Below are 55538 nucleotides of genomic sequence, written 5' to 3'. Positions count from 1 at the left end.
GGCCGGGCGGATGAGGTGCCCGAGGCCGATCGTGGCCGCGACTGTGCCAACCGCCCGTGCCAGGGACGCCCAGTCTCTACGGACGAGGAACAGAACGCCGAACGCGGCCGGGGTGATCTTGATGCCGGCGGCCAGGCCGAGCAAGACGCCGCGGGCGCGGCGGGGAGTGAAGCCCAGGACGTCGGCGGTGACCATGAGGAACAGGAAGATGTTGATCTGGCCGAAGCCGATGTTCGCGCGGACCGGCTCGAACAGCAGCGCCACGCCGGTCAGTGCCAGGGCCAGGGTTCGTGCGCCCTGAAGCTGGAGCCGGGACGCGGCCATGGCCAGGATCGCCCAGACCGCGACCACCGTGGCGGCGGTCCAGGCGAGCTGGGCGACAGTGGCTCCGAGTGGCGCCAGCGGCAGGAAGACGACGGCGCCGAACGGCGGGTAGATGAACCTGAAGCCCGAGCGGGTGGGAAAGCCCTCGGAGTACAGGTCCGCCCCGGCCAGCAGAGCCCGACCGGCATCCTGGAACACCTGGAGGTCCAGCATGAACTCGGTCGCGGCTCGCACCATGACCGCGGTGATCACGGCCGCGGTCAGGATCAGACCTGCCAGGCGCAGCGCGCTCCCCGGCTTCGGGAGGGTGTGCATCGGGTAGCGCTCCTTTGGGTCCGGAACGGGGTGCGGTCGACCAGGATACGGTCTGGTCAGGCCGGGTCGGGTCAGGTCAGTGCCCCTCACCGAGATTGCCGGAGAGCTTCTCCAGTCGCTCCTGGCTGGCCCCGTCGAGGCCGATGATCTCGACCGTCTTGCCCTTGGCCGCGTACTTGTGGCTGATCGCATCGAGGGTGGCCACGGTGGAGGCGTCCCAGATGTCGGCCTCGGTCAGGTCGATGACAACGTGCTGGGGATCGCCCGAGTAGTCGAACTGGTAGACCAGATCGTTGCTGGAGGCCCAGAACAGTTCCCCGCGGACCCGGTAGGTACGGATGTCGATGGTGCCGTCGTGATTCACGTCGAGCTCCGAGACCTTCTCCAGGCTCGTCATGTGCGCGACGCGTCGGGCGAACATGACCATCGCGGTGAGGACGCCGAGGACGACGCCGATGGCCAGGTTGTGGGTGATCACGGTGGCGGCCACGGTGACGACCATGACGAGCGTCTCGCTGAGCGGCATCAGGCGCAGGGTGCAGGGATGGATGGAGTGCCAGTCCAGGGTGGCCACGGAGACCATGATCATCACCGCGACGAGAGCGGCCATGGGGATCAGGCCCACGATGTCGCCCAGTGCCACGACGAGGATGAGCAGGAAGATCCCGGCCAGGAGGGTCGACAGCCGGGTGCGGGCGCCCGACTGCTTGACGTTGATCATCGTCTGGCCGATCATCGCGCAGCCGCCCATGCCGCCGAAGAAGCTGGTGACGATGTTGGCCACGCCCTGGCCCCAGCCCTCGCGGGTCTTGTCGGTGCGCACCTCGGTGATGTCGTCGACCAGCTTGGCGGTCATCAGGGACTCCATGAGCCCGACCAGGGCCATCGCGAGGGCATAGGGGGCGATGATCCGGAGCGTCTCCATGGTCCACGGCACGTCGGGGAAGAACAGCGACGGCAGCGAGTCGGGCAGTTCGCCCTGGTCGTGCACGTTGGGCATGGTCCAGCCGAACAGCACCACGACTGCGGTGATCGCCACGATCGCGATCAGCGGTGCGGGAAGCGCGGCCGAGAGCCTCGGGAAGAAGACCATGATGAGGAGGCCGACGGCGACCATCGGGTAGACCAGCCACGGCACCCCGAGCAGGTGCGGGATCTGCGCGGTGAAGATGAGGATCGCCAGGGCGTTGACGAACCCGACCATCACGCTGCGGGGGATGAAGCGCATGAGTCGGCCCACGCCGATGAGGCTGAGGACCACCTGGATGATGCCGGCCAGCAGAACGGTCGCGACCAGATAGTCCATCCCGTAGTCACGCGCGACGGGAGCGATGACCAGGGCGATCGCGCCGGTGGCGGCGGAGATCATCGCCGGCCGACCGCCGGTGAAGGCGATCGTCACGGCCATCGTGAACGAGGCGAACAGCCCCACCCGCGGGTCGACCCCGGCGAGGATGGAGAACGAGATGGCCTCGGGGATCAGCGCCAGGGCGACGACCAGCCCGGCCAGCACCTCGGTGCGCAGTCGCCGGGCCGAGGAGAAGGCGTACTTCAGCGAGGCGAGGACACCGACGGGCGCCAGACCGTCATCGGCGACGCCGGGAGCGGGAGAGGCCGCGGGCGTGGTCGCGGGAGCTGTCACGGAGAACTTTCCTCACCATGTAGGGGCATGACAGACTCTCCCGTAGCGGGAGATTCTGAATGTACCGTAGCGGTAGAGTTGGTCGAGCGCGAACCCGAGCCGATGAGTGTGAACAAGCCCACGAGGAGAACGATGTCGGACGACGCGGTGCGCAAGATCGGCGAGGTCGCCGAGATCACCGGCCTGTCGATCCGCACCCTCCGCCACTACGACGAACTCGGCCTGGTGGCGCCCTCCGGTCACACCGCCGGCGGTTTCCGGCTCTACACCGATGCGGATGTCCAGCGACTGCTCCTGGTGCGGCGGATGAAGCCCCTGGGGTTCTCGTTGGAACGCATGAGGCAGTTCCTTCGGGCGACGGACGTCCTCTCGGCGGGCCGCGGCTCGGGTTCGGTGGAGCTCGACGACTGGCACGCGGCCCGGACGACGGTCGAGGAGATCCGCTCGGAGGCGGAGGCCCGCTATCGCGACCTGCAGACCCAGCTCGACTACGGCACGGAGTTTCTGCAGCTGGTCCGGAGATTCGACTAGGGCCTCCCGGCGCCCGTCGGCTCCAGTTGGGTCGCGACAGGCGCGGAAGGCGTACCGGCAGTCAGTCCGCGGCGGCCCGTCCCGCGGCGAGGGCCTGACGGGCGACCGGCTCGGCGGCGGCCCGATCGGTGGCCACCAGCCCGATGCGGCTGCGACGGTCGAGGACGTCGTCGACGGTCAGCGCCCCCTCGTGGGTGACCGCGTAGGAGAACTCGGCGCGGGTGACGTCGAGGCCCTCGGCCACCGCCTCCAGCGGCCGGTCCAGCAGGCTGGCCGCCACCACGGTGCCGGCCTCCTGGCCGTAGCGCGCGACCAGGGAGGCGGGGAGGAGTCCGGCGGAGGTGGCCGCCACCGCGGCCACGGGATGCCCCGGCGCCCCGACGAGCGGGAGGTCGGCGGTCCGGCACGGACCGGCGGGGAGTCCTGCACGCCCCGCGACGAGGTCGACCACCTGCTCGGCCATGAGCCGGTACTCCGTGAGCTTGCCGCCGGTGATCGTGACGAGGCCGTTGTCCGAGGTGAGCAGGGCGTGATCGCGGGAGAGGTCGGCCGTGTCGCCGTCGCCGGAATCGACCAGGGGGCGCAGGCCCGCGAAGGTGCCCAGCACATCGTCGCGGGTCAGCCGCACCTCGAGCGCCCGGTTGACGACATCCAGCAGGAAGTCGATCTCCGCCTCGGTCGACTCCGGCACGTCCGGCACCGGGCCGGGGGCGTCGACGTCGGTCAAGCCCACGTGCAGTCGCCCGAACTCGGCCGGGATGGCAAAGCAGAAGCGGTTGGTCTCACCCGGCACCGGCACGGTGAGGGCGCCGACGGGATGGCCCAACGCGGCCGCGTCGAGGACCAGGTGGGTGCCACGCGAGGGACGCACGCGCACGCCGGGAGTGGTCTGGCCGGCCCACACGCCGGTCGCCGACACGACGGCCCGCGCGGAGAGGGTGAACTCGTCGTCGCTGTCGTCGTCGCTCCGCGCCGCGCCACCGACCCCCGCGCCGCCGACCCCCGCGCCGCCCACGACAGCGCCGCCCGCGCCGAGCTCGTCGCGGACGGTGACCCGCGTGCCGCTCGCCTCCAGCACCCGCGCCCGCGTGATGACGCGGGCCCCGTGCCCGGCCGCCGTGCGCGCGACGGCGGTGACCAGGCGGGCGTCGTCGACGAGCTGACAGTCCCAGTTGAGGTGGCCGAACCGCAGGCCGTCGCGGCGCACGCCCGGGACGTACTCGGCGACCCGGCGCGGGCCCAGCACACGCGCGCCCGGCAGGCGGTCGGCGCGCGTCCCGGCGAGACGGGAGAGCACGGTACCGGCGACGAACCCGAGGCCCGGCAGCACGGCCCCCACCGGCTGGGTGTCGCGGTAGACGGGCACAACCTGCGCGAGCGGGCGCACGAGGTGGGGGGCGGTGCGCTCGAGCATGATGCCACGCTCGACGGCCGAGCGGCGCGCGATCGCGACGTTGCCGGTCGCCAGATAGCGCAGCCCGCCGTGGGCGAGCTTGGAGGACCATCGGCTGGTACCGAACGCCAGGTCGTGGGCCTCCAGCAATACGGTCTCGAGTCCGCGAGAGGCGGCGTCGAGCGCGATCCCCGCGCCCGTGATGCCGCCGCCGATCACGATGAGGTCCACGGGAGTGGAGCGGCCGCGCAGCTCGGCGAGCTCGCGCGCGCGTCGACCGGCGGACAGCGCGGTGGACGGGGCCCTCGCATCGGTGGGCCCGGGGCGCGCGGTGGGCCCGTGGTCCGCTTTCGCGTGCCCGGTCACAGGCCCAGGTACCCGGTCACGAGCAGGTGGAGCTCGGCGCGCCACGAGTCCGCGTCGAGCGGCGGGTCGGCCAGTGGAGCGGACAGCACGGCGCCCTGGACCGCGAGGTAGAGCATGGTGGCCATGCGGTCGGGGTCGCGGCCGGCGAGGCGGGCGTCGGCCGCGATGGCGCGGGCGAGGACGTCGCGGAGGAACTCGATGAGTCGGTGCTGGGACGTGCCGAGCCGGCGGAACACGTACTCGGCGAGCATGCCGCTCTCGTGTCGCCGCAGCGCGTCGAGCAGGGGGTCGGTGCGCACCTCGTCGGCCATCGCGCACAGCAGGCGGGCCAACTCGCCGGCATCGTGGACCGCGCCCTCCAGCAGGTCCGGGCCGACGCGCTCGACCACGCCGGTGAGTTCGCGGGTGAGGAGGTCGGCGACCAGTGCCCTGACGTCGGGCCAGTGCCGGTAGAGGGTGGTGCGTCCGACGCCGGATCGGCGCGAGACCTCGACCATCGTGGTGCGGCTGGGGCCGATCTCGAGGATCGCGGCCCGGGCGGCGGTGAGCGCGCGGTCCCGCGTGGTGTGGCGCGAAGGGGAGGAAACGGTCACCGGGCCTCCTTCGCGGCGGGTCCCGCGGGGCGCGGATCGGTGCCGGGTCACCCGACGAAAACCCGTGAGCGGAACAGATCGTGCTCTAGTGTCCCAGTATGAGCGACGTGAACCCCGCTGACAAGCACCGATCCGGCCGCCTGCCGCTACCGCCGATGGACCTGCCCCGGTGGGGGACGGCCGCCGAGGCCACGGAGCTGAGCGAGAGCATCCGCGCCCTGCTGCGCGACGTGCTCGGCGTGACCGCGGAGACCGGGCGGACGTTCGACCCGGCCGCGGTGACCGCCTCGCCCTCGCGACTCACCGACGTCGATCTCGCCGCACTGGCCGACATCGTGGGCCCCGGCGACGTCTCGGTCGACGACGCGCAGCGCCTTCCGCGCGCCCGCGGCAAGTCGACGCCCGACCTGTTGGCGTGGCGGACGAGGCCGGCCGTGGACTGCCCCGATGCGGTGGTGGCCCCGGGGGACGACGACGAGGTGGCCGCCCTCCTGGACTGGTGCACCTCCGAGAAGGTCGCGGTCGTCCCCTTCGGCGGCGGCACCTCCGTCGTCGGCGGCCTGGACCCGGACACCGGGACGAACAGGGCCGTGCTGAGCGTCGACCTGGCCCATTTCGACGGTCTCGAGTCGATCGACCCCGAGTCGGGGGAGGCGGTCCTCGGGGCGGGCGTCACGGGTCCGCGGGCCGAGGAACTGCTGGCTGAGCACGGTTTCTCGCTCGGGCACTTCCCGCAGTCCTTCCCCTACGCCACGCTGGGCGGCTACGCCATGACCCGGTCCTCGGGACAGAGCTCCGCCGGGTACGGGCGCTTCGACGAGATGGTCAGCGGGCTGACGGTGGTCACCCCGGTCGGCGTGATCGAGGCGGGCCGGGCCCCGGCGTCGGCCGCGGGCCCGGACCTGCGGCAGTGGCTCCTGGGATCGGAGGGTGCGTTCGGCGTGTGCACCCGGGTGCGCGTGCGGATCCATCCGGTGCCGGAGGTGGTGCGGCACGAGGCGTTCCGCTTTCCCGACTTCGCCACCGGCGCCGCGGCGCTGCGCGCGGTCGAACAGCAGGGGACGGGCCCGACGGTCATCCGTCTGTCCGACGAGACAGAGACGATGGTGAACCTCGCGACCGCGACCGACTCGATCGGCGAGCAGACCGGGGATGTCGAGGACAGGGCCGGGGGTTGCCTGTGTCTCTGCCTGTTCGAGGGCACGGCCGCCCATGCCGGGTCCCGGCACGCGGAGACGCGGGAGGTCCTGATCACCCACGGCGGCACCTCACTGGGCCCGGGGCCCGCGCAGTCGTGGGAACACGGCCGCTTCGGGGCCCCGGTCCTGCGCGATGCGCTGCTGGACAACGGCGCGCTGGTGGAGACCCTGGAGACCGCCACCGACTGGTCCCGCCTGCCGGCACTGCGGGCCGCGGTCACGGAGGCGCTGACCGGGTCGCTCGAGGCCTTCGGAACGCCGGCGCTGGTCATGTGCCACATCAGCCACGTCTACCCGACGGGTGCGTCCCTCTACTTCACCGTGGTGGCTGCCCAGCGCGGGCCGGACCCCGTCGCCCAGTGGCTCGATGCCAAGCGGGCGGCCTCCGAGGCGATCGTGGCGGCCGGCGGCACGATCACCCACCACCACGCGGTCGGGGTGGACCACCGCCCGTATCTGGAGTCGGAGATCGGCGAGGTCGGACTGCGGATGCTGCGCGCGGTGAAGAGCGCCGTCGACCCCCACGGCGTGTGCAACCCGGGCACACTCATCCCATGAGCGCGCAGCTGTCCGACCGCCGGATCGGGGCGGTCACGCTGCTGGTCAACCCCGCCGCGGGCGGGGGACGCGGAGAGAAGGTGGCGGGCCGGGCCGCCGACCGGCTGCGCGCGCACGGTCTCGAGGTCACCCGGCTAGCCGGAGGCGGGGCGACCGAGTCCCTCGCGCTGGCGCGGCGGGCGGTGGCCGACGGGACCGACGCGCTCGTGGTGTGCGGTGGAGACGGGATGGTCTCGATCGCCGTGCAGGCGCAGGCCTTCACCGATGTGCCCGTGGGCATCATCCCGGCGGGCACCGGCAACGACCTGGCCCGCGAATACGGCATCCCCCTGGGCGATCCCGAGGCCGCCGCGGACGTCGTCGCCGACGGCCGGGTCGAGACCGTTGACCTCGGCCGGGCCACCCCGGACGGCGGGGAACCAACGGTGTTCGCCTCGGTGCTGTGCGCCGGGTTGGACTCGAAGGTCAACCGGCGGGTCAACGAGATGGGACTCCTCCGCGGGCCCCTGCGCTACGTCCTCGCCTCGATCATCGAGTTCCCGACCTACCGTCCCCGGCGCTTCCGGATGGTCTTCGACGCCGGGCTGCCGAGCGAGGACACCGTCGAGACCGAGGTCCTGCTCAGCGCGTTCGCGATCACCCGCAGCTACGGCGGGGACATGAAGATCGCACCCGACGCCGACCGGAGCGACGGGTTGTTCGACGTCTGCTACGTCGGGAAGATCTCCAAACTCCGCTTCATGCGGCACTTCCCCTCGATCTACTCCGGTGCCCACGTGGGTCTGCGCGGCGTGTCGACGAGGCGGTGCCGGACGGTCCGACTCGAGGCCGCGGACGTCGAGGCCTTCGCCGACGGGGACGCCATCGCGCCCCTTCCGGTGACCGTCGAGGTGCTCCCCGGAGCGGGTCGGTTCCTCGTACCCCGTGAGCCACTCCAGCCACACCAGCATCGCTGATATCTGCTGGTCACAGCATTGACGCCGTCCCGCGCCCGTCCTGTTACCTCATCGGCCAATTGGTTCGCTTCAGGCGCACCGAGGCGGCATGATCATCACCATGCGCACCAGTCTCATCGCGTCACTCGCGACGATCGCCGTCACCGCCGCCACCCTTGTGGGTGGGGCCGCGACCGCCTCTGCCCAGACGGCTGACCGGACACTGCCGTCCTTCATCCCGCAGCACCTGATCCCCGCCCATCTGGTGCCCCAGGTGGACGGGCTCGTCTCCCAGGTGCGCGCCGCGTTGCCCCCCGAGGTGTGGGCGGCGGTCGGCTCCAGCGAGATGGCCTACCGGGACGTCGCCGGCATGGCGGTGACCGGGGGTCTGCGCGAGGGCATCGTCCGCGAGATCGACTCGTACCGCGTCGGCCGCGCACTCGGGACGCTGGCGCCGAACCCGGAACTCGACCGTGAGGCCCAGGCCTGGGCCGACCGTCTCGCCGCCCGCGACGAGGTGGTCCACAACACCGCCCTGATCGGCCGTGGCTACGGGGAGAACATCGTCGCCGCCGGGACCCACTGCGGCGCGACCTGCCTCGTCGACCTGTGGAAGAACTCGCCCGGCCACAACGAGAACCTCCTCGATCCCGGTTACCGGTCCGCCGGGATGGGAATCGCCTATTCGAGCGGCGGGAAGGTATTCGTGGTACACAACTTCGCGTACTAGAAGCAGGACCACAAGTAGAAGCCCGACCACTAGTAGAAGCCCGACCACTAATAGAAGCAGCACTCTGACTGAACCACTCGATCCGGCGGCACCGGCGCCCGGGTAGAGCCGAGACGACGGGGGAGACCATGTCCGAACGGATACTGAGAGCACTGAGGCTCAAGACCGATCCGGGGGTGTTCTTCACGACTGTCGGGGTCATCCTGCTCTTCGTCGTGGTGACGTTCTTCGCCGGCGAATGGGTGGGCAGCGTATTCGGCACCGCGTCCGGCTGGATCATGACCAACCTCGGTTGGTTCTACATCTTCGGTGTCACCGCGTTCCTCGGCTTCCTCATCTGGATCGCGCTCAGCCGGTTCGGTCACGTCCGCCTGGGCGGGGACGACGAGCTGCCCGAGCACTCCACACTCACCTGGTTCGGCATGCTGTTCGCGGCCGGGATCGGCACCATCCTCATGTTCTGGGGCGTGGCGGAGCCCATCTCGCACTTCGCGACCCCGCCGCGCGGGGGTGTCGAACCCGGCAGCCGGGAGGCCGCCACCGAGGCGATGGCGTTCACGCTGTACCACTTCGGCCTGCACACCTGGACGATCTTCGCGCTGCCCGCCCTGGCGTTCGCCTACTTCATCTACAAGCGCAAGATGCCGCCGCGGGTGAGCTCGATCTTCGCGCCGCTGCTGGGCGACAAGATCTTCGGCCCGCTCGGCAAGACGATCGACATCGTGGCGCTCGTCGGCACCGTGTTCGGTGTGGCGACGTCGGTCGGCCTGGGCACGCTGCAGATCAACGCCGGCCTGGACGAGCTGTTCGGCATCGCCATGTCCCCGGTCGTCCAGGTCCTCGTCATCGTCGTGGTCACCACCATCGCGTGCATCTCCGTGGCCCTGGGCCTGGAGAAGGGCATCAAGCGGCTGTCCAACCTCAATATCGCGGTCGCGGTCGCGCTGCTGATCTTCGTCGTGGCGACCGGGCCCACCCTCTTCCTGCTCAAGGGCACCGTCGAGTCGCTGGGGATCTACCTGTCGACCCTGCCGGAGCTGGCGCTGTGGAACAACGTCTTTCCTGCCAACGACGACCTGGCCTCGTGGCAGAACACGTGGACCGTCTTCTACTGGGCGTGGACCATCACGTGGTCGCCGTTCGTGGGCATCTTCATCGCCCGGATCAGCCGCGGCCGCACGATCCGCCAGTTCGTCTTCGGCGTCCTCGCCCTGCCGGTGGGCTTCTCGGTGTTGTGGTTCGGCATCTTCGGCATGGCCTCGTTCCACATCGAACTCTTCGGTTCCGGCGGCCTCACCGAGGCGGTGGTCGACGACGGCGACATCCCGGGCGCGCTGTTCGCGTTCCTGTCGAACTACCCGCTGGCCACGCTGCTCTCCGGTATCGCGGTGCTGCTCGTCGTCGTCTTCTTCACCACGTCCGTCGACTCGGCGTCGATGGTCGTCGACATGATGGCCTCCGGCAAGGACGACGACTTCGAGCCCTCGCCGACCCATCAGCGCGTCATCTGGGGCGTGCTCATGGGCGCGGTCGCGGCGACCCTGCTGGCCGGCACGGGCGAGGGTGGACTGACCGCGCTTCAGGAGGTCATCACCGTCATCGGCCTGCCGTTCTTCATCATGGGTTTCGTCATGATGTACAGCCTGGTGCGCGGGATCAGCAATGACATGGGGGAGAGGCCGCCCACGATCACCCGCCAGTGGCGCCGTGCCTACTCGGCCGAGGAGCTCGAGAAGCACGAGGAGGCGCCCTCGCCCGAGCCGGTGCACCCGCTGTACCACATCCCGGGGGACGGGGAGCAGGACGACGGTGCCCCCCTGTCGGCCGGCGACGACAAGGGGACGGCAACCGAGAAGGACTAGTGGCCGCGGACGTCGAGCATCGTCATGCCCGCGTGCATCTCCCACGCGAGGATCTCGGCGCCGTGGTCGCCGGCGGTGACACGCCGCCCCCCGGCGGCGGTCATCCGCGCGGCGTCGCCGGTGTCCAGCAGGCCCTCGCCCTCCAGCGTCACCGAGCCCAGGGGCACGTAGAGGTGGACGTAGGGCGCGTCGGGGAGCTGGACGGACCGGCCCGGTGCCAGCCGCGCGGCGTGCAGCGCGGACGAGCGGTCGCGGATCCGGATGGCGGCGCGGTCGGCGTGGGTGGGTAGCCCTCCGGCGACGACGACGAGCTGGTTCTCCAGCTCCGCCGGTTCGATCTCCAGCTGTTCGTAGCCGGGATCCCCACCGGAGGAGTCCGGGACGACCCACATCTGGACGAGGTGGACCGGGTCGGCGGGGGCGGCCTCGGGGCGGACCGGGCCGTCGCGCCAGCCGTCGTTGCGTTCGGAGTGCAGGATCCCCGAGCCGGCGCTCATCCGCTGCGCGAGTCCGGGGTAGATGATCCCGCTGTGTCCCTCGGAGTCCTGGTGCACGAGCGAGCCGGACAGGACCCACGTGACGATCTCCATGTCCCGGTGGCCGTGCGTGTCGAAGCCGGAGCCGGCGGCGATGCGGTCGTCGTTGTTCACCAGCAGGCGGCCGAAGTGCGTGTTCATCGGGTCCTGGTAGTTGCCGAACGAGAACGAGTGGCGGGAGTCCAACCACCCGCCGGCGTCGTGTGAGCGCGACCGGGACCGGTGGATACGGATATCGGACATGGGCTCTGCACCCCCTCTCCAGCGGTGGATGACGCATCAACTATAGCACCGGCCGGTGACGGGATGGCGCTCTCGCGCGTTCGGTGGCGGCGATAGAGGGGGCACTTTAGGGTTCGAAACGACTGTTCGGGCGATCGTTCAGAACGCCCGTCCAGAAAGTTTGTTTATCTGTCAGCGGCCCGCCGCAGACGAGCGTAGAGTGACGGGTGTCACACCGACTAGCAGGAGGTTCCACGATGTTGCAGAACGCGCTGGCCACCACGGTGCGGGTGGGCGTGGCCACATACAGCGGGGTGGCGCAGATCGTCGTGGACAACACCCTCGGTCGGGTGCTCGACACCAACCCCGACAAGGTCCGGTAGGTCGTCGGGGCCCTTTCTACTGCTCGGGCGCCCTACTGCTCGGCTCCGGGCGTCGCATCCCTGACCTCGCCGACGAGTTCGGCGAGGACGTCCTCCAGGACCAGCAGCCCACGCGGGTCGGGTTCGCCGGGTTCGCGATCGTCGACGACCGCGAGGTGGGCCCGCGCCCGCTGCATCGCCTCCAGGACGTCGTCGAGGGGGGTCTCCGCGGGCACGATCCCCAGTTCGCGGATCCGATCCCGGCGCAGAGGCTGGGACAGGTCGTCGCCGAGGGTGTCCTTGACGTGGACGTAGCCGACGTACGCGCCGCCGCGGCGCACGGGGAACCGCGAGTGCCCCGTCCGCACGCACAGTTGCTGCACGTCACCGGTGGACCAGTCCTCCTCGATCGAGTCCACCTCCGCGATCGGCCGGAGGACATCGGCGGCGGTGATGTGATCGAACTCGAGCGCGCCCTCGAGCAGCAGCGTCTCGTCCTCGTCGAGGAGGCCGGAGTCCTCGGCCGCGGCGACCATCCCGTGCATCTGGTCCACCGTGAAAGTGGTCTCCACCTCGGAACGCGGTTCCACCCGCAGTACGTACCTCACCACCGCGTCCGCGGACTTGTTCATCAGCCAGATCGCGGGCAGGAACACCAGCACGAAGACCCGCAGGACCGGGCCGAGCAGGAGGGCCGCGGCCGCGGGCCGGGCGATCGCCATGTTCTTGGGCACCATCTCGCCGAGCACCATGTGCAGGAATGTGACGATGAGCAGGGAGATCACCAGAGCGATCGGGTGGGCGAACCCGGTGGACACGCCCAACCAGCCCAGCGGCTGCTCGATGAGATGGGCGATGGCGGGTTCGCCGACCGCGCCGATGAGCAGCGAGCAGGCCGTGATGCCGAGCTGCGTGGCCGCCAGCGAGAGCGACACGTTCTCCATGCCGCGCAGCGACCACAGTGCGCGCGTGCTGCCCTCGGCCGCGTGCGGCTCCAGGTTGTCGCGCCGCGCGGAGACCATCGCGAACTCCGCGGCGACGAAGAACCCGTTGCCCAGCAGGAGGGCCACCAGGACCAGCAATGCCACGCCGTCACTCATCCGGGTCCACCGCCTCGGGCTCGTCCCGCAGGACGGTGGCGCGCACCTGCTCGGCCCGGTGCGCGCGCAGTGATTCCACCCGCAGGCGCACACGCGCCCGCGTCGGCAGGTCGTCGTCGTCGCGGTTCTCGTGGTCGTGCGCGTCCAACTCGGTCTCGTCGCCGACCCGGGGGAGTCGGTCCACCGCCTCGGACAGGAGCCCGGACAGGGTGGACACCGTCTCCACCGGCGGGATCTCCAGTCGCAGGATGGCGCCCAGTTCGTCGGGCCGCATCATCCCGCCCACGAGCACGGTGTCGTCGTCGACCCACTCGTGGGTGCGCGACGCACGGTCCTGCTCGTCATCGATCTCGCCGACGATCTCCTCCACCAGGTCCTCCAGGGTGACGATCCCCGCGGTCCCGCCGAACTCGTCCACCACCACGGCCATCTGCAGATCGGTCTGACGGAGCAGCCGCATGAGCGGGTCGAGCGTCATCACCTCCGACACCACGGTCGCCTCGGTGGCGATCTCCCGCACCGGCGTCCGGGCGCGCTCGTCGACAGGCACGGCCAACGCCTGCCGGTAGTGGACGACGCCCACCACCTCGTCGACGGTCGCGCCGAGGACGGGGAACCGCGACCGGCCCGTCGCGGCCACCGTGTCGAGCAGGTCCTGCGCGGTGTGGTCACGCAGGAACGTCACCAGCGGACGGGGCACCATCACGTCCGCCGCGCGGTGTTCCCCGAACGAGATCGAGCGGATCACCAGCTCGGCCGTGTGCGGGTCCATCGCGCCCTGACGGCCCGACCGCGCGGCCGACGCTCGCAGCTCCTCGGGTGACCGTGCCTCGCCGGGTTCCTCCTGCGGGGTGAACCCGAGCAGTCGCAGGACGACGTTGGCGGTGGTGTTGAGGCCCGTGACCAGCCAGCCGAACACCGCCATGAAGATCCGCTGGGGGATCACGACCAGCCGCGCGACCCGCATCGGAGCGGCGATGGCCCAGTTCTTGGGGACCAGTTCGCCGAAGACCATCTGGAGGAAGGTGACGACGACGAAGGCCACCGTCATCGCGATGCCGCGGGCCGCCGGCTCGGACATCCCCGACACGCCGAGGGCGCCGGTGATCAGCTCCCCCACGGAGGGACCGGTGAGGTATCCCGCCAGGAGGCTGCTGACCGTGATGCCCAGCTGGGCCCCCGACAGGTTCGTCGAGGTCCTGGCCAGGGACCCGTCGAGGGTCGTGGCGATGCGATCGCCCTCCGAGCCGGCCGCACGCACGTCGTCCCGGTTGACGGTGAGGAACCCGAACTCGACGGCCACGAACAAGGCGTTGGCACTGATGAGCAGTATCAACGCCAGCGTGAGCGTCAGGGCGATGGCCACGTCAGGCCCGGCTACTGGCCGTCTGCCGTACCGTCCGAGCCGCCCACGGCCTGATCCGGCTGCTCAGGGGTCTGGTACACCTTCTTCTGCTCGGCGCGCTCGGCAGCGCCGTCCCCGCCCGCGCCGGACGTCGCAGCGGAGCTCGCCGCTCCCGCGGAGTCGTGCGGTGTCGCGCCCCCGGCGGCCCGGTCGGCGGCGGGCTCGGTGGCGGCGGACTCGGTGGCGGTGTCCGCCTCGTCCCCGCCCCGGGAGGTGCTGCCGTCGCCGGCCCCCGATCCGTCGATGGTGTTGCCGAACGACTCCGCGGGCTCCTCCGGGATGCGCGCGGGGTCGTCGGGTCGGGTCTGGTCGGTCACAATCGCCTCCGCGGTCTCGGTGGTGGACGCCGGGCCCCGGCGCCGGGGTGCTGACGACCCTAGTCCCGTGGGGACCCCTCACGTCGGAATCTCCCGACCGCGTCACCGTGGCTTAGTCTGGTGCGCATGTCGGACAATCCCTTCGGTCGGGTCATCACCGCGATGGTGACCCCCATGCATGACGACGGCTCGATCGATTTCGACGGCCTGCAGCGGCTCGCGGTGCACCTCGCCGATCACGGCCACGACGGACTGCTGGTCAACGGCACGACCGGCGAGTCCGCGACGACCACCGACGACGAGGACTACGACAGCGTGGCCGCCGTCGTCGAGGCCGTCGGCGACCGGGTGAAGGTCATGGCCGGTTGCGGCACCAACGACACCGAGCACTCGATGCGTGCGGCGCGCGAGATGATCGCCCGCGGCGCCGACTCCCTGCTCGTGGTGACCCCGTACTACAACAAGCCCACCCAGCACGGGATCGTCGAGCACTTCCGGATGATCGCCGAGGCGGCCGACCGCCCGATCATGGCCTACGACATCCCCGGCCGCACGGGCACCGCCCTGGCCACGGACACCATCCGGCGGATGGCGGAGATCCCCCGGGTGCGGGCGGTCAAGGACGCCAAGGGTGACCTGTTCGAGGCCAGCCGACTCATGGCGGAGACGGACCTGCTCTGGTTCTCCGGCGACGACGTGCTTAACCTGGCCTTCCTGGCCCTCGGTGCCACCGGCATCGTCTCGGTCGTCGGCCACGTCGCCGGCGACGACTACCGGGCGATGATCGACGCCGTCGACGCCGGCGACCTGCCGAGGGCCCGCGAGATCCACACCCGCCTCATCCCGGCCGTGGACGCGATCATGCACACCTCGCAGGGCGCCATCCAGGTCAAGGCGGCGCTGAAGGAGGCCGGCCTCATCGGCTCGGACCGCCTGCGCATGCCCCTCCTCCAGGGGCCGCCCGAGCACCGGGCCAAGTTGCGCGACGGGCTGGCCGCGGCCGGGCTCGGCTGACCCATCCCGGCCACCGGCCGACCACGGTCACCACTCTGCGGGGGATGACCTCGTCGTCGTCGTGACCCTCGTCATGCCCGCTGGAACGCGGCCATCTCCGTGCACCGCCGCCACAGGGCGGCGGCCGTGGTCCGGTCGTGCGAACGGCGACCCGACCGGGCGGGCTTCGGATGCCCGCGCAGGCCCCCGAGGCGATCGGGGCCGACGAACTCGCCACCGGCGAGGCATGGCACCGTCGCCGCGTACAGCACGGACAGCGCACCCATCTCCGGTGTCAGGCCCGCCCACGTGATGGAGTTGCCCAACTCGAAGAAGCGGTCCGCCAGTGGGTTGCCGCTCTGGCGGATGAGGTCGGTCGCCGTGTAACCGGGATGGGCGGCGACCGACCGCAGCCCGCTGCCGGACCGCTCGAAATGGCGCTGCCATTCGTAGCCCAGCATGATGCACGCCAACTTGGAGTCCGCGTACGCCGCCATGGGGCGGTAGCCGCGCACGTCCATGTCGAGATCGTCGGTGTCAAGTCGTCCGCGCAGGTGGGCGAGCGAGCCCAGCCACACGACCCGGTCCGTCAGCATCTGCTCCAGCCCCAGGGTGAGCGCGTGATGAGCCAGCACGTTGACCCCGAACTGCATCTCGTGTCCCTGCGCGGTGCGGGCGTGGGGGATGTTCATCACGCCGGCGTTGTTGATCAGCACGTCGACCGGCGCACCCTCCGCCGCCGTGGCCGCCACGAACGCGTCGACGGAGTCCAGGTCCGCCATGTCGAGCAGGCGCACCTGCGCGCGCTCCTGGTCACCGGCGGGGAGCGTCGCGCGCGCCTCCTGCGCCTTCTCCTCGTTCCTGCAGGCCATGACGACCCGGGCGCCCCGGGCCGTGAGTGCGGCGGTGGTCGCCAGCCCGATCCCGCCGTTGGCGCCCGTGACCACGAAGGTCCGGCCCGTCTGGTCGGGGATGTCGGTGGCGGACCATCTGTGCGCGCGAGTCATGAACGTCAGTCAACCAGCCGTGCCTGCGCTGTGGTGGTCCGTCCGTGTGGTAACGCCGGGATATCCTTCGCGATGTCCTTGTGACACACTCGTCGGGTGTGCGGGTCCCACGTGTCACACGTGCCCCCGCGTGCCCCTTCCTCGAGATCCCGGAGTAGCCACATGACGTTCGACCGCCGAACCTTCCTGCGCCGCGCAGGCATCGGCGCCGCCGGGGCGGGCGCCCTCGCCGCGGGCATCACCCCCGCGGTGGGTGCCCAGTCCTCGATCCCCGCCGGGCTCGGTGCGCTGCCGGGGGCGGGTGTCGGCGTCCCGGTCGGCACACTGCTCGACTACGCCTCCGGCCCGCCGTCGGCGGCGTCGATCCGCGCGGCCGGCCACATGGGCGCCGTGCGGTACTGCTCCAACCGTCGCCCCGGCGCCGAGTGGATGACGGGCAAGCCGCTGCTGCGCCGCGAGGTCGACGACTTCCGCCGCAGTGGCCTCAACATGGTCTCCTGCTACCAGTACGGGCGTGCCGAGACCGCCGACTGGAGGGAAGGCGCCGCGGGCGGCGACCGCCACGCCCCGATCGGGATCCGGATCCACCGCGAGGCCGGCGGGCCGTCCGGCGTGCCGATGTACGTCGCGATCGACGACAACCCCACGCGGTGGCAGTTCGACAACCAGATCCGCCCGTACCTCGAGCGCTGGCGCGCCCATCTCCACGGCGCGGGGATGGAGCTCGGCGTGTACGCCAACGCCCCCACCATCGACTGGTGCCGTCAGACCGGCCTGGGGCGGTACTTCTGGCAGCACGACTGGGGCTCCGGTGGGCGCCTCAACCCGAGCGCGACGATCCACCAACTGCCGGTCCGGCAGCAGGTCACCGTCGGCGGGGTCGTGTCCGACCTCAACCGTGTCTACGCACTCGACTACGGCCAGTGGTGGCCGGTCGACCCGATCGCGCTCGCGCAGTCGGCGCTCGGCAGCTCGATCTGACGCGACGTCCGGCGGGGCCTGCGCCTACTCGACGGTGATCTCGCCCATCGCCCCCCACTCCTCGCCCTCGGCGGTGGTGTTGATGATCCGCGGGGTCCGCTCGAGGTAGCGGGCGGCCGAGCCGGTGAACTCGGCGAAGTGGTCGGAGTTCACGTGCTGGGCGGGGGCGTCGCCCTCCCGGAAGGCCTCGCACAGCAGGAAGGTGTTCGGAGACTCCGGTGACCGGTACCAGTCGAAGAAGAGATTGCCAGGCTCGGCGCGGGTGGCCTCGGTGAACTCGCGGGTGAACTCAAGCCAGGACTCGGCGAACTCGGGCTTGACGTCGAAACGCACGTTGATGAGGATCATGGCCCCATCCTGCCGCGTGGGGAGCGGGCCGTCGAGGGAGGTGCGACTCGCCCCGATCGCCGGGGCAGGCATACGCTGTATCAGGTGACCATCGAGCTGAGCACCGAGAACCCGTGCGTCCCGCGGGCAGAGGCCGACTCCTCCGTCCGCGCCGTCTGGAACCGCCTGTCGCTGGACGCGACCTCGAGCAGGAACGAACCGCTGATCGCGGGACTGGTCCTGGACCTCATCGACGGCTGTGATGACCTCGGCGAATCCCTCGCGCGCCTCGCCGCCTCCCGGGTCGCGACCCCCGAGATCGGCCGGCACGTGCTGGAGAAGGAGATCCGGGCGGTGCTCGTGGAGCATCCCCACGTCTTGGAGGCCGTCGCGGCCGACCTCGTGGTGAGCTTCGAGCGCAACCCGGCGTACCCCAACTACCTGGTGCCCTACCTCTTCGCCAAGGGCTTCCTCGGCCTGCAGGTGCACCGCGTGGCCCACGAGATGTGGAACTCCGGGCGGGTCATGGCGGCGTCGTTCCTGCAGAGCCGGATCTCCGAGGTGTTCGCGATGGACATCCATCCCGCCGCCCGTGTCGGCTCGGGCATCCTCGTCGACCACGCCACCGGGATCGTCGTGGGCGAGACCTGCGTGATCGGCGACGGCGTGTCCATCCTGCAGGGCGTCACCCTCGGCGGCACCGGCAACGAGGACGGCGACCGTCATCCCAAGGTCAGCTCCGGCGTGCTGCTGTCCGCGGGATCGATCGTGCTGGGCAATGTCCGGGTGGGCGCCTGCTCCAGGGTGGCCGCGGGATCGGTGGTCCTGCACGAGGTCCCGCCCCACACCACCGTGGCAGGGGTCCCCGCGAAGGTGGTCCGGCGGCACGCCGACTCGCTGGTCCCCGCAGAGCGGATGGACCAGGAGATCGACCCCGAGGGGTAGGACGACACGCCGATGCGGGTCCTGGTGGTCGACGACGAGCCGGCGCTGCGCGAGAGCGTGCGCCGGGGACTCGTCACGGGCGGCTGGGCCGTGGAGACCGCCGCCGACGGTGAGGAGGGCCTCGAGATGGCCTGCGCCGACGACTTCGACGTGGTCGTGCTGGACATCATGATGCCGCGGCGCAGCGGGTACGAGGTCGTCCGCGAGATGAGACGCCGCGAGGTCTGGACCCCGGTGCTCATGCTCACCGCCAAGGACGGCGAATACGACGAGGCCGACGCCTTCGACCTGGGCGCCGACGACTACCTGGTCAAGCCGTTCTCGTTCGTCGTCCTCGAGGCCCGACTCCGGGCTCTGGTGAGGCGGGGGGCGCCGGAGCGCCCGGCGACGTTCGAGGCCGGCGACCTCGTGGTGGACCCGGCCGCGCGGGAGGTCCGCCGCGGGGATACGCGGATCACCGTGACCGCGCGTGAATACGCGGTGCTCGAGTACCTCATCCGCCATCGCAACCAGGTGGTGTCCAAGGTCCAGATCATGCGGGCCGTGTGGGACGCCGCCTACGACGGTGACGACAACATCGTCGAGGTGTACGTCGGCTACCTGCGACGCAAGATCGACGCCCCGTTCGGGGCCCGCGCCATCGAAACCGTCCGCGGGCAGGGCTACCGACTCGTCGACAGCGTCGCGGCGCGCCCCTGAGCCGGGCCACTTCGCCCACTCCTCGCCGGCGTCTGCGCGTGGCCATCCGTCCTGCCACAGCCGCCCGCCGGCGCAGGGGGCGGGACCCTGTGCGGGATGACCGCTCAGGCGGGCCGGGCCGGGCCGGTGGGGATGTCGTCGACGTCGTCGTCCAGTGACTCGACCGGCAGCTCGACCACGAACCTCGCGCCCCCGCCGGGGGCGTCCTCCGCCCGGACCGAGCCGCCGTGGGAGCGGGTGATCTCGGCGACGATCGCCAGACCCAGGCCCGATCCGCCCTTGCCCCGCGCGCGGTCCGCGTCCAGGCGGGCGAAGCGATCGAACACCGAATCCCGTTGATCAGGGGGAACGCCCTCGCCGTCGTCGTCGACACAGACTACCGCGCGCGGCGCCCCGGGGGTCGTGCGGTCGACGGTGAGCCGCAGCGCGATCCGGTCGCGCGCGTGGCGGCGGGCGTTGTCGACGAGGTTGCGCACCACGCGCTGCAGGGCATCGGCGTCGCCCACGAGGCGCGCGGGCTCCACCGAGGCCGCCACCTCGAGCCCGCCGCCGTCGCCGCCGCTGCCGTCGCCGCCGTCGCCTCCGTCGCCTCCGCCGACGAGGCCCCTCAGCCGGGCGGCCTCGGAGAGCACGATGTCGTCGAGGTCCACGTCGTCGCGGCGCAGCGGCCGGCCGCGCTCGTCGTTCTTGGCCAGCAGGAGCAGGTCCTCGACCATCGTGCGCATCCGCTGCACCTCCGGCAGGAGCAGTTCGTCGACGGTCTCCACGTCCACCGGGGTGCCGGAGGTGGAGGACAGTTCGAGCATCGTCGACAGCGTGGACAGCGGGCTGCGCAGTTCGTGCGAGGCGTCACCGACGAACGCGACCTGTGCGGTGCGGGCGGCGTCGAGGCGCGCGAGCATGGCGTTCATCGTCCGGGCCAGGCGGGAGATCTCGTCCTCGGCCTCGGGGACCGGGACCCGCTCGCCACGGCCGGAGGCGGAGATCTCGGCGACGCGGGAGCGGATCGACTCGACCGGCCGCAGCACCCGCCCCATGGCGTAGTGGACGAACACGGCTGTGGCCAGGCCGGCGACGGGGACGAACGCCAGGAACAGCACCGCGCCGGTGGCCAGGAGGGAGTCGTAGCGGTCGGTGTCGGTGGCCACGTCCACGGCGAACGTTCCCCCGCGGACCTCCACGCCGACGGAGGTGAGGCGGAGGTCGGCGCCGTTCGGGGCGTCGAGGTCGCGCTGGATGACCTGACCGGGGGCGGGAGAGGGGAGCGCGGGGACGTTCTCGAGGCCGCGGGTGACCTGACCGGCCAGGACGCGGCCGTCGGGCGCGACGACCCGCACCAGGTCCACCCCGGACAGTGGTTCGGAGACCAGCTCGAGGGACGCCTGCGGGCCCCGGGCCGCGAGCCCACCCGCCACTTCGACCGCCCGGGCACGGTCGGCGGAGTCGATCGCGCCGTGCACGGCCGACCGCAGGAGCAGCCACGCACCGCCGGCCGCTGCCGCCAGCACGAGGATGACGATGCCGGTGGCGATCACGGTCGTGGCGACGCGGATGGGCCAGCGGCGGGGGGTCGTGAGGGCCTCGCGGTTCAGTGGCACGTCTCCATTGTGCGGACGCGATCCGGCGCGCGCGGTCGCGGGGAGTGAACGAGAACACGTGTTAGCGTCGGCGGGTGAGAGAATCGCAGCACGACGGCCCGGAGCCCCGCCTGGGGTTGACGTTCAGCCCGAACCCGGACGGGTCGGTGAGCTGGCACCAGCCGGTCGGCGACCAGTTCATCGACCCGTCGGGGCGTTTCGCCACCGGCGGCCTCGCCGTCCTGGTGGATTCGGGCCTGGGGTCGGAGAACCACCGCCGGCGCCCCGAGGGGATGTGGACGGTCACCACCGAGCTGCGGATGGACCTGCTGGCGCGCCCGCGCGCGGGATCGGCGGGACTGGGCATCCGCACGGACCACCTGGGCGACGACGGTCACTGCCTCACGACGCGCGGGGAGGTCGTCGACGACGACGGCGGGGTGATCGCCTCCGGACTGGTCAAATCCATGGAGATCGCGGGAGCCGTGGACCCGGACGGGTACGACGACGAGCCGCCGTGGCCGTCCAGACTCGCGCCGGGAACGCTGGCCGAGGTCCTGTGCCTGACGCTGGACGAGCGGGACGACGGCCCGGGCGGAACCCGCGTCGTGGAGGGCGTGATCGCGCCGGAGCCGACGCTGGCCAACCCGCTGGGGAATCTGCACGGCGGCGTGTTCGCGGCGGCCGCGGAGGTCGCCGGGGCCGCGGTGTTCCCGCACGAACGCGAGGTCAGCTCGTCCTCACTCGACGTGCGGTACGTGCGTCAGATCCCGCTGGTGCAGCCGGTGACGGTCCGGGCCGAGGTCCTGCACGACGGGCGGAGCTGGGGCATCGCCCAGGTGACGACGAGGGACGAGCGGGGGCGTGTCTGTGCCGTGGCGACGGTCACGGTCTACGGCCACCGGTAGTAGGTGTCACGTCAATCAAGTAGTGTTCTCGTCGTCAGTAACCCGCACGACGAGAGGGGACCGTACGTGAAGATCGGCATCATTCTGGGCAGCATCCGAGAGGAGCGTTCCGGGCAGACCGTGGCCGAGTGGGTCGCGCAGGAATCGCAGGCGCGGCAGGACGCCACCTATGAGCTGGTCGACCTCAAGTCGTTCGACGTCCCGCTGCTCACCTCGGCCACGGTGCCGGGCGCGGCGAACAAGCAATACTCCGACGAGCGGGTGCAGCGCTGGAGTTCGACCATCGACTCGTACGACTCCTTCGTCTTTGTCACCCCCGAGTACAACCACAGCGTCCCGGGCGGACTGAAGAACGCCTTCGACTCGCTCGGTAGCGAGTGGGCGAACAAGCCCGTCGCCTTTGTCTCCTACGGAGCCGAGGGTGGTGTGCGCGCCGTGGAGCACTGGCGGCAGATAGTGGCCAACTTCCACATGTACGGCGTGCGTCAGCAGATCTCGCTGAGCTTGTTCACCGAGTTCGGCCCCGAGGGCGTGCAGCCCGCGGAGCGCCGCTCCGAGGAGCTGGCCACGCTGTTCGATCAGCTCGAGCAGGCCACCCGCCGCTTCTCCCTGGTGGACGCGAGCGCCTGAGTCGCGGCGCGGTAGGCCACACGACGAGGCCCGCCCCCGTTCGTCGGGGGCGGGCCTCGTCGTTCGCTGCGGTGCGTTCGCTGCGGTGCGCTCAGTTCACGGCGGCGAGCGCGGCGTCGTAGTCCGGCTCAGTGGTGATCTCGTCGACGAGCTGCGTGTAGACGACCTTGCCCTCGGCGTCGACCAAGACGACCGAGCGGGCCAGCAGGCCCTCCATGGGGCCGTCGGTCATCTTGACGCCGTAGTCCGCGGCGAAGTCGCTGCGGAAGGTCGAGCCGGCGGTGGCGTTCTCGATGTCCTCGGCGGCGCAGAAGCGCTTGTGGGCGAACGGCAGGTCGGCCGAGATGTTGACGACCTCGGTGTTCTCCAGGCCGGAGGCCTTCTCGTGGAAGGTGCGCACCGACTGGGCGCACACGCCCGTGTCGACGCTGGGGAAGATGTTGAGGATGAGCTTCTTGCCGGCCAGCGACCCGGAGGTCACGGGAGCGAGGTCGGTGCCGACGAGTTCGAAATCCGGGGCCTTGGAGCCGACGGCGGGGAGCTCGCCGGACGTGCTGACGGGGTTGCCCTTGAAATTGGTGGTTGCCATGCGTCCGTTCTACCGGATGCCGGTGGTCGGCGGTGGTCCGGCCGGTTCCGGGGTGGGGCGGCGGATGGCGGGTTCCCCGCTCCCGGTCCCGCCGAACTCCTCAGCGCGGGGTCGCCACGTAGACGGCGATCCCGTCGGGCACACCCTTGACCCCGCCCCACCGGAAGGTCCGCTTGGGGCGGGTCGCCACGCTGTCGGGGTCCAGTCCGGCGCGGGTGGACTCGCTGATGAGGATCTCGCCCGCGCCGGCCTTCTCCGCGAGCCGCGCGGCGACGTTGACGTCCATGCCGAGATAGTCGTCCCCGATCCGGCGCGGGCGCCCGGTGTGGACGCCGACCCGCAACCGCGGACGCCAGCCCGCCACCTCCACGCCGGCGACCCCGTCCAGGCAGGCTGCCACCGCGTCCAGCGCCAGCTGGGGAGACGGGAACGTGGCCATCAGTCCGTCGCCGAGACGTTTGACGACGGCGCCACGGTGGGCGAGCACCTCGGGTTCGGTGGCCGCGGCGACCCGTCGGAGGAGCTGCAGCGACTCCTCATCGCCGGCGCGCATCGCCCAGTCGGAGAACCCGACGATGTCGGTGAACACGATGGTCACCTCGCTCCCGCCGCCGGCCCGCCCCGTGCGCTCGAGCACGGCGTGCCACACCTGGAGCCCGCCGAGCGTCACCTCCCGGGACGCGGTGGGCTGCTCGTCGAACAGTCGGCCGGCCACCCGGGCGATCGTCCCCGCGCTGTCGCGGCCGGCGGCCGAGAGCGGGTCGCCGAAACCGGCGTCCCCGGGCAGGGCCCGCCGGGCCCGCCGCAGCAGTTCGACCGACGTGGGATGACGGTTGACGTCTCGTGCGCCCGCCGCGGCGCGGGCCGTCGCCGTCCGCACCCGCTCCCAGTAGAGGTTCGCCATGGTCGTGAAGCCTAGGACGAGGAGGTGGGCGCCGGGGCCGCCTCGCCCGTCTGGTCCACCGCCCGCCACAGGTACCAGGACGCCACCGACCGGTACGGTGCCCAGCCGGCCGAGTGGTCCAGCATCATCGCGGGGGAGGCCTTGTCGTCCAGACCCAGCACCCGTTCGAATCCCCGCCGCACCCCGACATCGGCCACGGGGAACACGTCGGGTCTGTCCAACAGGAAGATCAGCAGCATCTCCACGGTCCATCGGCCGATCCCGCGGACCGTCGTCAGGGAGCTGATGACCTCGTCGTCGTCGTAGTCCCTCAGTTCCCCCAGGGTCGGGATCCGGCCCCCACGCACCGCGTCGGCGAGGCCCCGCAGGGCGGCCACCTTCGGCCGCGAGATCCCGCACGCCCGCAGTTCCTCGTCGGACAGTGCGGCCACGAGCGCGGGGTCGAGCTGGGCGTCGCTCGTCGCCCGCCCGCGCAGCCGGCCCGCGATCGTCGCGGCGGCCTTCACCGAGAGCTGCTGGGACAGGATCGACGAGGCCAACCGGTCGAAGAGGGTGTGCGGCCCCGTGTCCGGCGTCGGGGTGAGGGTGCACGGACCGACGGCGTCGATGTGCGCGCGCAGGTGTGGGTCGGCATCGTGGAGGTACCGCACGGCCGTGACCCTGTCGTATCCTTCCGGCATGCCGTGAAGGGTACGCGGGTCGCGCGTGACCTCCCCGTGTCACAGGTAACGACCTTCACGCACAATGCGATAACCAACGGGTCACGACACTGCTCGGGAGAGGACCGTTATCGTGCGTAGAACTCAGAGGCGTCTCGCCGCCGTCGCGGCCGCCGCCGCTCTCGCGCTGGGCGCCGGAGCGGGCACCGCCTCCGCCGGGTCGGCCGAGGTGCCGTCGGGCGTCGCGTTGTACAGCGGCCTGACGATGCTCGGCTGCCAGAACGTCGGCCAGGAGCTCCTGGCGGTGTGTGGGGACTTCGAGGTCCCCACCGTGGACGATCCCGCGGTGCTCACTGTCAACCCGTTCACCACCGACATCGTCATCCTGGGTGCCGGACTGCTCCCCGACGGCGGCATCCGCCCCGTGCTCGAGGAGCGACTGCGGACCGGATACCGGTTGGCGCAGGCGTACCCGACCGCCCGCATCATCGTCACCGGCGGCGTGCCGCAGAACGGGCGCACCGAGGCACGCGCGATGGGCGACTGGCTGCGTGGCGCCGGGATCGCGCCGTTCCGGATCACCGAGGAGGGGAACTCCGCCTCCACGGTGCAGAACGCCCAGTTCACCGACCGGATCTTCCGGGAGCGCGGCACCACCGGCGCCGTCGTCGTGACCACCGGTGACCACGTCAAGCGCGCGGTGCTCAACTTCCGCCAGGCCGTGGACGGCCGGATCCCGGTCACCGGCGTGGTCGCGCGGGGCTGATCGAGGTCGCTGCTCCCGTGGTCCTGGCAGCCGAGGGTGATCTCGGCGGGGTCGCCGGCTGGGCCGTGGGCGTCATGGAGGCGCTCGGCGGGCCCGGCGCGGCCCTCGTGGTGGGTCTGGAGAACGTCTTCCCGCCCATCCCCAGTGAGGTCATCCTGCCGCTGGCGGGGTTCAGCGCGGCTCAGGGCACGTTCACCCTCGCCGGTGCGATCTTCTGGACCACCCTCGGGTCCGTGCTGGGGGCGGTCCTGGCCTACGGTCTGGGTTTCTGGCTCGGTGCCGAGCGGGTCCGCGCGCTGTTCGACCGGGTCCCCCTGATCCAGGTCGCGGACTTCGACAAGGCCGAGGGTTGGTTCACCCGCCACGGGCGGGGCGCGGTCTTCTTCGGTCGGATGGTGCCCGTCGTGCGCAGCCTCATCTCCATCCCGGCGGGTGTGGAGCGGATGAGCCTCCTGCTGTTCGTGCTGCTCACCACGGCCGGCAGTCTGATCTGGAACTCGCTGTTCGTCGTGGCCGGGTATCTCCTGGGGGAGCAGTGGCACCGGATCGAGTCGGTGGCGGGATGGGCGTCCAACGCGGTCGTCGCGGCGATCGTGGTGCTGCTGGCGGTGTTCCTCGGTCGACGCGCCTACCTGGAGTTCAGGGAACAGCGGGAACACGGCGACGCCCCACGCGGTTAACTGATGCGACAGCAAAAAGTCGTGTCAGCTCACCCGTGCACCCCAGGAGGAAACCATGTCCGCCATCCGCCAGGTCGTCCCGCTCGGAGGCCAGTGGCCGGGCCTCGACCCGTTCCTGTTCGCCGTCCATCACCGTGACGAGTTCCCTCCGGCCGAGGGCGAGACCATGCGCCCCGCCGCCTCCCTCGCAGGCCGGTCCCTGGGGCAGGACTTCTCGGGCAACGACGGGTGGTCGATGTACCACGGTGAGACCGTCCCCGGCTTCCCCCAGCACCCGCACCGCGGGTTCGAGACCGTGACCGTGGTGCTCGACGGCGTGGTCGACCACGCCGACTCCCTCGGCGCGGCGGCCCGGTTCGGCCACGGCGACACCCAGTGGCTCACCGCCGGCTCCGGGATCTCGCACTCGGAGATGTTCCCGCTTCTGGACACCGAGCGGCCCAACACCATGGAGCTGTTCCAGATCTGGCTCAACCTCGCACCCGAGGACAAGTCCGCCGAGCCGCACTTCGACATGTTCTGGTCCGAGAAGACCCCGGTCGTCGTCCGCGGAGCCGATGGCGCCGCCGCGAGGTTCCGCCTGATCGCCGGGGAGATCGACGGCGTGCGCGCGCTCGACCCGCCACCACACTCCTGGGCGGCGCGACCGGAGAACCACCTGGCCATCTGGATCGTCACGCTCGACCCCGGCGTGAGCACGGAGCTACCCGGTGCCGACCCCTCCGCGAACCGGGTGCTCTACAACTACGGCGGGCCGCTGACGGTCGACGGCCGGCAGTTGGGGTACGACGCCGCCGTCCTCGCCCCGGAGACGGTCGCCGTGACCGCCGGTGACGAGGGCGCGTCGTTCCTCGTCCTGCAGGCCCGGCCGATCGGCGCCCCGGTCGTCCAGCAGGGGCCGTTCGTCGGCAACACCCGCGAGGACATCGTCACCGCCATGCAGGAGTACCGCGCCGGCGTGTTCGGCACCTGGGACCTGCCGCAGAACGACCCCGTCCACCCGCGCGGCGAGACCCGGTTCGCCCGCTACCCCGACGGCCGCGTCACGCGGCCGGTGGGATAGTCGGCGGCCGTCGGGTCAGTCCCCGTCGGGCCAGGCTCCGGTTCGCAACAGCTGGAGGCTGGCCTCCTGGTCGATGATCGGCTGGCGCATCTGGTCGGCGCAGAAGTCCAGCAGCGCCTCCGAGAGGGCGGAGTTGTCCGACGAGATGGCACCGCGGGCGACCGCGACGTGGAGGTTCTCGGCGAACCCGTCGATCGCCGTCTGCGACACGCAGCTGTGCGTCGACACCCCGCACAGCAGCAGGTGATCCACGCCGAGCTGCTCGAGCCGGGCCTTGAGCTCGGTCTCGAAGAAGGCGCTGTCGCGGGTCTTGACCACCTCCACGTGATCGCCCGTGGCCAATTCGTCGAGGAACTGCGCCTGCTCGGTGCCGGGGAACGCGAAGCCCTGGTCGTCCTCGCACATGTTGAGCGTCCACGTGGACTTGTCGCGGGAGTGCTCGGTGCGCACCAGCACGACGGGCCGTCCGGCGTCGTGGGCGGTGCGGATGAGCTCGTTGACCCGTGGCACCAGCTCGTCGCGCACCTTCGCCAGTTCGGGGAACTCGAAGTACGAGTTCTGCATGTCGATCACCACGAGGGCGGTCTGCTCGCCCGGACGCCACCACGTGTCCGAGACCTCGACCGGCGTGGTGCGCTTGTGCCGGTTGCGGTGCCACACCGACTCGATCGTCCGCGCGACGTGCTCGGGGACGTCGCGGCCCTCGAGGTAGTCGTCGATGTCGTCGTACCGCAGGCCGAGCTCGTCCTCGTCGGTCTGGCCCTCGTTCTCGTCCAGCAGGTCGGCGGTGGGCACCTTGTCCCACAGTTGCTTCGGGGCCCCGAGCTCGCGGAGCAGGGCGCGACTCTGCCGCTTGTTCAGCCCCGACAGCGGCAACACGTCCGCGGCGCCGTCGCCGAACTTCGTGAAGAACCCGGTGACGTTCTCGGCGGCGTGGTCGGCGCCGATCACCAGTAGTCCGCGGTCCCCGGCCAGCGCGTACTGGGCGACCATGCGGTGACGCGCCTTGGCGTTGCCCTTCGTGAAGTCGGTGAGCTCGGCCCCCGTGCCCTCCCGGATCGCCCCGTTGAGGGCGTCGACCCCCGGTGCGACGTTCACGGTCACGGTCTCGTCGGCGTCGACGAACTCCACCGCGGCGACGGCATCGGCCTCGTCGTGCTGCACCCGGTAGGGCAGGCGCATCCCCACGAACACCGCGTCGCCGCCGTCCGCGCGCACCCGCTCCACCGCGATCTGGGCCAGGCGCCCGGCCAGAGTGGAGTCGACCCCGCCGGAGATGCCCAGCACGAATCCCTTGGCGCCGCTGGTGGTGAGGTAATCAACGAGGAACCGCACCCGTCGCTCCACCTCGGTGGCGGGGTCGATGTCGGGCCGGACCCCGAGGCTGTCGATGATCGTCCGCTGTAGTTCTCGCATGGCCCCATTGTGCGAGGCCGGCGCCGCGGTGCCACCGGAGGGCGGCCCACACCTTGCCCTTCGATGGCCCTGAATGGATAGTTGCTCAGGGAAAGCAAAGCTGAACACCCGAGCCGCGAAGGGATAGTCATGGAAACGCAGGATTCGGTGGGCGACTTCTTCCGAGGTGTGGAAACGCCCGGCATGATCGACTGGACGACCATGCCGACGTACAACACGGTGATGGCCCTCGCGGTGGGCGCGGGCCTGCTGGGTCTGGTGCTGTTCTTCCGGGCGGTGCGCGCGGACCCCGCGGACGTCAGTATCACCGGCTGGTCGCTGAACTTCGGCGTGCTGGGCCTGATCCTCACCACCACGGGTCTGCACATGACGTTGACCTGGCCGCTCGCCGCCGGCGGGTTCGCGTTCGACAACATCATCTTCGGTGAGCCCAGCCTCGCCCTGGGTGTGCTCCTGCTGGCGGCGGCCGTGTACCTGTGGTCGAAGCGTGTGGTCGGTGTGACCGCGCGTGAGGTGGCGAGGGACTCGCGACCGCTGACGATCTTCGTCGTGGGGCTCGGGTTGGCCATGCTCGCCATCGCCCTCGCCGGTGTCGTCTACCAACTCTTCGCGGCCCCGCCGCAGGAGCCCATCTCCGGATTCTTCGCGGAGTGGGCGATTCTCGAGGCGATCTTCATCTCCACCCTCTACGCGGCGATCGGTGTCGGCGCACTGCTCACCCCACTCGCCACCGGGCGGATCTCCCGCGGCCTCGAGGGCGGCGTCGCCGCCACCATCATCGGGTGGTGCTGGGCGGTCACCGGCACCGTCTGGTTGCTCTTCGGTGCCCTGAACTTCTATTCCCACATCGGGCTGATCGTCAATACGATGTGAGAACCGGAACGATGTGAGACCCGGACGAGCCTCGACGGGCGCGGCGTGCGCTCCCGCCCCCGGTGGGATCTTCCGAGCGGCGCCCGTCGCCGGGGTCAGGCGATCGACTCGCCGATGAAGTCGCCCACGACCTGCGGCCACGAGGCCACCTCGGCCGGGGTGCGAGCCACCTCCAGCCGGGCGTCGGGCAGCAGTTCCAGGAGCTCCTCGGCCACCTCGAGCGGATGCGAGGCGTCCAGGGGCCACGCGAGCAGCAGCACCGGCATCCCGAGCCGGGCCACCTCCTCCCGTGGCGGCAGGTCGGTCGCGGCCGCGCCCCGGAACGCCGCGGGCAGCCACTCGTCCGCAACGTCGGGCGCGGTGACCGGCCGGGCCGGGTCGATGGCCGGCGAGGTGGGCGGCTGCCGGGTCACCTCGGACCACCGGGCCCCGCCCCAGCGTTCCACCTGCCGCGCGGCCAGCTCGTACACCCGCGACTGTTCCCGCCGCCACTGCCACACCGTCGGCGGGATGCCCAGGGTGAGCGACGCGAACCGCTCCGGCTCGGCCACCGCCGCGGTGAGCAGCGTCGCCGACCCCATCGACTGGCCCACCCCGTGGACCCGCTGGCCTCCGAACTCCTCGTCGAGCAGGGCGAGCAGATCGCGGGCCAGCGCCGGCCACGTGTAGTCGTCCGGGTCCGCGGTGCCCGGGGACTCACCGTGACCGCGGGCGTCGTAGCGCACGACCCGCAGGCCGTCGCGGCCCGCCGTGAGGTCGAGGCCGAACACCTCGTCGCGGTGCCGGCTCGAGCTGAGCCCGTGCAACTGCACCACCGGCAGCCCGTCCCCGCGTACGTCGCGGGCGAGCGCGGGCCCGTCCCCGCCGGGCCGGGCGTCGAGCCGTCTCGTCGTCGTCACACTTCGCGCCTTTCCCCGTAACACGCCGCCCCTACCGTGCGGGCCATGAGGCTCACCACCGTAACGCGGATGTCGCTCCCCGACGGCGTCGTGCACCGGTTTGCGACCGATGTCACCCCAGCTCACGGCGAGGATCGATCCCCCTCGTTCGATCAGGCGCGCCACGCCTCGCTGGGGCCCCGCCCGGGCTCGTGGATGGCGGTGGCGTTCACGCTGCCGTTCCCGGCCGACCGGGACGAGGTCGCGCGGGCGTGGCTCGCGGTGATCGCACGCCACGGGACCCTGCGCACGGTGCTCACCGGGGGCGGGCACGACCGCGACGGCCACGAGGGGAGGACCGACCGCCACGACCGTGACGACGACAACCACGACGACGACGACGGCGAGCTGCGCCTTCGGCCCGTGACCGTGCAGCCACTCGGGTGGCGGACCCCGCCCGCGGAGCCGGGGGAGGACCCGAGGGCCGTCCTGCGCCGGGTGTTCGACGAGGCGTGCTGCCCGTTCGCCCGGCCGGCGCACGCGCTGTGCCTGGTGGAGCCGCGGGACGAGCGGGAGCGGCCGGTCGTGGTGATCGGGCTCGATCACAGCCACGTCGACGCCTGGTCGCTGCTGGTGCTGATGCGCGACTTCTGCTCGTGCCTCGACGATCTGGCCTGCGGCCTCGAACCGGGCACCTGCCTGCCGCCGGCGACGGCGTTCGCCACCCACACCGCCGAGCTCGCCGCCCGCCCGCCCGCGCCGGACGAGGTGCACCGACGCTGGGCCGCGATCCTGGCCCGCGGCGGCGGGGAGATGCCGGTGTTCCCGCTCGACCTGGGCGACATCTCCACCCCGCACGAGGAGGTGGTGGAGGTGCGCGACGTGCTCGACCCGGCCGGGGTCGCCGCGTTGGAGGAGGCGGCCGCCGCCGGCGGGGTGCGGATGATCTCGCTGGCGATCTCCGAGATGACAGCCCTACTCCACCGTCGCGCCGGGGTGGGCCTGCGCGCGGTCCTGCCGGTGCACTCCCGCCACGACGTGCGCACCGCCCGCTGGAACGATTCGGTGGGGTGGTTCATCACCAACTCCGTCATCGAGTGCGACGACCCCGACCCGGCCGCGTGCGCGGTGGCTGTGCGCGAGGCCGTCGACCTCGGTTCGCACGCACTGGGGCCGATACTCGCCCCGTACGGCGGGATGCCGCACACCCCGGGGATGTTCGCGATCTCGTGGCTCGACCACCGCCGCCTGCCGGTGGACGTGGACCTGAGCCTCAGCCCGCAGCACGTGTCGGCCGCGATCCGGACCGACGGGGTGATGGTGTGGTTCGTGGTCAGCGGTTCGGGGCTGCACGTGCGCTGCCGCTATCCGGGCACCGATGCCGCCCGCGGGTCGGTGGGGGGTTGGCTCGACGAGCTGTGCGCCGGGCTGGTCCGCCGCGCCACCCCGGCCACCGGTCGCACCGGGCCGGGCGAGCAGGTCGAGGCAGACCATGAGCAGGTCAGTGGGGCGGCGCGCCGGACTCCGGCCCCAGGTCGGCCTGCAGCCACCCCACGTCGAGCCACCGCCCGTGCTTGAACCCGATCCGTTCCAACCGGCCCGCCTCGCGGAACCCCATGGCCAGGTGTAGAGCCACACTCGGCTCGTTGGGCAGGGTCACGATCGCCAGCAGTCGGCGGAACCCGGCCGCCTCTAGCCGGGCGAACAGTTCCCGGTACAGCGACCGCCCCAACCCGAGACCGTGCGCGCCCGCATCGACGTAGACGCTCACCTCGCACGACCAGCGGTACGCCGCGCGGTCCTTGACCGGCCCGGCGTAGGCGTAACCGACGATCCGACCGTCGAGCTCGGCCACCAGCCAGTCGAACCCCGCCAGTGCCCGGGCGATCCGCGCCGCGAACTCGTCGACCGGGGGCACCTCGGTCTCGAACGTCGCCGAGGTCTCGCGGACGTACGGCGCGTACACGTCCAGACAACCGGCGGCGTCGGCCACGGTGGCGCGGCGGATCTCCCTCACACCTCCGGCCCTCCCGGGTTGCAGCCCTCGGCCAGCATGCGCTCGGGCGGGACCACCGGCCGCCACGGTTCGAGATTCCAGGTGGGCTTGTCCGGCTCGAGCAGTCGCGCCCAGGTCCAGTGGCAGTCGAACTGCTCCCACATCCCCGGACTGTCGGCCTCGGGGACGAGCCGGACGACCTCCCGCCAGGCCGTTCGCGAGTCGTCGTCCCCCCACGCCTGGCGGCCGGCGGTGGACGGGGCCACCTCGAGCGTCACCCCGTAGTCGGAGTCGCCCCAGGTCGCGGCGTCGATGAACGGCGGGACGGGCGGGGGCGAGTCCCGCTCCGTGGGAGCGGGCCCACCGGCGGCGGGGGACGATGTCGGCGCCGGGGGCGGGGACTCCCGCGGCGCGGCCGTCGGCACCCGCGCCGCGGAGGTGGACACGGACGTCGTCTCCCCCGCGTCCCCGGGCGCGGGTTCCTGCGGCTCCGACGAGCACCCACCCAGCGCGAGGGCCGCCAACAGCACGGCGCCGAGTGCGGCGGCAGTGGATACGGTGGGCGGGCGGTGCGACATCGCTCGCAGTCTGCCACGGGCAAAGGGTTGCGCCCGAGCACGTGTGCAGAGGATCCTGTCTGCGGAAGGGAACCCGGCGCAGGCGGAGAGCCCGCACGCCAGCCCTCCCGCAGAAGGAGCGTGACCGATGCCCCCGTTCGACCTCTCCCAGCTTCAGGCCATGTGGGACGGGATCTTTCCCGCGATCTTCGGGCCCCTCGCTGCCTTCGTCGACACGATCGGCGCGTCCGTCCAGGGGCCCTGACGGCCTCTCAGCCCACCGCGAGGATCTTGTGTAGCGTCCGGAGGTTCCTGCTCGTCAGGTGACGTTCATGCGCTCGGTTCCCGGAGGCCTTGCCGGCGGCCGAGCTCAGCGTCGCCCCCTTGGGAACCCGCCAGTACACGCACCCTGATCCCGCGGTGACAACCTCGGTGCCGCCGGGCTCGATCGCCGCGCCCATCGCCTCGGCGACCGCCCGGGTCACCGCCGGGTCATCGGAGAACACGACGTAGTCGTGGTGCTCGTCGAGCGACTCGAACGGGTACGCCGCCACGGCCTCCTCGACGGCATCGCGGGTGAGGACCTGCACCACCGCGTCGTACCCGAACCTGTCGGCGTAGGCGGCTTCGAGCACGGCGCGGAGGTCGTCCTCGGCGCGCGGGTCGGTGAGCACGACGTTCCCGGTGGCGAGGACGGTTCTCACCTCCGCGCAGCCCGCGTCCTCGGTGCAGGCCCGCAGGGCCGACATCGCGATCCTGGCCGACCTGCCCACGTTGATCCCCCGCAGCAACGCGACCTTGCGGTCCGAGCTCGACCCGCCGGGATCGGCTGTGGCGTTCATGGACCGATCCTCGCACCACGGGCAGGCCGCGAGGGTAACTTTGGCGACCATGGCAGTGTCAGTGCAGTCAGTGACCACGATCGAGGCCGGCATCCCTGAGATCATGGAGGTCCTCGCCGACGTCGAATCCCTCGTCGACTGGTCGGAGGCCCACCGCGAGGTCGAGATCCGCGAGGCCGACGACGAGGGGTGGCCGATCGTGGTGTGGGAGAAGATCGCGCAGTACGGCGTGACCGACGAGATGGTCGTGCGGTACGAGTGGTACGACGGCGAGGTGAGCTGGTCCCTCGTCGAGAGCAGCACCCAGAACGTGCAGAACGCGCGTTATGTGCTGACGGACAAGGGTGACGGGACCACCGAGGTGGTCTTCGACCTCGAGGTGGACCTCAAGATCAAATTTCCCGGAGTGATGCTCAAGAAGGCCCAGAAGCACATCGCGGACGTGGCCACCTCCGGCCTCCGCAAGGAGGTCCTCCGGCGCTACGGCTAGCCCAGCAGATCGAGCGCTGCCCGCACCCCGGCCGCCGGCAACTGCCCGGGCGCCGAGGCCTCGCCCACGGTGGCGAAGGTGGCCGCCGATCCGAACGTGCCGCCGCCGATACGCGTCACCGCCCCCAGCGCGCCCATCGACATGGTGATCAGCGGGATACCGGCGACGCGGTGGCGACTCTCGGTGGCGGCGATCAGCGTCACCACGTCGCCCGCCGAGCGGGGCATGACGGCGATCTTGGCCACGTCCGCCCCGGCGGCCTCCATCGCCTCCAGCCGAGCGGCGATCTCCGCGGCCGGCGGGGTGGCATCGAAGTCGTGGTTCGACGCCACCACCGAGGTCCCGTGCGCGTGGGCCGCCTCGATCGCCCGTGCCGCCCGCGGGTGCCTGTACTCGACGTCCACCGCCGCCGCCAGACCGGTCGCCGCGAGAGAAGCGACAAGCGCGACGTAGGCGTCGTCGGCGATCCCGGTGCTGCCGCCCTCGGCCGTGGTGCGGAACGTGGCCAGGATCGGGGTGTCCGGCAGCAGCCCGGCCAGGGCCTCGAGCGCCGCCACCGCCGGGCCGGGATCGGTCAACGTCCCGGCCTCGGCGGCGGCCGCCCCGGACCGGGCGGGGGCGGGCTCGTAGAGGTCGACCCGCCACTCGACGAGATCGACCACGGGATCGCCGGCCAACGCCGCGACCTGCTGCTCCAGTTGCGTGAGGTCGCCGGCGGTGATCGGGACGATGATCGACGGCGAACGCGCATCCAGGTGCAGCTGGTGACGGGGCATGGTTAGACCCTACGACGACCCCCGCCGGGCCCGGACCGTCAGCTACACCCCTCGCAGGGGCACGGCCGGCGGGCCGGGATCAACTCCAGCGCGGCCAGACCCCCGGTTCCGGAGGTGCGGTAGTACCTGCCCGCCCACCGCAGGGTGTGGGACGGCCGGCGTACGGGGATCAGTTCCCATGTCGGGCCGCCGGAGCCCTCGCACAGCAGGTGCCCGGCATCGAAGACCTGGCCGGCCAGGACGGTCTCGCCCCACCGGCCCAGCAGATCGGCGGTCTCCCGCGCCGACAGGCCCCGCACGAGCAACTCGGGGTGCCCCAGATCCGTCAGTCCGATGGTGTAGCCGAACCTCTCGTCCGGAGGCAGTGGTGTGGCGGCGCAGTCGCCGCAGTCGCAGCCCTCGCCGACGTGGACGACGTGCATCCCGGAGCGCTCGACGTTCGCGGCGACCCGCAGCATGTCGCGGTCGACGGTGGGGGCGTAGGCGGAGCCGGTACGGGGCGGGATGGCGGTGTGGGACATGGGATCTCCTTCGTGCGGGTGTATCGGGCCCGGGGCCCGGCGTCGAACAGGTGCTCGATGCGATGCTGACGGTAGATCCCACCTACGACACGGACCGTGAAGATGACGTCCTGTACCCGGACGGGACGGGTGCACACTGGGGGCGGACACGCGGGAGACGCGTGGTCGGACTCGACCGGAAGGGGCGCCTGTGAGGGTCGCGTTGGCACTGGGCTCGGGCGGGGCGCGTGGATACACGCACATCGGCGTGATCCGTGAGCTACAGGCACGTGGACACGAGGTGGTCGGTGTCTCCGGGGCGTCGATGGGTGCCGTCGTGGGTGCCCTCTACGCGGCCGGCAAGCTCGACGACTTCGAGAAGTGGGTGCGGGGCCTGACCCAGCCCGCCGTCCTGCGGCTCCTCGACGTCTCCTTCGCGGGCGGCGGCGCCATCCGGGCGAACAGGATCATGGCGGTGATCGGGGCGATGTTGGACGACGTCCGCATCGAGGATCTCGAGATCCCGTTCACCGCCGTCGCCACCGATCTGCGGGCCCGCCGGGAGGTCTGGTTCACCCGCGGTCCCGCGGACGTGGCGGTGCGGGCGTCGTTCGCCATCCCCAGCGTCATCACCCCGGCGTTGGTCGGAGGGCGGTTGATCGTCGACGGTGGCGTGTCCAACCCCGTCCCGCTGGAACCGTTGGCGCCCGTGAACAGCGACCTGCTGCTGGCGGTCTCGCTGACGGGGCGTCGGTCCGGGATCCGAGGGTCGACGTTCCAGGAGAGTTCGGACCCGGACGAGGTGTCCCCCGAAGCCGAGCCGAAGATCTCCCGGAGGGGTGCCGCGGGCGGGGCGAGGCCGGCGGGCACGCTGACAGGCCGGATCCGGACCGCCGCAGCGGACGTCCGCGACGGCGACCTGGTGCGACTGATCGCCGCGCGATTCGGTCAGGATCCGGCTGTCCCGGAGGACGAGGACTCGTCAGACGCCAGCGGTGACGTGGCCGATGACCCGGTCGATGGGGTCTACGACGGGACGGCCGGGGTCCGGGCGCCCGGTCAGCCGTCTGACGTGGTGGAAGAGGTCGTCGACGAGGGCGAGCGTGAGGTCGCCGACGACGACGGCGAGGAATCCCTTCCCGGGTCCCTACGGATCTTCGACGTGGTCACCCACACCATCGAGGCGATGGAGAGCATCGTGACCGCCTACCGAATGGCCGGCAACCGCCCCGATGTCCTGGTCGAGGTCCCCTCGGACGCGTGCTCGACGTTCGACTTCCACCGGGCGGACGAGCTGATCGCGCTGGGCCGCCGCCTCACCGCCGAGGCGCTCGACCGCGCCGGGATCTGACGGGGTCGGTCCTAGGCGCCTTCGCTATTTTCGCTTCCGCTGTTTTCGCCTCCGTCGCCGACGAGCGGCAGGTGCTGCGAGCAGTACGCCTTGACCGCGGCCGTCACCACTGCCGGTGCCTCGGTCACGGGAGCATCGGGATGGGCGTCGTTGTACATCTGGAGCACGTCGATGTAGCCGGTGCCCTCGTCGAACGACGCGCAGGCGTCACGGCCGCGGGTGATGTAGTCCTGCTCGTCCGGCGTGTCCACGCCGACGCGTTGGATGTCGTTCAGGAACTCCTCGTCCGGGTTCGGGCTCTCGCCCCCACCTTCCTCGGAGCCTTCGGGCTGCGGGCCGTTGCCGGTCGTGGCGCCGCCCTCGCCGCCCTCGCCGCCGTCGTTCATCGCGTCACCCACCGCCGACGTGGCCTCGGCGGCGACGGAGCCCACCGCGCTGGTGGCCTCGCCGACGGCCTGCTCGGCCTCGCCCTCCTCGCCGCAGGCCCCCAGGGCCAGTGCCAACGCGGCGAGGCCGGATGCGGCGGCGAGAGTGCGGGAACGGGTCCGTGCGGACCGGGGTGTGACGGTCACGGTGGGTCCTCCTCGTCAAGTCGGTTGTGCGACACCGGCCCACGGGGCCGGCGCTGTGGCGAGGGTAATTCACCTGTGCGGCCCGGTCGGGTCTGATTGCCCGAATGTCTGTGAGTGGTGTCACAATCGAGACGTGAACGAGATGGGGTACTCCGAGTCGCTGGGCCGCGCGCTGGGGGCCCTGGCGGACCCGTTGCACGAGCCGGTGCTGCTGGCATTTCCGGTGTTCATCACGTTCGTCGCCATCGAGTGGATCTCGGCGCGGGTGCTCGAGGCCCGGGAGCCGGGCGGCTACCAGCCGCGGGACGCCGTCACCTCGCTCCTCATGGGAGCGAGCTCGCAGGCGTTCTGGCTGGTCGGAAAGCTGATCGGCCTGGTCATCTACGCAGCGGTGTGGGTCTACCTCGCACCGTGGCACCTGCCGTCGAATGCCTGGTACACGTGGGTCCTCGCGATCGTCGGCACCGACTTCCTCTACTACTGGTACCACCGCGGCGCGCACCGGGTCCGCCTGGTCTGGGCCACCCACCAGGCCCACCATTCGAGCGAATACTACAACTTCGCGACCGCCCTTCGCCAGAAGTGGAACAACTCCGGCGAGATCATCGCCTGGCTGCCTCTACCGTTGTTGGGGGTGCCGCCGTGGATGGTCTTCACCGGGTTCTCCATCTCGCTCGTCTACCAGTTCTTCGTGCACACCGAGCGCATCGGTCGGCTGCCCGCACCGATCGAGTTCGTGTTCAACACCCCCTCGCACCACCGCGTGCACCACGGCAGCGACGCCGAATACCTGGACCGCAACTACGGCGGGATCCTCATCATCTGGGACCGCCTGTTCGGCACCTTCCGCCCCGAGACCCACCGGCCCACCTACGGGCTCACGACGCCGGTGACCTCGCACAACCCGTTCTGGCTCCAGACGCACGAGTACGTCGCCATCTGGCGGGACCTCCGCGGTGCGACGAGCTGGCGCGAGCGGCTCGGCTACGCGTTCGGCCCACCGGGGTGGAGGCCCGCCCCGGTGCCAGCACCCATCCCCCGATCATCCGCCGGGGTCCCCGAGCCGCACTAGGGTGGGGCGCATGGGAACTGCCTCGATTCTCGCCGACCCACTCGTCGTGGGTACCGCCCGACATGACGAAGGCGTGCGGCGACTGGTCGAGAGCTTCCGGGCCGTGCCCGCAGGTGAACCGGTTCGGCTGGCCAAGCGGACGTCCAACCTGTTCCGGCCGCGCGCCTCGTCGTCGTCGCCCGGTCTCGACACCTCCGGTCTCACGCGCGTCATCTCCGTCGACCCCGGGGCGCGCACCGCCGACGTCCAGGGCATGTGCACCTACGAGGACCTGGTCGACGCGACGCTGCCGCACGGGCTGATGCCGTACGTGGTGCCGCAGCTCAAGACCATCACCCTCGGTGGCGCGGTCACCGGGCTGGGCATCGAGTCCTCCTCGTTCCGCCTGGGCCTACCGCACGAGTCCGTGCTCGAGATGGACGTGCTCACCGGTACCGGCGAGATCGTCACCGCCCGCCCCGACGGCACCGAGCGCGAACGCGCGCTCTTCCGCGGCTTCCCCAACTCCTACGGCTCGCTCGGGTACGCGGTGCGTCTGCGGATCGCGCTCGAACCGGTGAGGCGCTTCGTGGAACTGCGACACGTACGGTTTGACTCCCTCACCGCGCTCGAGTCGACGCTGGCCCGGATCAGCGAGGACGAGCGATACGACGACGAGGAGGTCGACTTCCTCGACGGGGTCGTGTTCTCGGCCGACGAATCCTACCTGTGCCTGGGTCGGCGGACCGACGAGCCGGGGCCCGTCTCGGACTACACCGGGGTGTCCGACAAGCAGGCGATCTTCTACCGCTCGATCCGACACGGCGGTCCCGCCGGCTCGGTGGAGCGCGACCGCCTGACCATCCGCGACTACCTCTGGCGTTGGGACACGGACTGGTTCTGGTGCTCCCGGGCGTTCGGTGTGCAGAACCCGCGCATCCGCAGGTTCTGGCCGCAACAGCTGCTGAGGAGCTCGGCGTACTGGAAGATCATCGGGTTGGACCACAAGTACGACCTGGGCAACAGGATCGGCGCGCTCAAGGGCGAGGGCCCGCGCGAGCGGGTGGTGCAGGACGTGGAGGTCACCATCGACCACACCGCCGACTTCCTCGGGTGGTTCCTGCGCGAGGTGCCCATCGAGCCGCTGTGGATATGCCCGCTGCGACTGCGCGAGTCCAGCCCCTCGCCCGGCGTGGGCGGCGGCCCCGGCTCCGACCGGCCCTGGCCGCTGTACCCGCTGGCCCCGGAGACCACCTACGTCAACATCGGCTTCTGGTCCTCCGCGCCGATCGAACCCGGCATGGCCGAGGGGGCGTGGAACCGCCGCATCGAGGAGGAGGTCTCCGGACTCGGCGGCCACAAGTCGCTCTACTCGGAGGTCTTCTACTCCCGCGAGGAGTTCGCCCAGCTCTACGGCGGTGACCACGCGGGCAGACTCAAGACGGAATTCGATCCCGAGGGCCGGTTCGCGACCCTCTACGACAAGGCGGTGGGTGCACGGTGACCACGACGAGTGCGGGGACCGCTGGTGCCCCGGGGAAGATGACGATCGGCGAGATCATCGGCGCCTTCGCCGCCGGTGAGCCGCCCCTGCGGATCGAGGCCTACGACGGGTCCTCGATCGGACCCGAGAACAGTGACCTGGTGCTGCGGCTCAAGAGCGAGAAGGCGCTGCAGTACTTCGTCACCGCCCCCGGTGACCTCGGGCTCGCGCGGGCCTACCTCATGGGTGAACTCGAGATGGACGGCGTCCACCCCGGGGCGCCCCACGACGTGTTCGGGGCGCTCGAGGTGTTCCGCAAACACATGACCCGGACGCCCGATGCCCGGACCCTCGCCCGGATCGCCAGGGCGGTGGGCACGGAGAACATCAGGTTCCTCCCCACGCCGCCCATGGAGGTCACGCCGGCGTGGAAGCGGGTCGTGTCGGGGATGCGCCGACACTCCAAGGAGCGGGACTCCGAGGTCGTCAGCTACCACTACGACGTGTCGAACCGCTTCTACGAGTGGATCCTCGGGGAATCCATGACGTACACGTGCGCCTGCTACACCGCCCCCGACACCTCCCTCGAGGAGGCGCAGGAGAACAAGTACCGGCTGGTGTTCGACAAGCTGGGTCTCCAGGCCGGCGACCGGCTGCTCGACGTGGGGTGCGGTTGGGGCGGCATGGTCCGCTACGCCGCCGCGCGGGGCGTGCGGGTGATCGGCGTGACCCTGTCCAAGGAGCAGGCCGAGTGGGGACAGGCCGCGATCGCGCGCGACGGACTGGGTGACCTCGCGGAGGTCCGGTTGCAGGACTACCGGGACGTACCCGAACGCGACTTCGACGCCGTCAGCTCGATCGGCATCACCGAGCACATCGGCCGCAAGAACTACCACGACTACTTCACCCGGCTGCACAATTATCTGCGGCCCGGCGGGCGCCTGCTCAATCACTGCATCACCCGGCCGGACAACTCGCGCATGGTCAAGGCGGGGCAGTTCATCGACCGGTACATCTTCCCCGACGGTGAGCTCGCCGGCGCGGGGACCGTGCACCTGGAGGCCGAGAACGCGGGCTTCGAGGTGGTGCACGAGGAGAACCTGCGCCAGCACTACGCGTTCACCCTGCGGGACTGGTGCGCCAACCTGGTCGAGCACTGGGACGACGCCGTGGAGGAGGTCGGCGAGCCCATGGCCAAACTGTGGGGCCTCTACATGGGCGCGTGCCAGTACGGGTTCGAACACAACAAGATCCAGCTGCACCAGATCCTCGCGGTCCGGCTGGGCGACACCATGACCTGGGATGTGCCGCTGCGGCCGTGGTGGCAGGCCTGACGAACGCCTGAGCGAGAGGCCGCCCTCGTCGAGAAGACCGTTTCGCCCGCATCGACCGAGTGGCGATGTGCGAAACGCTCTTCTCGACGAGGCAGGCCGCCCGCGCGGGCATCGCCTGCGCAGCCGGAACGCCGGGTCAGTCGATATCGAGGGCCAGGAGGACCTGACCGGTCGGCGCCGGCGATCCACCCGCGGGCTCCTCGGTGATGCCGATCTGCTCGGAGTTGCGGATGCCGTCGATCTGCGCCGAGGGCGACGGTCCGACCTGGCCGGACTCCATGGTCCCCGCCGAGATGGGCTCATGGTCACCCATCAACCACAGCTGGTAGGCGCGGCCGGTGGCCGGCTCGGGGAGGTCGGTCATCGAGATGACCGCCATGTCCGCCGTCTTGGACGCCAGGACGGTGGCGGTACCGGTCGCGCCGACCTGGCCGCGGACCACCGCGAGGTCCTCCGCCGCCAGCAGCGAGGTGACCTTGCCGGGCATCGACGGCGGGGCCGCGACGGGCACCGAGCTGTCGCCCCCTGCGTTGTCGGTGATGCGACCGATGGTCACGCCACCGGCGACCAGCACCACGGCGGCCGCCGCGGCGGCGAGGAACGACAGCGGACCGGGCCGCCGGCGCTCGCGCTCCCGGCTCAGGTCGACCACGTCGGTGCCTCCGCCGGGCTGATCCCGGTCGGTGTCCCCGGCGTCGGCCGGCCGGGCCGGCCCGCGGGGGGTACCGGCAGCGGCCAATTCCAGGACGCGATCCCGCAACTGCGGCGGGGGCGCGGTGTCGAGCCCGGCGTCGGCGACGATGCCGGCGACGACCTCACGCGTCGAGGCGATGTGCGCCAGCATGGACGACTTCTCCTCGGCCGATGCGCTGACCAGCGCCATCTCGACGGCTTCGGCCTCGTCATCGTCCAGGGCGTCCAGGGCGTAGAGGTCGAGGTCCTCGGGACGGACGCTGCCCAGGTCCGACGGATGATCGTGGTGCCGAATGCTCATGACAGCTCACCTCCCAGGCAGTTCTTCAGGCGACGGAGACCGTCGCGGATTCTCGATTTGATCGTCGGTAGCGCGGTGCCGAGACGGTCGGCGACCTCGCGGTACGTCTGTCCGGAGAAGTAGGCCATCTCGATGGACTCGCGCTGGTTGTCCGTGAGGGTCCCCAGGCATCTGCGGACCTCCGCGGCGTCCTCGTCACGGGAGAGCTGTTCGGTGACCTGCTCCGCGATGTCGCCGGATCGGGTGAAGTCCGCCGCCGCGTCCATCTCGTCGCGCCGCGCGGCGGACGTCTCCGAACGGACCCGGTCCACCGCCCGACGGTGCGTGATGGTCAGCACCCAGGACTGCACCGATCCCAGACTCGGCCGGTAGTCGGCAGCCTGCTTCCAGACCTGGAGGAAGACCTCCTGCACGGTCTCCTCGGCGTAACCCGGGTCCCGCAGGACCCTCAGGGCCAGGCCGTAGACGCGCGGGGACATGAGGTCGTAGAAGCGACCGAAGGCCTGGAGGTCACCGGAGGCGGCGAGCTCGAGCAGGCGCCCCGGGTCGGTCAGTGGCGGGGCGACTGGCTCGGACACGATCCCCAGTCTAGGGCCAATCGGGTCCGGGTCGCGGGGCGGCCGTGGTCCCGGTGCGCGGATAGCCATGAGGGTCATGCCGTCGCCACCCGGAACGTCCGGTTGTGCCAGCCCGTGGCGCCGCTCGGGACGGGCTCCCGCCGCTCCTCGGGCTGTACCCGACCGGTCCCGTCCGTCGCGCGGACGTGCAGGGTGTGCAGACCGGGCTCGGCGTCCCAGGTCCACGACCACATCCGCCAGGTGTCGACCGAGTACTCCTCGGACAGTTGCGCCTCGCGCCACGGGCCGTCGTCGACCCGGACCTCGACCCGCTCGATACCGCGACGCTGGGCCCAGGCGGTGCCCGCCACCACGATCGGTCCGGGCGGCAACTCGGCGAGCGGCGCGGGCCGGTCGATGCGGCTGGCCGTCCGGATCGGACCCCGCTCCGCCCACCCGCGATCCGTCCAGTACGCACTGGCCCGGTCGAATCGGGTGACCTCCCAGTCCACGACCCACTTGGTCGCCGAGACGTACCCGTAGAGCCCCGGCACCACCTGGCGGACCGGGTACCCGTGCTCGAACGGCAGCGGTTCGCCGTTCATCCCCACGGCCAGCAGGGCGTCGCGGCCGTCGGTCAGTGCTTCGAGCGGGGTGCCGGCGGTCCAGCCGTCGACCGACGTCGACAGCAGCATGTCGGCGTCCGGCAGGGGCCCGGCCTCGACGAGCAGGTCAGCGATGGAGAAGCCGGTCCAGCTCGCGGTGCCGACCAGGTCGCCACCGACCTCGTTGGACACGCAGGTCATGGTGATGATGCGCTCGCGGGTCTCCCTGTCGATCAGCGATTGCCAGTCGAGCTCGATCTCGCGCTCCACCATCCCGTGGATGCGCAGTCGCCAGTCGGCGGCCCTCAGCGAAGGGACCCGCAGAGCGGTGTCGATCCGATAGAACTCGTCGTTGTCGGTGAGGAACGGGGTCGCGCCGGGCGCGTCCGGGACCACACCTGTCGGCACGGCAGGCGCCGCGTTCCGCGCGAGGACCCGGGGCAACCGCAACCCGGTGCGTTCGGCCACCGCCTCGGCGGCCCGGCGGGTCAGTGCCATTCCCGTGGCACCGGCCGCGGCGATAACGGCCGCGGCCGACCCGGCCAGGACCAGGAAGCGTCGACGGTCGGGATCCCGCCGCGTCGCGGTCCCCGCCGCGCCGGTGCCGGGCGAGGAGGCACTTTCCCCGGTGCCGGCGGAGGCGGCCCCCTCCGGGCCTCGGGCGGCCGCGGCGACGGAAGACGCGGGGAACAGGGCGCCGATCATCGCCCGCAGGGCCACGATCGAGACGATCGCGCCGAGCACCGTCGGCAGTGCCCACAGCGGCCCCGCTGTCGGCCGGGTCACCGCCGCTGCGGTGCCGATGAGGCAGAAAAGGGCGAGCACGATCGTGCCGGCGGGACGTCCCCGGCGCTCGATGAGGCCCACCACCACGCCCGTCACCACAAGGATGACCGCCAGCCCGGCCATCAGTGCAGGCTTGTCGGCGGTACCGAGTGCGTCGATCGTCACCTCGCGCACCGCGGAGGGGGCCCGGTCGACCACCGAGTCGGCCACGGCGAGGAAAGGCGACGACCCGGGGGCCACGACTCCGGCGACGGCATGACCCACTGCGACGGCGAGACCGGTGGCGAGGAGGCCCGCGCCGGCTCTGGCCGCGACGAGGGATCGGGTCTGTGGAGTGTTCACGTCCTTGATTCGGAGCCGGAGCCCGGTCGGACGGCCCGGTCGGCCTGCACGGCGGGCCTGCACGGTGGGCCTGCACGGTGGGCCTGCACGGCCTGCACGGCCGGCACACCCCGGCGACCCCGGGCCGGTGCCCCGGTGCCCCGGTGCCCCGGCGTCACCGGGACACCTCCCCGACGACCCGCAGCCGGCATCCGCTCCCGCGCATGGCGCCCTGCTCGCGCGGATGGACGCGCCGGCGACCGCCGCCCCCGGGGAGGGCGTCTGGCCTGCGCATCTGTTCACGCGAGACGCCATCGTGACGGGCGGCGGCAGGCGGCTGCGGCCGGCGGCTCGAAAAAAAATCCGGGCCGGACCCATCCGGATCACGGGGGGCGGCGAAGCACTGGTGACCCACCGCACAGAGCCCCACACCACAGGGGCTCCACCGAAAGGACAGCACAATGGGCATCACGATCTCCCGCCGAGTCGCCTCGATCGCCGCAGCCGCCGCGGTCTCCGGACTCGTCCTCGCCGGCTGCTCGACCGACGACGGAAGCGACACCGAGACCACCGCCGAGGGCACCGCCAGCTCCATGATGAGCACCACCGCCTCCTCCGAGACCTCGTCCATGGAGGCCGAGCCGGCCGGCATGCTCGTCGGCCCCGGGTGCGCGGACTACGCCGAGGCCAACCCGGAGGGACCGGGCTCGGTCGACGGCATGGCGATGGAGCCGGTCGCCACGGCCGCCTCCAACAACCCGCTGCTGACGACCCTCACCGCCGCCCTGTCCGGCGGCGTCAACCCGGACGTCAACCTCGTCGACACCCTCAACAACGGCGAGTACACAGTCTTCGCCCCCGTCGATGACGCGTTCGCGCAGATCGATGACGCGACGATGGAGGCGCTCCAGACCGACGCCGACCTGCTCACCGGCATCCTGACCTACCACGTCGTGGAGGGCCAGATCACGCCCGACGAGATCTCCGGGATGCAGACCACTCTCAACGGCGCTGACGTCGATGTGACCGGTTCCGGCGACGAGCTCATGGTCAACGGTGCCAACGTGGTCTGCGGTGGCGTCGAGACCGCCAACGCCACTGTCTACCTCATCGACCAGGTCCTCATCCCCGAGGAGTGATCTGACCGAACACCGCGGACGGGTGCCCTGAACTCCCGCCCATCCGGTGAGGTCGACCAGACGAGACGAGGCCCGGGCCGACGCGAGAGCGCCGGCCCGGGCTTCGTCGTGTGCCGCCGCCGAGCGGTCGGCCGAACCGGGCGCGGTCCAGCACCGGACCCGGGTCAGAACCAGAGGTCAGAACCAGTCGTCGCGCATGTCCAGCGTCGTGCGGTCGCCCGCGGCGAGCAGGTCGAACTTAGCGTCGACGATCGGGAGCTCGCGGCGCAGGAAGTACTCCGCGGCCCTGAGCTTGCCCGCGGCGAAGGCGTCGTCCTCGTCGCCGGTGCGCGCGCCCAGTGCCATCACCTGTTCGACCCAGATCCAGGCGATCACCACATGCCCGGCGGCCTCGAGGTACTCGGTGGCGTCGGCCAGGAAGGCCTCCGGATCCGTGGCCCCCACCTCCGCCAGCGCGGTGGTGACCTCGATGAGGCGGGTGACGCGCGGGCGCAGCAGCGCGGCCATCTCGGCCGCGGACCCGCCCGCCTCGGCAGCCCGGTCACACGCCTGGGTGATCCGCCCGGTCAGCGCGGCCAACCCGGCCCCGCCACCGGCCATCACCTTGCGTCCCAGCAGGTCCTGGCCCTGGATGCCGTGCGTGCCCTCGTGGATCGGGTTGAGACGGTTGTCGCGGTAGTGCTGCTCCACGTCGTAGTCGATGGTGTAGCCGGCCCCGCCCAGCACCTGCACCGCGAGCTCGTTGGCTTTGAGACACCACTGCGAGGGCCACGATTTGGCGATCGGGGTGAGGACGTCGAGCAGCATCTTCGCCGCCGCCGACTCCTCCGGGGATCCGGTCTTCTCGTCGTCGAGCAGTCGCGCGCAGTACAGCCCCAGGGCGAGGGCGCCCTCCACGTACGATTTCTGGGCCAGCAGCATGCGGCGCACGTCCGCGTGGCCGGTGAGCATGACCTGCGGCGATGACGGGTCCGCCCCGACCTGCCGGCCCTGGGGACGGTTCCGGGCGTAGTCCAGCGACTTGAGGTACCCGGTGTAGCCGATGGCGGTCGCGCCGAGGCCCACGCCGAGGCGGGCCTCGTTCATCATGGTGAACATCTTCTTGAGGCCGGTGTTCTCCTCTCCGACGAGGTACCCGATCGCGCCCGCCCGACCGCCGGGGGTGTGTATGCCCTGGCCGAGCGTGGGCATGGTGTTGACCGTGCCGCGGAAGCCCATCTTGTGGTTGAGGCCGGTGATGACGATGTCGTTGCGCTCGCCGATCGTGCCGTCGTCGGTGACCAGGAACTTCGGCACGACGAACAGGCTGATGCCGCGGGTGCCCGCCGGCGACCCGGGAACCTTCGCCAGCACCAGGTGCACGATGTTCTCGGCCATCTGGTGCTCGCCGCCGGAGATCCACATCTTCTGCCCGAACAGCCGGTACGTGCCGTCGGGCTGCGGCTCGGCGCGGGTGGTGATGTCGGCGAGGTTCGACCCGGCCTGCGGTTCGGACAGGCACATCGTCCCCGTGAAGCGGCCCTCGATCATCGGCTTGACGTACCGCTCGATCTGCTCGTCGGAGCCGTGCTCGATGAGCAGGTTGGCGTTGCCGGTCGTGAGCAGCGGGTAGGCCGCGGTGGAGATGTTCGCGGCGTAGAACCAGGCCATGCACGCCAGGTAGGCGGTGTAGGGCAGCTGCATACCGCCGACCCGCTCGTCCATCGCCGCACCCACGAGGTCGGCCTCGGCGAACTTCGCCAGCGCCTCGCCGATCTCGGGGATGAGCTCCACGTCCTCGCCGACCAACCGGGGCTCGGTGAGGTCGGCCTTGCGGAAGTGGGGCGCGAAGTACTTCTCGGCGAGTTCGGCCGACAGGTCCACCACGGAGTCGATCGTCTCGCGCGAGTGCTCCGAGTACCGCTCCCGATCGCACAGCTCGGAGACATGGAGCCAGTCGTGCAGGAGGAAATCGAGGTCGGCGCGGGAGAGCAGGTGCGAGGGGGTCATGCCCCGCAGGGTACTAGCGCGCGGTACCAGCGCGCGCCGCCCCCGGTGCTCACGTGCCCGTCGCGCCCGTTCCCCCGGCCTCGGCGCCCGACCCGCCCGTGGCCCGTGTCGCGGCCGCGAACTTCTGGCCCATGCCGAGCATGGTCCTGGCGTACGCGGCGGGGAGGAACCGCTTGGCACGGTACGACTTGCGGGCGTCGGGGTCGGGGAGGATGAGAAACTGCTTGGCGTCCAGGCCCGTCATCACCTCCGCGGCGATCTCGTCGGCGCCCCGCTCGGAGCGGTCGATGAGCTTGCTCGCGAACCCGCTGGCGGCGGGGTCGGAGGCGTTGAGACTGGAGGCGAGGTTGGTGCGGAAGAACGAGGGGCACAGCACCGACACGTCCACGCCGAACGGCTCGAGCTCCCACCGCAGGCTCTCGGAGATCGCCACGACCGCCGCCTTGACCGCCGTGTAGGAGGACATGGTGGGCGGGTGGACGAGGCCGGCGAGAGAAGCGGTGTTGACGAGGTGACCGCTGCCCTGCGCCTTGAGCATCGGGACGAAGGTGCGGCATCCGCGCGCGACGCCGAGCAGGTTGATGTCGACGATCTGCCGCCAGTCGTCCTCGGTGAGCATCTCGATGCGGCCGCCCTGGGCGATGCCGGCGTTGTTGACGAGCACGTCCAGGCCGCCCCAGATCTGCTCGACCTCGACGCGTGCGGCCTGCCACTCGTCCTCCGAGCGCACGTCGAGCCGGAGGTAGTGGGCGTCGGCGGGCACGGAGTCGGGGCGGTCGCCGGTGGGGGCGAGGTCGGCGATGATCACCCGGTCGCCGCGCTCGAGGAACGCCGTCGCCAGGGCCAGACCGAGGCCGGAGGCGCCGCCGGTCACCAGGACGCGGCGGTGGGTGTCGGTGGGGGAGGGGGACGACAACGAGAACGGCAGCCGGTCGAGGCCGGGCAGCGGCAGATTCTGCAGGGACAGATCGGGCAGGGACAAGTCGGGGAGCGAGACCTTGGGCAGGCGCATGTGCCGAAACTACCGAGCCGCCAGGGGAGCCGGTTGGCCGACACCCCCGAGGAAGTCGGCGGCCAGCTCCACCGCCGGGCCCGAGGAGTCCGCGCCCTCGAGGAGAACGGCCACCGCGATGTCCCCGGTGAAGCCCACGAACCAACCGTGCGCCGGCCCGCTGCCCACCTCGGCGGTGCCGGTCTTGCCGCCCAGGCCGGGCACGGACCTCGCGGCCGTCGCGGTGCCCGACTGCACGGTCTGCACCATGTAGCGGCGCAGGGTGTCGACCACGGCCGGGTCGAGCGGCTCCGGGGAGTCGTTGGCGACCGCGGGCATCCCGTCGATGAGTTGCGGCAGGATCATCCGGCCACCGTTCGCGAGTGACGCCGTCATCACGGCCATGCCGAAGGGGCTGGCCAGCACCTCGCCCTGCCCGATCGCCGCCTCGACCCGGCCCGGGCCCTGCTCGGTGACGGGCACCTCCCCGGTGTAGGTGTTCAGCCCCGGGGTGAAGAACCCGACGCCGAGGCCCAGTGTCGCGGCGGTGTCCTTCATCGCCGCGGGTTCCAGGCGGTCGCTGATGACGGCCTGAGTGGTGTTGCACGACCGGGCGAACGCCGTCTCCAGGGGGACGGGGCCCAGCTCGAAGTCGTCGTCGTTGGGGATCGTCCGGCCCGAGACGGTGACCGACGCCGGGCACGGCACGATCTCGTCCGGGCCCACGACGCCGGCGGAGAGCGCGGCGGCGGTGGTGACCACCTTGAACGTCGACCCCGGCGGGAAGCGCCCCTGCAGGGAGACGGGCCCCTGCCGGTCGGCGGCGGAGTTCTGGGCCACGGCCAGCACCCCGCCGGTGGAGGGCTGGATCGCCACGATCGACGCGGCCAACCCGCTTCCGTCCACGGCCCGCTGGGCCTCACGCTGCATCGAGATCTGGACCATCGAGACCAGGTCGTCGACCTCTCCGGCCGGTGCGCCCCCGATCTCGATCGGTTCGGCGCCGGGGTTGACGATCTGCGCCGACCACCCGGCCTCGGACTGCAGCGCCTCCGTCCAGGCGTTCGGCAGGCCGTCGAGGGCGGGGGAATCCAGGTCGCGGTCGGTGCGGATGAGCTGGCCCTGCTCCGGCAGGCTCACGCCCGGGACCGCGGCGAGCTGATCGCGGATCGGGTCGATGTCCGCCGGGCGCAACGCCACGACCTGGTACGGCTGGTCGCCGGCCTCGGCCATCCCGTCGCGGATCGTCTGACCGGTGATCGTCGGTGCGGCCCCGCTGACCAGCGACGCGACCGCGTCCGCGGAGCCGGCGGCGTCGGGTGCGAGCGTCACCGCGGTGACCGGCGTCCACTGCATGAGCGGCTCGCCGGTCCGGTCGAGGATGTCGGTGTCCCAGTCGAGTTCCTCGGCGAACGTCAGCCGACCCCCCTCGGCCAGCCGGGTGTCGAGCACCGTCGGCGCCCACTGCACCTTCCACTGGTCGCCCACCTCGGTCGTCCGCACCTCGCCGCGGGTGGTCACGCTGCGCGTCCCGGCGCCGGCAGCCTCGTCCCCGCCGGCCGGGCCGGAGCCCGCCTCGTCGTCGTCACCAGAACCGTCGGCGCCGCCCTCGTTCTCGCCGCCCTCATCGTCGGCTCCGGCGGCGCCCATGTCCCACGTGATCTCCACCGTCACCGGGTCGCGGTCGGGGCGCCCGTCGTCGCTGGTGGTGGTCGCGGAGATCGCGGGCAACCCCATCCCCTCGACGCTCGCGATGATGGTCTCCTCCGCGGCGGCCGGGTCGGTGGTCAGCGCGGCCGCGCCCGTCACGTCGCCGCGATTGAGGGCGGCCAGGAACTGGTCCACCTCGTCGGCGCCCGTGTCGCCGGTCAGCGCGGCGCACCCCGACCCCACGAGCACGACGGCGAGGGCCGCCGCCACGAGGCCTCCGGCGCGACGATGCGGGTGCCGGGTCGCGCCGGGATCGCGGTGGGGCCGCAGCGGGCGGAGACTCGGCTGAGAGGCGGGCGTGGGCATCATCTCTCCACGAAACCAGATCCCGGGCCCGGGCGCACCGGGAGCGCGGACCGTAGGCTCGGGCCCGTGAACCCCGACCGTCCCGACCCCGCCCCGGCACCCGTCGACCGCACCGGTGTCTCCCCGGTCACCACCGGTCTCGCGCGCGTGCTCGACGACCTCGTCCGCATCCCCGGCACCCGCTATCGCGTCGGTCTGGATCCGGTGATCGGCCTGGTCCCGGTCGTCGGCGACGCGGTCGGCACCGTGTTCGCGGCCGCCGTGTTCGCCGAGGCGGTGCGCAACCGGGTGCCCGTGCGGATCCTGTTCCGGATGGGCTGGAACTACCTGGTGGACGCCGTGCTCGGGCTGATCCCGTTCGTCGGTGACGTCGCCGATGCCGCCCACAAGGCCACGTCCAAGAACCTGCGGCTGGTCGACCGCACCATCGCCGACGGCAGACGCGTCGACACCGGGGCGCGCGGCTACCTGCTGAGGGCGATCGGCGCGGTCGGGCTCATGCTGCTGGTCCTGCTGGGGATAGCCGGGCTGGCGCTGTTCGGCGTGGTCTGGCTCATCAGCCGGATCTGACCCGCGCCGGTCCACCTGCGCCGTCTACCCCCCGCCTATCTACCCCGAGGTGACGGGCAGGAGGCGACGGACCACGTCGTCGAGGGTGAGGACGCCGCGGACCTCGGAGACGTGGGTGCCCGGGTGCCCGCCGGATTGTTCGACGACGACGAGGTGCGCCCGTGCGTCACGCATCCGGCGGAACGCCTCGGCGACGGTCAGGTCGTGCTCGAGGGACAGGCTCGACCGCATGAGCTCGCGGGCGGTGGCCGGCCCCTCGACGTCGATGGCGTCCCGCGCGTGCACCACGCCGACGGCGGTGTCGTCCTCGAGGACCAGTAGCCGCAGGTGGCCGGTGCGGCGGGCGGTGTCGCGGATCTCGCCCGGGGTGGCGTCCGCGCCGACGGAGGACATCTCCTCCGGCGAGGCGGGCGTGTCGACCCCGCGCTCCCCGAGCAGGTCGCCCACGGTGAGCTCCTGCAGCTCGAGGGCGCTGAGCAGCTGGCGCTGATGGGTGTCGTCCAGAGTCCCCGCCTCACCGGAGTGCCGCACGAGCTCGCGCAGTGAATCGGCGTCCTGACCGGCGGACACCTCGTCCCTCGACTCGACACCCAGCCGGTGCAGGATGTTGTTCGCCATGGCGTTGAGGGCGACCAGGAGCGGACGGGTGAGCCAGAGGAACGCCCGCATCGGGATCGCCAGCAGGGTGGCCGAGTACTCGGGATGCGTGATCGACCACGACTTGGGGGCCATCTCGCCCACCACGAGGTGCAGGAACGTCACGATGATCAGCGCGAGGATGAACGCGATGACGTCGGCGGTCCACAACGGCAGGCCCCAGCCGGAGAAGACCGGGGTGAGCCAGTGGTGCACGGCGGGCTTGGTGATCGACCCCAGCGCCAGCGCGCACAGCGTGATCCCCAGCTGCGCTCCCGCCAGCAGGAGGGTGAGTTCGGAGGCGTTGCGCAGAGCTGCCCGGGCGGCCCTGCTGGTGGCGGCGGCGTCCTCGAGGCGGTGGCGCCGCGCGGAGATGAGGGAGAACTCGACGGCCACGAAGAACGCGGACGCCGCGATGAGCAGGACGGTCGCGGCCAGGACCACCCAGGGATTGCTCATGAGTCCGGACTGGGCCTCGGCGGCCATGAGGGTCGTGGTGGGGGTCATCGTGTGGCCTCCTCGACCACGATATGCAGCTCGGCGGGGACGCGACGCTCGAGACGACGGACCTCGGCCCGCAGGACGCGATCGGCGGAGACCTCCTCGAGGATGTCGGTGTCGGGCAGCGGGATGTCCACCCGGTCGCCGACGTCCGGCAGGTCACCGATCGTCTCGACGACGAGGCCGCCCAGCGTCTCGGCGTCGACCTCGGGCAGGGTGATGTCGAGCAGGCGCTCGACCTCGTCCAGGTGGGTGTCGCCCCCCAGGACCCAGCCCAACCCCTCACTGACCGGGGCGTCCCCGGCGGCCTGCGGGTCGTGCTCGTCGGCGATCTCCCCGACGATCTCCTCCGCCATGTCCTCCATCGTCACGACTCCGGCGAACCCGCCGTACTCGTCGACGACCACGGCCATCTCGGCCTTCTGTTCGCTCAGGCGCGCCGCCACCTCGGGCAACGGCAGGGAGGTGGGCACGACGATCGGGGCCCGCATGACCTCCGACACCAGGGTCAGGGAGGTGTCCCGCTCGTCGTCGCAGATCACCAGCAGGTCGTGCAGGTCGACGATGCCGATGACGTCGTCGGAGTCCTCACCGACCACGGGGTAGCGGGTGTGGCCGGTGGCCATCTTCGACAGCACGTCCGGGACCGCGTCCTCCCCGCGGACCACGTCGGTACGGGAGCGCGGGATCATCGCGTGCTCCGCCGGCTGTCCGGGGAAGTCGAGCATCCGGTCCAACAGGCGGCTGAGCTCGGGGGAGAGTTCGCCGGTCTCGCTGGACTCGTGGACGATGTGCTCGAGGTCGCGGGCGGTGGCGGAGTGCTCCTTGTCGTGCACCGGCTCGATGCCGACGGCCTTGAGCAGGGCCTCGGACGCCTTGTCGAACAGCCCGATGAGCCAGCCGAACAGCGCCAGGTAGATGGTGGTCGACCGCGCCAACCAGCGAGCGACGGGTTCGGGTTTGGCGATCGCCAGGTTCTTGGGCACGAGCTCGCCGAAGAGCATCTGCACGACGGTCGAGAACAGCAGGGCCAGGACCGTGCCCACACCGACGCCGATGGCCTGTGGAACGGAGGCCAGACCGAGTAGTTCACCCAGGGCCCGCCCGATGAGTGGCTCGGCCACGTAGCCGACGACGAGGGTCGTGACGGTGATGCCCAGCTGCGCACCCGACAGCATGAACGAGGTCCGCCTGGTGACCCCGAGTACGCGGTCGGCGACGGGGTCGCCCTTTTCGGCGGCAGCCCCCATCCGCGAGCGATCAACGGCCATGAAGGCGAATTCCTGCGCCACGAAGTAGCCCGTGAGCGCGGTGATGGCCAGGACGACGACGACGCCGACCAGGAGTGAGAGCGCGATGCTCATCCGGTGTCCCCCCTTCGGTGAAGGGGGCTGATAGATCGGGCCGGGGTGTCGGCTCGGCTCACTGGAGGTGCTCCTGCGCTTCTCGATTGCGCCCGGGGCAGATCGCCCGGGCTGATCGGTCCGATTCTCCCGTCTGGGGCACCGATTGTCGACTCCCACCCCTGCGGGGCAGCTCGCGCGGCACCGGTTTTGTCCGGCTCGGGGAGCAGGAGTATCACTGACATACATGACAACTCGGAATGCCGAGGTGGCTCTCGCCGATTCGGACCGCAGGTTCTTCGGCCACCCACTCGGATTGGCGAACCTGTCGGGGATCGAACTGTGGGAGCGGTTCAGTTTCTACGGCATGCAGGGTCTGCTGGCGTACTACATCTACTACGCGGTCGGCGACGGCGGACTCGGCTACTCCCAGGAGATCGCCGCCTCGATCGTCGGCGCGTACGGCGGTCTGGTGTACGCCTCCGCGATCCTGGGCGGCTGGGTCTCGGACCGCCTCCTCGGCGCCGAGAGGACGCTGTTCGGCGCAGCCGTGATGATCATGCTCGGCCACCTGTCCCTGGCGCTCGTACCCGGGGCGATCGGCCTGGGCATCGGCCTCGTGCTGGTCGGTGTCGGTGCGGGAACCCTCAAGGCCACCACCTCCACGGTGGTCGGCGACATGTACCGCCGGACCGACGACCGGCGGGACGCCGCGTTCTCGATCTACTACATGGCGGTCAACATCGGCGGTCTGACGGGCCCGCTGCTCACCGGGGTGCTGTGGGACAACTACGGCTTCCACTGGGGCTTCGGGGCGGCGGCCGCGGGTATGGCAATCGGGCTCATCCAGTACGTCGCGATGCGCGGCGCCACCCTCAAGGGCGTCGGCGCTGTCGTCCCCGACCCGCTCCCGCGGCCACAGCGCGTCCGCTACCTGGGGATCGGCGCGGTCGTGGCGGTGCTCGTCGTCGCAGCCATCGCCACCGGCCTCGTGCCGCTGGAGTCACTGGCGGACATCGTCACCGCGATCGCCGTGGTCGGCGCGATCGCGCTGTTCGCCCTCCTCATCACCAGTGCCAAGACGGAGCCGGTCGAGCGCAGCCGGGTGGTCTCGTTCATCCCGATGTTCGTGGCCTCGGTGGCGTTCTGGGCCCTGTTCCAGCAGCAGTTCACGGTGATCGCGATCTATTCCGACCAGCGACTGGACCGCAACCTGGGCGGCTGGGAGATGCCGGCGAGCTGGGTGCAGTCCATCAACCCGCTGTTCATCATCATCTTCGCCGCCGTGTTCGCGACGCTCTGGGTCAAGCTCGGGAACCGTCAGCCCTCGAGCCCGATGAAGTTCGCCCTCGCGAACCTCATCATGGGTATCGCCTACCTGGTGTTCCTGTTCTTCGTGGGCAGTGTGGCGACGCCGCTGCTGGGCATCGTCGGGATCCTGTTCCTGTTCACGATGGCCGAGCTGCTGCTCTCACCGGTCGGGCAGTCCCTGTCCACCAAGCTCGCCCCGGAGGCGTTCAAGACGCAGATGGTCGCGCTGTTCTTCCTCAGCGTCTCGATCGGCAGCGCGTTGTCCGGCGTGCTCGCGGGGTACTACGACCCGACGGACGCCGGCGCCGAGCGCAACTACTTCCTCGTGCTGGGCGTCGCCTCGATCGTCCTGGCCGGGATCATGGCCGCGTTGTCGCCGTGGATCAGGAAGAACATGATGGGCGTGCGCTGACTCCGCCCCCAGACACCACGAGATAAGAAGATCCGCTATCCGGATTCCGGATCGGCTACTCCATTCGGGAGCGCACCCTGTGGCTCAGGCTGGTTGTGAGTCGGCGATGGGCGCTGGCGGGAGGGTGTCG

55 protein-coding genes and 1 pseudogene (1 of these 56 running past the window's edge) are annotated in these 55538 nt (G+C 71.2%); 25 read left to right on the top strand and 31 right to left on the bottom strand.

From position 1 onward, the window contains the following. Together NR111_RS12875 and NR111_RS12870 are read right to left on the bottom strand one after the other, a co-directional pair. A protein-coding gene (locus NR111_RS12875) for a glycosyltransferase 87 family protein (RefSeq protein WP_256821005.1) crosses the window boundary here: on the bottom strand, window positions 1-639 show its 5' portion. Its footprint begins 582 nt before the window's first position; only the first 639 of its 1221 coding nucleotides appear in the window; it begins with the start codon at window positions 637-639; its stop codon lies beyond the left edge, outside the window. Window positions 640-715: 76 nt separating this feature from the next. Next, on the bottom strand, window positions 716-2281 hold the full coding sequence (locus NR111_RS12870; protein ID WP_374210729.1) for a SulP family inorganic anion transporter: 1566 nt from the start codon (window positions 2279-2281) through the stop codon (window positions 716-718). Between the two features lie 132 nt (window positions 2282-2413). Here NR111_RS12870 and NR111_RS12865 point away from each other — a divergent pair, with 132 nt between their 5' ends. Beyond that, window positions 2414-2812 (top strand): MerR family transcriptional regulator, encoded by a 399-nt coding sequence (locus tag NR111_RS12865; protein WP_256821004.1) that lies wholly within the window; start codon window positions 2414-2416, stop codon window positions 2810-2812. Between the two features lie 61 nt (window positions 2813-2873). Here the strand turns inward: NR111_RS12865 and NR111_RS12860 are convergent, their stop codons facing one another. After that, complete coding sequence (locus NR111_RS12860; protein ID WP_374210728.1) at window positions 2874-4571, bottom strand: glycerol-3-phosphate dehydrogenase/oxidase; 1698 nt, start codon at window positions 4569-4571, stop codon at window positions 2874-2876. Then, window positions 4568-5164 carry a TetR/AcrR family transcriptional regulator gene (locus NR111_RS12855; RefSeq protein WP_256821003.1) on the bottom strand — a complete coding sequence of 199 codons (597 nt, stop codon included), beginning with the start codon at window positions 5162-5164 and terminating at the stop codon, window positions 4568-4570. Before NR111_RS12855 ends, NR111_RS12860 begins: the two co-directional genes overlap by 4 nt. Before the next feature lie 155 nt (window positions 5165-5319). On the opposite strand from NR111_RS12855, the gene NR111_RS12850 reads away from it, so the two are divergent. From NR111_RS12850 to NR111_RS12835, 4 genes are all read left to right on the top strand, one after another. Further along, window positions 5320-6921, top strand: coding sequence for an FAD-binding oxidoreductase (locus NR111_RS12850; RefSeq protein ID WP_256821048.1), 1602 nt, complete (start codon window positions 5320-5322; stop codon window positions 6919-6921). Then, window positions 6918-7877 (top strand): diacylglycerol kinase, encoded by a 960-nt coding sequence (locus NR111_RS12845; protein ID WP_256821002.1) that lies wholly within the window; start codon window positions 6918-6920, stop codon window positions 7875-7877. Before NR111_RS12850 ends, NR111_RS12845 begins: the two co-directional genes overlap by 4 nt. Before the next feature lie 100 nt (window positions 7878-7977). Continuing rightward, window positions 7978-8586 (top strand): CAP domain-containing protein, encoded by a 609-nt coding sequence (locus NR111_RS12840; RefSeq protein ID WP_235027765.1) that lies wholly within the window; start codon window positions 7978-7980, stop codon window positions 8584-8586. Window positions 8587-8714: 128 nt separating this feature from the next. Then, complete coding sequence (locus NR111_RS12835) at window positions 8715-10448, top strand: BCCT family transporter (protein ID WP_069388503.1); 1734 nt, start codon at window positions 8715-8717, stop codon at window positions 10446-10448. Here the strand turns inward: NR111_RS12835 and NR111_RS12830 are convergent. Then, entirely contained in the window at window positions 10445-11227 is a 783-nt protein-coding gene (locus NR111_RS12830; protein WP_256821001.1) for a pirin family protein, read from the bottom strand. The two genes, NR111_RS12835 and NR111_RS12830, sit on opposite strands and share 4 nt — an antisense overlap. A 236-nt stretch (window positions 11228-11463) precedes the next feature. On the opposite strand from NR111_RS12830, the gene NR111_RS12825 reads away from it, so the two are divergent. Continuing rightward, on the top strand, window positions 11464-11589 hold the full coding sequence (locus tag NR111_RS12825) for a hypothetical protein (protein ID WP_256821000.1): 126 nt from the start codon (window positions 11464-11466) through the stop codon (window positions 11587-11589). A gap of 32 nt (window positions 11590-11621) precedes the next feature. Here NR111_RS12825 and NR111_RS12820 read toward each other — a convergent pair whose 3' ends face one another. From NR111_RS12820 to NR111_RS12810, 3 genes are read right to left on the bottom strand one after another with little or no spacing between them, the layout of a single operon-like run. Beyond that, window positions 11622-12668, bottom strand: coding sequence for a hemolysin family protein (locus NR111_RS12820; RefSeq protein ID WP_256820999.1), 1047 nt, complete (start codon window positions 12666-12668; stop codon window positions 11622-11624). Continuing rightward, complete coding sequence (locus NR111_RS12815; RefSeq protein ID WP_256820998.1) at window positions 12661-14034, bottom strand: hemolysin family protein; 1374 nt, start codon at window positions 14032-14034, stop codon at window positions 12661-12663. The genes NR111_RS12820 and NR111_RS12815 overlap by 8 nt, the downstream gene beginning before the upstream one ends. 11 nt (window positions 14035-14045) lie before the next feature. Beyond that, window positions 14046-14390, bottom strand: a complete 345-nt coding sequence (locus NR111_RS12810) for a hypothetical protein (protein WP_256820997.1) — start codon at window positions 14388-14390, stop codon at window positions 14046-14048. Window positions 14391-14516: 126 nt separating this feature from the next. Between NR111_RS12810 and dapA the strand changes: the two genes are divergently transcribed. Further along, window positions 14517-15404: a 4-hydroxy-tetrahydrodipicolinate synthase gene (gene dapA / locus NR111_RS12805; protein ID WP_069389590.1), complete on the top strand. Its 888-nt coding sequence runs from the start codon at window positions 14517-14519 to the stop codon at window positions 15402-15404. Window positions 15405-15475: 71 nt separating this feature from the next. Here dapA and NR111_RS12800 read toward each other — a convergent pair whose 3' ends face one another. After that, window positions 15476-16390: an SDR family NAD(P)-dependent oxidoreductase gene (locus tag NR111_RS12800; protein WP_256820996.1), complete on the bottom strand. Its 915-nt coding sequence runs from the start codon at window positions 16388-16390 to the stop codon at window positions 15476-15478. A 162-nt stretch (window positions 16391-16552) separates the two neighbouring features. Between NR111_RS12800 and NR111_RS12795 the strand changes: the two genes are divergently transcribed. After that, window positions 16553-17371: a DUF1906 domain-containing protein gene (locus tag NR111_RS12795; RefSeq protein ID WP_132062919.1), complete on the top strand. Its 819-nt coding sequence runs from the start codon at window positions 16553-16555 to the stop codon at window positions 17369-17371. A gap of 24 nt (window positions 17372-17395) precedes the next feature. Here the strand turns inward: NR111_RS12795 and NR111_RS12790 are convergent, their stop codons facing one another. Continuing rightward, window positions 17396-17719, bottom strand: a complete 324-nt coding sequence (locus tag NR111_RS12790; RefSeq protein WP_096906599.1) for a putative quinol monooxygenase — start codon at window positions 17717-17719, stop codon at window positions 17396-17398. 84 nt (window positions 17720-17803) lie between these two features. Here NR111_RS12790 and NR111_RS12785 point away from each other — a divergent pair, with 84 nt between their 5' ends. After that, window positions 17804-18643, top strand: a complete 840-nt coding sequence (locus NR111_RS12785) for a serine O-acetyltransferase (RefSeq protein WP_256820995.1) — start codon at window positions 17804-17806, stop codon at window positions 18641-18643. A 12-nt stretch (window positions 18644-18655) separates the two neighbouring features. Next, on the top strand, window positions 18656-19342 hold the full coding sequence (locus NR111_RS12780) for a response regulator transcription factor (protein WP_096906600.1): 687 nt from the start codon (window positions 18656-18658) through the stop codon (window positions 19340-19342). Between the two features lie 104 nt (window positions 19343-19446). Here the strand turns inward: NR111_RS12780 and NR111_RS12775 are convergent, their stop codons facing one another. Continuing rightward, a complete protein-coding gene (locus NR111_RS12775; RefSeq protein ID WP_256820994.1) occupies window positions 19447-20940 on the bottom strand; it encodes an ATP-binding protein in 1494 nt (497 codons plus the stop codon). Window positions 20941-21014: 74 nt separating this feature from the next. Between NR111_RS12775 and NR111_RS12770 the strand changes: the two genes are divergently transcribed. Both NR111_RS12770 and NR111_RS12765 read left to right on the top strand, forming a co-directional pair. Further along, the gene (locus tag NR111_RS12770) at window positions 21015-21827 is read left to right on the top strand and encodes a hotdog fold domain-containing protein (RefSeq protein WP_256820993.1); all 813 of its coding nucleotides are present in this window, start codon (window positions 21015-21017) and stop codon (window positions 21825-21827) included. Window positions 21828-21893: 66 nt separating this feature from the next. Further along, a complete protein-coding gene (locus NR111_RS12765; protein ID WP_256820992.1) occupies window positions 21894-22457 on the top strand; it encodes an NAD(P)H-dependent oxidoreductase in 564 nt (187 codons plus the stop codon). A 91-nt stretch (window positions 22458-22548) separates the two neighbouring features. On the opposite strand, the gene tpx is transcribed toward NR111_RS12765, so the two are convergent. The 3 genes from tpx to NR111_RS12750 all read right to left on the bottom strand — a co-directional run bounded on the left by tpx (window position 22549) and on the right by NR111_RS12750 (window position 24630). Continuing rightward, window positions 22549-23046: a thiol peroxidase gene (gene tpx / locus NR111_RS12760; RefSeq protein ID WP_256820991.1), complete on the bottom strand. Its 498-nt coding sequence runs from the start codon at window positions 23044-23046 to the stop codon at window positions 22549-22551. A gap of 100 nt (window positions 23047-23146) precedes the next feature. Beyond that, on the bottom strand, window positions 23147-23950 hold the full coding sequence (locus tag NR111_RS12755; RefSeq protein WP_067718962.1) for an adenylate/guanylate cyclase domain-containing protein: 804 nt from the start codon (window positions 23948-23950) through the stop codon (window positions 23147-23149). 11 nt (window positions 23951-23961) lie between these two features. Then, complete coding sequence (locus tag NR111_RS12750; protein ID WP_256820990.1) at window positions 23962-24630, bottom strand: DNA-3-methyladenine glycosylase; 669 nt, start codon at window positions 24628-24630, stop codon at window positions 23962-23964. A gap of 112 nt (window positions 24631-24742) precedes the next feature. On the opposite strand from NR111_RS12750, the gene NR111_RS12745 reads away from it, so the two are divergent. From NR111_RS12745 to NR111_RS12735, 3 genes are all read left to right on the top strand, one after another. Beyond that, a complete protein-coding gene (locus NR111_RS12745; protein ID WP_256820989.1) occupies window positions 24743-25375 on the top strand; it encodes a YdcF family protein in 633 nt (210 codons plus the stop codon). Between the two features lie 74 nt (window positions 25376-25449). Then, window positions 25450-26055, top strand: a complete 606-nt coding sequence (locus NR111_RS12740) for a DedA family protein (RefSeq protein WP_256821047.1) — start codon at window positions 25450-25452, stop codon at window positions 26053-26055. Window positions 26056-26110: 55 nt separating this feature from the next. Beyond that, window positions 26111-27118 (top strand): pirin family protein, encoded by a 1008-nt coding sequence (locus NR111_RS12735; protein WP_256820988.1) that lies wholly within the window; start codon window positions 26111-26113, stop codon window positions 27116-27118. A gap of 15 nt (window positions 27119-27133) precedes the next feature. Here the strand turns inward: NR111_RS12735 and NR111_RS12730 are convergent, their stop codons facing one another. After that, the gene (locus NR111_RS12730) at window positions 27134-27691 is read right to left on the bottom strand and encodes an isochorismatase family cysteine hydrolase (protein WP_227022208.1); all 558 of its coding nucleotides are present in this window, start codon (window positions 27689-27691) and stop codon (window positions 27134-27136) included. A gap of 24 nt (window positions 27692-27715) precedes the next feature. After that, window positions 27716-28534 (bottom strand): annotated as a pseudogene (gene nadE / locus NR111_RS12725) (ammonia-dependent NAD(+) synthetase); the annotation flags it as partial. A gap of 129 nt (window positions 28535-28663) precedes the next feature. Between nadE and NR111_RS12720 the strand changes: the two are divergent. After that, window positions 28664-29407, top strand: a complete 744-nt coding sequence (locus tag NR111_RS12720; RefSeq protein WP_256820987.1) for a DUF981 family protein — start codon at window positions 28664-28666, stop codon at window positions 29405-29407. A gap of 95 nt (window positions 29408-29502) precedes the next feature. Here the strand turns inward: NR111_RS12720 and NR111_RS12715 are convergent, their stop codons facing one another. Then, entirely contained in the window at window positions 29503-30306 is an 804-nt protein-coding gene (locus NR111_RS12715; protein ID WP_256820986.1) for an alpha/beta fold hydrolase, read from the bottom strand. Window positions 30307-30351: 45 nt separating this feature from the next. Between NR111_RS12715 and NR111_RS12710 the strand changes: the two genes are divergently transcribed. After that, window positions 30352-31863, top strand: a complete 1512-nt coding sequence (locus NR111_RS12710) for a hypothetical protein (RefSeq protein ID WP_256820985.1) — start codon at window positions 30352-30354, stop codon at window positions 31861-31863. Here the strand turns inward: NR111_RS12710 and NR111_RS12705 are convergent. The 3 genes from NR111_RS12705 to NR111_RS12695 form a co-directional block, all read right to left on the bottom strand. Then, window positions 31787-32302 (bottom strand): GNAT family N-acetyltransferase, encoded by a 516-nt coding sequence (locus NR111_RS12705; RefSeq protein WP_256820984.1) that lies wholly within the window; start codon window positions 32300-32302, stop codon window positions 31787-31789. The genes NR111_RS12710 and NR111_RS12705 overlap by 77 nt on opposite strands. Next, window positions 32299-32859, bottom strand: a complete 561-nt coding sequence (locus NR111_RS12700; protein WP_256820983.1) for a DUF2599 domain-containing protein — start codon at window positions 32857-32859, stop codon at window positions 32299-32301. Before NR111_RS12700 ends, NR111_RS12705 begins: the two co-directional genes overlap by 4 nt. A 251-nt stretch (window positions 32860-33110) precedes the next feature. Continuing rightward, window positions 33111-33680, bottom strand: coding sequence for a DUF1697 domain-containing protein (locus NR111_RS12695; RefSeq protein WP_256820982.1), 570 nt, complete (start codon window positions 33678-33680; stop codon window positions 33111-33113). A gap of 49 nt (window positions 33681-33729) precedes the next feature. Here NR111_RS12695 and NR111_RS12690 point away from each other — a divergent pair, with 49 nt between their 5' ends. Next, window positions 33730-34170 carry an SRPBCC family protein gene (locus tag NR111_RS12690; RefSeq protein WP_154830186.1) on the top strand — a complete coding sequence of 147 codons (441 nt, stop codon included), beginning with the start codon at window positions 33730-33732 and terminating at the stop codon, window positions 34168-34170. Here NR111_RS12690 and aroD read toward each other — a convergent pair. Together aroD and NR111_RS12680 are read right to left on the bottom strand one after the other, a co-directional pair. Further along, a complete protein-coding gene (gene aroD / locus NR111_RS12685) occupies window positions 34167-34946 on the bottom strand; it encodes a type I 3-dehydroquinate dehydratase (protein ID WP_256820981.1) in 780 nt (259 codons plus the stop codon). The genes NR111_RS12690 and aroD overlap by 4 nt on opposite strands. A 38-nt stretch (window positions 34947-34984) precedes the next feature. Further along, window positions 34985-35467 carry a DUF4262 domain-containing protein gene (locus tag NR111_RS12680; RefSeq protein WP_256820980.1) on the bottom strand — a complete coding sequence of 161 codons (483 nt, stop codon included), beginning with the start codon at window positions 35465-35467 and terminating at the stop codon, window positions 34985-34987. A gap of 190 nt (window positions 35468-35657) precedes the next feature. On the opposite strand from NR111_RS12680, the gene NR111_RS12675 reads away from it, so the two are divergent. After that, window positions 35658-36797, top strand: coding sequence for a patatin-like phospholipase family protein (locus NR111_RS12675; protein WP_256820979.1), 1140 nt, complete (start codon window positions 35658-35660; stop codon window positions 36795-36797). A gap of 11 nt (window positions 36798-36808) precedes the next feature. Here NR111_RS12675 and NR111_RS12670 read toward each other — a convergent pair whose 3' ends face one another. Then, window positions 36809-37369 carry a DUF732 domain-containing protein gene (locus NR111_RS12670; protein ID WP_256820978.1) on the bottom strand — a complete coding sequence of 187 codons (561 nt, stop codon included), beginning with the start codon at window positions 37367-37369 and terminating at the stop codon, window positions 36809-36811. 142 nt (window positions 37370-37511) lie between these two features. On the opposite strand from NR111_RS12670, the gene NR111_RS12665 reads away from it, so the two are divergent. The 3 genes from NR111_RS12665 to NR111_RS12655 are packed head-to-tail and all read left to right on the top strand — an operon-like array spanning window position 37512 to window position 41237. Then, entirely contained in the window at window positions 37512-38441 is a 930-nt protein-coding gene (locus NR111_RS12665; protein ID WP_256821046.1) for a sterol desaturase family protein, read from the top strand. Window positions 38442-38451: 10 nt separating this feature from the next. Further along, the gene (locus tag NR111_RS12660; RefSeq protein ID WP_256820977.1) at window positions 38452-39924 is read left to right on the top strand and encodes an FAD-binding oxidoreductase; all 1473 of its coding nucleotides are present in this window, start codon (window positions 38452-38454) and stop codon (window positions 39922-39924) included. Continuing rightward, complete coding sequence (locus NR111_RS12655) at window positions 39921-41237, top strand: class I SAM-dependent methyltransferase (RefSeq protein WP_256820976.1); 1317 nt, start codon at window positions 39921-39923, stop codon at window positions 41235-41237. Before NR111_RS12660 ends, NR111_RS12655 begins: the two co-directional genes overlap by 4 nt. 136 nt (window positions 41238-41373) lie before the next feature. Here NR111_RS12655 and NR111_RS12650 read toward each other — a convergent pair whose 3' ends face one another. The 3 genes from NR111_RS12650 to NR111_RS12640 all read right to left on the bottom strand — a co-directional run bounded on the left by NR111_RS12650 (window position 41374) and on the right by NR111_RS12640 (window position 44443). Continuing rightward, window positions 41374-42231 (bottom strand): anti-sigma factor, encoded by an 858-nt coding sequence (locus NR111_RS12650; RefSeq protein WP_256820975.1) that lies wholly within the window; start codon window positions 42229-42231, stop codon window positions 41374-41376. Beyond that, window positions 42228-42809 carry an ECF RNA polymerase sigma factor SigK gene (gene sigK / locus NR111_RS12645; protein ID WP_067719012.1) on the bottom strand — a complete coding sequence of 194 codons (582 nt, stop codon included), beginning with the start codon at window positions 42807-42809 and terminating at the stop codon, window positions 42228-42230. The genes NR111_RS12650 and sigK overlap by 4 nt, the downstream gene beginning before the upstream one ends. 74 nt (window positions 42810-42883) lie before the next feature. Further along, window positions 42884-44443, bottom strand: a complete 1560-nt coding sequence (locus NR111_RS12640; RefSeq protein ID WP_374210730.1) for a molybdopterin-dependent oxidoreductase — start codon at window positions 44441-44443, stop codon at window positions 42884-42886. A gap of 518 nt (window positions 44444-44961) precedes the next feature. On the opposite strand from NR111_RS12640, the gene NR111_RS12635 reads away from it, so the two are divergent. Then, the gene (locus NR111_RS12635; protein ID WP_167457869.1) at window positions 44962-45639 is read left to right on the top strand and encodes a fasciclin domain-containing protein; all 678 of its coding nucleotides are present in this window, start codon (window positions 44962-44964) and stop codon (window positions 45637-45639) included. 177 nt (window positions 45640-45816) lie between these two features. Here NR111_RS12635 and NR111_RS12630 read toward each other — a convergent pair whose 3' ends face one another. The 3 genes from NR111_RS12630 to NR111_RS12620 are packed head-to-tail and all read right to left on the bottom strand — an operon-like array spanning window position 45817 to window position 50638. Continuing rightward, complete coding sequence (locus tag NR111_RS12630) at window positions 45817-47628, bottom strand: acyl-CoA dehydrogenase (protein ID WP_256820973.1); 1812 nt, start codon at window positions 47626-47628, stop codon at window positions 45817-45819. Window positions 47629-47677: 49 nt separating this feature from the next. After that, on the bottom strand, window positions 47678-48640 hold the full coding sequence (locus NR111_RS12625) for an SDR family NAD(P)-dependent oxidoreductase (RefSeq protein WP_256820972.1): 963 nt from the start codon (window positions 48638-48640) through the stop codon (window positions 47678-47680). A 9-nt stretch (window positions 48641-48649) separates the two neighbouring features. Continuing rightward, entirely contained in the window at window positions 48650-50638 is a 1989-nt protein-coding gene (locus tag NR111_RS12620; protein ID WP_256820971.1) for a penicillin-binding transpeptidase domain-containing protein, read from the bottom strand. A 63-nt stretch (window positions 50639-50701) separates the two neighbouring features. Between NR111_RS12620 and NR111_RS12615 the strand changes: the two genes are divergently transcribed. Continuing rightward, window positions 50702-51205, top strand: a complete 504-nt coding sequence (locus tag NR111_RS12615; RefSeq protein WP_182634060.1) for a DUF4112 domain-containing protein — start codon at window positions 50702-50704, stop codon at window positions 51203-51205. A 39-nt stretch (window positions 51206-51244) separates the two neighbouring features. Here NR111_RS12615 and NR111_RS12610 read toward each other — a convergent pair whose 3' ends face one another. Continuing rightward, complete coding sequence (locus tag NR111_RS12610; protein ID WP_227022199.1) at window positions 51245-52348, bottom strand: hemolysin family protein; 1104 nt, start codon at window positions 52346-52348, stop codon at window positions 51245-51247. Then, complete coding sequence (locus NR111_RS12605; protein WP_069390358.1) at window positions 52345-53706, bottom strand: hemolysin family protein; 1362 nt, start codon at window positions 53704-53706, stop codon at window positions 52345-52347. Before NR111_RS12605 ends, NR111_RS12610 begins: the two co-directional genes overlap by 4 nt. Before the next feature lie 226 nt (window positions 53707-53932). On the opposite strand from NR111_RS12605, the gene NR111_RS12600 reads away from it, so the two are divergent. Further along, on the top strand, window positions 53933-55408 hold the full coding sequence (locus tag NR111_RS12600; RefSeq protein ID WP_067719028.1) for a peptide MFS transporter: 1476 nt from the start codon (window positions 53933-53935) through the stop codon (window positions 55406-55408). The last annotated feature ends 130 nt before the right edge of the window (window positions 55409-55538 follow it).

This window comes from Dietzia sp. Die43 (assembly GCF_024519835.1).
GTDB classification, from domain to species: domain Bacteria; phylum Actinomycetota; class Actinomycetes; order Mycobacteriales; family Mycobacteriaceae; genus Dietzia; species Dietzia kunjamensis.
Note: the sequence above shows the minus strand (reverse complement) of the source record. Positions and strands in the feature narration are given on the sequence as shown.

Excerpts from the sequence above, each read along its gene's own strand:
- NR111_RS12865 (WP_256821004.1), top strand. The coding sequence starts at position 2,414 with ATGTCGGACGACGCGGTGCGCAAGATCGGCGAGGTCGCCGAGATCACC.
- NR111_RS12850 (WP_256821048.1), top strand. The coding sequence starts at position 5,320 with ATGGACCTGCCCCGGTGGGGGACGGCCGCCGAGGCCACGGAGCTGAGC.
- NR111_RS12845 (WP_256821002.1), top strand. The coding sequence starts at position 6,918 with ATGAGCGCGCAGCTGTCCGACCGCCGGATCGGGGCGGTCACGCTGCTG.
- NR111_RS12840 (WP_235027765.1), top strand. The coding sequence starts at position 7,978 with ATGCGCACCAGTCTCATCGCGTCACTCGCGACGATCGCCGTCACCGCC.
- NR111_RS12835 (WP_069388503.1), top strand. The coding sequence starts at position 8,715 with ATGTCCGAACGGATACTGAGAGCACTGAGGCTCAAGACCGATCCGGGG.
- NR111_RS12830 (WP_256821001.1), bottom strand. The coding sequence starts at position 11,227 with ATGTCCGATATCCGTATCCACCGGTCCCGGTCGCGCTCACACGACGCC.
- NR111_RS12825 (WP_256821000.1), top strand. The coding sequence starts at position 11,464 with ATGTTGCAGAACGCGCTGGCCACCACGGTGCGGGTGGGCGTGGCCACA.
- NR111_RS12820 (WP_256820999.1), bottom strand. The coding sequence starts at position 12,668 with ATGAGTGACGGCGTGGCATTGCTGGTCCTGGTGGCCCTCCTGCTGGGC.
- dapA (WP_069389590.1), top strand. The coding sequence starts at position 14,517 with ATGTCGGACAATCCCTTCGGTCGGGTCATCACCGCGATGGTGACCCCC.
- NR111_RS12800 (WP_256820996.1), bottom strand. The coding sequence starts at position 16,390 with ATGACTCGCGCGCACAGATGGTCCGCCACCGACATCCCCGACCAGACG.
- NR111_RS12795 (WP_132062919.1), top strand. The coding sequence starts at position 16,553 with ATGACGTTCGACCGCCGAACCTTCCTGCGCCGCGCAGGCATCGGCGCC.
- NR111_RS12790 (WP_096906599.1), bottom strand. The coding sequence starts at position 17,719 with ATGATCCTCATCAACGTGCGTTTCGACGTCAAGCCCGAGTTCGCCGAG.
- NR111_RS12780 (WP_096906600.1), top strand. The coding sequence starts at position 18,656 with ATGCGGGTCCTGGTGGTCGACGACGAGCCGGCGCTGCGCGAGAGCGTG.
- tpx (WP_256820991.1), bottom strand. The coding sequence starts at position 23,046 with ATGGCAACCACCAATTTCAAGGGCAACCCCGTCAGCACGTCCGGCGAG.
- NR111_RS12755 (WP_067718962.1), bottom strand. The coding sequence starts at position 23,950 with ATGGCGAACCTCTACTGGGAGCGGGTGCGGACGGCGACGGCCCGCGCC.
- NR111_RS12750 (WP_256820990.1), bottom strand. The coding sequence starts at position 24,630 with ATGCCGGAAGGATACGACAGGGTCACGGCCGTGCGGTACCTCCACGAT.
- NR111_RS12740 (WP_256821047.1), top strand. The coding sequence starts at position 25,450 with ATGGAGGCGCTCGGCGGGCCCGGCGCGGCCCTCGTGGTGGGTCTGGAG.
- NR111_RS12735 (WP_256820988.1), top strand. The coding sequence starts at position 26,111 with ATGTCCGCCATCCGCCAGGTCGTCCCGCTCGGAGGCCAGTGGCCGGGC.
- NR111_RS12720 (WP_256820987.1), top strand. The coding sequence starts at position 28,664 with ATGGAAACGCAGGATTCGGTGGGCGACTTCTTCCGAGGTGTGGAAACG.
- NR111_RS12710 (WP_256820985.1), top strand. The coding sequence starts at position 30,352 with ATGAGGCTCACCACCGTAACGCGGATGTCGCTCCCCGACGGCGTCGTG.
- NR111_RS12700 (WP_256820983.1), bottom strand. The coding sequence starts at position 32,859 with ATGTCGCACCGCCCGCCCACCGTATCCACTGCCGCCGCACTCGGCGCC.
- NR111_RS12695 (WP_256820982.1), bottom strand. The coding sequence starts at position 33,680 with ATGAACGCCACAGCCGATCCCGGCGGGTCGAGCTCGGACCGCAAGGTC.
- NR111_RS12690 (WP_154830186.1), top strand. The coding sequence starts at position 33,730 with ATGGCAGTGTCAGTGCAGTCAGTGACCACGATCGAGGCCGGCATCCCT.
- aroD (WP_256820981.1), bottom strand. The coding sequence starts at position 34,946 with ATGCCCCGTCACCAGCTGCACCTGGATGCGCGTTCGCCGTCGATCATC.
- NR111_RS12680 (WP_256820980.1), bottom strand. The coding sequence starts at position 35,467 with ATGTCCCACACCGCCATCCCGCCCCGTACCGGCTCCGCCTACGCCCCC.
- NR111_RS12665 (WP_256821046.1), top strand. The coding sequence starts at position 37,512 with ATGGGGTACTCCGAGTCGCTGGGCCGCGCGCTGGGGGCCCTGGCGGAC.
- NR111_RS12660 (WP_256820977.1), top strand. The coding sequence starts at position 38,452 with ATGGGAACTGCCTCGATTCTCGCCGACCCACTCGTCGTGGGTACCGCC.
- NR111_RS12650 (WP_256820975.1), bottom strand. The coding sequence starts at position 42,231 with ATGAGCATTCGGCACCACGATCATCCGTCGGACCTGGGCAGCGTCCGT.
- NR111_RS12635 (WP_167457869.1), top strand. The coding sequence starts at position 44,962 with ATGGGCATCACGATCTCCCGCCGAGTCGCCTCGATCGCCGCAGCCGCC.
- NR111_RS12630 (WP_256820973.1), bottom strand. The coding sequence starts at position 47,628 with ATGACCCCCTCGCACCTGCTCTCCCGCGCCGACCTCGATTTCCTCCTG.
- NR111_RS12625 (WP_256820972.1), bottom strand. The coding sequence starts at position 48,640 with ATGCGCCTGCCCAAGGTCTCGCTCCCCGACTTGTCCCTGCCCGATCTG.
- NR111_RS12620 (WP_256820971.1), bottom strand. The coding sequence starts at position 50,638 with ATGATGCCCACGCCCGCCTCTCAGCCGAGTCTCCGCCCGCTGCGGCCC.
- NR111_RS12610 (WP_227022199.1), bottom strand. The coding sequence starts at position 52,348 with ATGACCCCCACCACGACCCTCATGGCCGCCGAGGCCCAGTCCGGACTC.
- NR111_RS12605 (WP_069390358.1), bottom strand. The coding sequence starts at position 53,706 with ATGAGCATCGCGCTCTCACTCCTGGTCGGCGTCGTCGTCGTCCTGGCC.
- NR111_RS12600 (WP_067719028.1), top strand. The coding sequence starts at position 53,933 with ATGACAACTCGGAATGCCGAGGTGGCTCTCGCCGATTCGGACCGCAGG.